This window comes from Pseudomonas sp. R3-41 (assembly GCF_054161485.1).
Map to the genome: position 1 here is coordinate 1,780,803 of NZ_CP096421.1, position 57,671 is coordinate 1,838,473.

The 57,671-nt window shown below is 58.2% G+C and carries 36 protein-coding genes, 4 tRNA genes and 2 pseudogenes (1 of these 42 only partly in view); 25 read left to right on the forward strand and 17 right to left on the reverse strand.

The genetic code is table 11. From position 1 onward, the window contains the following. Together M1D99_RS08030 and M1D99_RS08035 are read right to left on the reverse strand one after the other, a co-directional pair. Positions 1–4,098, reverse strand: the 5' portion of a protein-coding gene (locus tag M1D99_RS08030; RefSeq protein ID WP_458131626.1) for an RHS repeat domain-containing protein. 882 nt of this gene lie to the left of the window's left edge; only the first 4,098 of its 4,980 coding nucleotides appear in the window; it begins with the start codon at positions 4,096–4,098; its stop codon lies beyond the left edge, outside the window. 23 nt (positions 4,099–4,121) lie between these two features. Further along, the gene (locus M1D99_RS08035; RefSeq protein WP_434574619.1) at positions 4,122–4,700 is read right to left on the reverse strand and encodes a hypothetical protein; all 579 of its coding nucleotides are present in this window, start codon (positions 4,698–4,700) and stop codon (positions 4,122–4,124) included. A 169-nt stretch (positions 4,701–4,869) separates the two neighbouring features. Here M1D99_RS08035 and M1D99_RS08040 point away from each other — a divergent pair, with 169 nt between their 5' ends. The 5 genes from M1D99_RS08040 to M1D99_RS08060 all read left to right on the forward strand — a co-directional run bounded on the left by M1D99_RS08040 (position 4,870) and on the right by M1D99_RS08060 (position 18,516). Continuing rightward, positions 4,870–6,390, forward strand: coding sequence for a hypothetical protein (locus M1D99_RS08040; protein WP_458132180.1), 1,521 nt, complete (start codon positions 4,870–4,872; stop codon positions 6,388–6,390). 45 nt (positions 6,391–6,435) lie between these two features. Further along, a complete protein-coding gene (locus M1D99_RS08045) occupies positions 6,436–8,823 on the forward strand; it encodes a hypothetical protein (RefSeq protein WP_434574620.1) in 2,388 nt (795 codons plus the stop codon). 40 nt (positions 8,824–8,863) lie between these two features. Next, positions 8,864–11,764: a hypothetical protein gene (locus M1D99_RS08050; protein ID WP_458131627.1), complete on the forward strand. Its 2,901-nt coding sequence runs from the start codon at positions 8,864–8,866 to the stop codon at positions 11,762–11,764. A 125-nt stretch (positions 11,765–11,889) separates the two neighbouring features. Further along, positions 11,890–16,497 (forward strand): RHS repeat domain-containing protein, encoded by a 4,608-nt coding sequence (locus tag M1D99_RS08055; protein ID WP_458131628.1) that lies wholly within the window; start codon positions 11,890–11,892, stop codon positions 16,495–16,497. Positions 16,498–16,866: 369 nt separating this feature from the next. Next, on the forward strand, positions 16,867–18,516 hold the full coding sequence (locus tag M1D99_RS08060; protein WP_434574623.1) for a fibronectin type III domain-containing protein: 1,650 nt from the start codon (positions 16,867–16,869) through the stop codon (positions 18,514–18,516). Between the two features lie 151 nt (positions 18,517–18,667). Here the strand turns inward: M1D99_RS08060 and M1D99_RS08065 are convergent, their stop codons facing one another. Next, a complete protein-coding gene (locus M1D99_RS08065; RefSeq protein WP_434574624.1) occupies positions 18,668–18,943 on the reverse strand; it encodes a helix-turn-helix transcriptional regulator in 276 nt (91 codons plus the stop codon). A gap of 494 nt (positions 18,944–19,437) precedes the next feature. On the opposite strand from M1D99_RS08065, the gene M1D99_RS08070 reads away from it, so the two are divergent. From M1D99_RS08070 to M1D99_RS08080, 3 genes are all read left to right on the forward strand, one after another. Next, positions 19,438–19,842 (forward strand): MarR family winged helix-turn-helix transcriptional regulator, encoded by a 405-nt coding sequence (locus M1D99_RS08070; RefSeq protein WP_434574625.1) that lies wholly within the window; start codon positions 19,438–19,440, stop codon positions 19,840–19,842. 52 nt (positions 19,843–19,894) lie between these two features. Then, positions 19,895–21,103, forward strand: coding sequence for an MFS transporter (locus M1D99_RS08075; RefSeq protein WP_434574626.1), 1,209 nt, complete (start codon positions 19,895–19,897; stop codon positions 21,101–21,103). 181 nt (positions 21,104–21,284) lie between these two features. Continuing rightward, positions 21,285–21,836, forward strand: coding sequence for a glutathione peroxidase (locus M1D99_RS08080; protein ID WP_434574627.1), 552 nt, complete (start codon positions 21,285–21,287; stop codon positions 21,834–21,836). Between the two features lie 88 nt (positions 21,837–21,924). Here the strand turns inward: M1D99_RS08080 and M1D99_RS08085 are convergent, their stop codons facing one another. From M1D99_RS08085 to M1D99_RS08095, 3 genes are all read right to left on the reverse strand, one after another. Then, entirely contained in the window at positions 21,925–23,199 is a 1,275-nt protein-coding gene (locus M1D99_RS08085; protein ID WP_434574628.1) for an OmpP1/FadL family transporter, read from the reverse strand. 144 nt (positions 23,200–23,343) lie between these two features. Continuing rightward, complete coding sequence (locus M1D99_RS08090) at positions 23,344–23,826, reverse strand: hypothetical protein (protein WP_434574629.1); 483 nt, start codon at positions 23,824–23,826, stop codon at positions 23,344–23,346. A gap of 276 nt (positions 23,827–24,102) precedes the next feature. Beyond that, positions 24,103–24,327, reverse strand: a complete 225-nt coding sequence (locus M1D99_RS08095; RefSeq protein WP_008051046.1) for a hypothetical protein — start codon at positions 24,325–24,327, stop codon at positions 24,103–24,105. A gap of 1,093 nt (positions 24,328–25,420) precedes the next feature. Here M1D99_RS08095 and M1D99_RS08100 point away from each other — a divergent pair. Together M1D99_RS08100 and rmuC are read left to right on the forward strand one after the other, a co-directional pair. Beyond that, the gene (locus M1D99_RS08100; RefSeq protein ID WP_186728746.1) at positions 25,421–25,744 is read left to right on the forward strand and encodes an SEL1-like repeat protein; all 324 of its coding nucleotides are present in this window, start codon (positions 25,421–25,423) and stop codon (positions 25,742–25,744) included. Between the two features lie 188 nt (positions 25,745–25,932). Continuing rightward, on the forward strand, positions 25,933–27,321 hold the full coding sequence (rmuC, locus tag M1D99_RS08105; RefSeq protein WP_186728854.1) for a DNA recombination protein RmuC: 1,389 nt from the start codon (positions 25,933–25,935) through the stop codon (positions 27,319–27,321). A 174-nt stretch (positions 27,322–27,495) separates the two neighbouring features. Here the strand turns inward: rmuC and M1D99_RS08110 are convergent, their stop codons facing one another. The 4 genes and pseudogenes from M1D99_RS08110 to M1D99_RS08125 form a co-directional block, all read right to left on the reverse strand. Further along, on the reverse strand, positions 27,496–30,966 hold the full coding sequence (locus M1D99_RS08110; protein WP_434574630.1) for a hybrid sensor histidine kinase/response regulator: 3,471 nt from the start codon (positions 30,964–30,966) through the stop codon (positions 27,496–27,498). A gap of 250 nt (positions 30,967–31,216) precedes the next feature. Next, positions 31,217–32,164, reverse strand: a complete 948-nt coding sequence (locus tag M1D99_RS08115; RefSeq protein WP_186710884.1) for an IS110 family transposase — start codon at positions 32,162–32,164, stop codon at positions 31,217–31,219. Positions 32,165–32,654: 490 nt separating this feature from the next. Next, positions 32,655–32,759: pseudogene (locus M1D99_RS08120) on the reverse strand (TetR family transcriptional regulator); the annotation flags it as partial. A 283-nt stretch (positions 32,760–33,042) separates the two neighbouring features. After that, positions 33,043–33,171 (reverse strand): annotated as a pseudogene (locus M1D99_RS08125) (TetR family transcriptional regulator); the annotation flags it as partial. Positions 33,172–33,272: 101 nt separating this feature from the next. Here M1D99_RS08125 and M1D99_RS08130 point away from each other — a divergent pair. The 3 genes from M1D99_RS08130 (at position 33,273) to M1D99_RS08140 (ending at position 36,792) form a co-directional block, all read left to right on the forward strand. Beyond that, entirely contained in the window at positions 33,273–33,584 is a 312-nt protein-coding gene (locus tag M1D99_RS08130; RefSeq protein WP_434574631.1) for a cupin domain-containing protein, read from the forward strand. Positions 33,585–33,687: 103 nt separating this feature from the next. Next, positions 33,688–34,836, forward strand: coding sequence for a TDT family transporter (locus M1D99_RS08135; protein WP_434574632.1), 1,149 nt, complete (start codon positions 33,688–33,690; stop codon positions 34,834–34,836). A gap of 81 nt (positions 34,837–34,917) precedes the next feature. After that, positions 34,918–36,792, forward strand: a complete 1,875-nt coding sequence (locus tag M1D99_RS08140; protein ID WP_434574633.1) for an MFS transporter — start codon at positions 34,918–34,920, stop codon at positions 36,790–36,792. Positions 36,793–36,973: 181 nt separating this feature from the next. Here the strand turns inward: M1D99_RS08140 and sugE are convergent, their stop codons facing one another. From sugE to rdgC, 3 genes are all read right to left on the reverse strand, one after another. Beyond that, positions 36,974–37,288 carry a quaternary ammonium compound efflux SMR transporter SugE gene (gene sugE / locus M1D99_RS08145; protein WP_003204587.1) on the reverse strand — a complete coding sequence of 105 codons (315 nt, stop codon included), beginning with the start codon at positions 37,286–37,288 and terminating at the stop codon, positions 36,974–36,976. 118 nt (positions 37,289–37,406) lie between these two features. After that, positions 37,407–38,372 (reverse strand): bile acid:sodium symporter family protein, encoded by a 966-nt coding sequence (locus tag M1D99_RS08150; protein ID WP_186709877.1) that lies wholly within the window; start codon positions 38,370–38,372, stop codon positions 37,407–37,409. A gap of 144 nt (positions 38,373–38,516) precedes the next feature. Continuing rightward, on the reverse strand, positions 38,517–39,437 hold the full coding sequence (gene rdgC, locus M1D99_RS08155; protein WP_014339706.1) for a recombination-associated protein RdgC: 921 nt from the start codon (positions 39,435–39,437) through the stop codon (positions 38,517–38,519). Positions 39,438–39,597: 160 nt separating this feature from the next. On the opposite strand from rdgC, the gene M1D99_RS08160 reads away from it, so the two are divergent. From M1D99_RS08160 to M1D99_RS08175, 4 genes are all read left to right on the forward strand, one after another. After that, a tRNA-Val gene (locus M1D99_RS08160) sits at positions 39,598–39,673 on the forward strand. 20 nt (positions 39,674–39,693) lie between these two features. Then, a tRNA-Asp gene (locus tag M1D99_RS08165) sits at positions 39,694–39,770 on the forward strand. A gap of 176 nt (positions 39,771–39,946) precedes the next feature. After that, positions 39,947–40,022: transfer RNA gene (locus tag M1D99_RS08170), tRNA-Val, on the forward strand. A gap of 17 nt (positions 40,023–40,039) precedes the next feature. Then, positions 40,040–40,116 (forward strand) — tRNA-Asp (locus M1D99_RS08175). A 646-nt stretch (positions 40,117–40,762) separates the two neighbouring features. On the opposite strand, the gene M1D99_RS08180 is transcribed toward M1D99_RS08175, so the two are convergent. Continuing rightward, positions 40,763–41,899: a catalase family protein gene (locus M1D99_RS08180; protein WP_434574634.1), complete on the reverse strand. Its 1,137-nt coding sequence runs from the start codon at positions 41,897–41,899 to the stop codon at positions 40,763–40,765. A 31-nt stretch (positions 41,900–41,930) separates the two neighbouring features. Beyond that, on the reverse strand, positions 41,931–43,736 hold the full coding sequence (locus M1D99_RS08185) for a di-heme-cytochrome C peroxidase (protein WP_458131629.1): 1,806 nt from the start codon (positions 43,734–43,736) through the stop codon (positions 41,931–41,933). Between the two features lie 270 nt (positions 43,737–44,006). Between M1D99_RS08185 and M1D99_RS08190 the strand changes: the two genes are divergently transcribed. From M1D99_RS08190 to M1D99_RS08220, 7 genes are all read left to right on the forward strand, one after another. Then, entirely contained in the window at positions 44,007–44,720 is a 714-nt protein-coding gene (locus tag M1D99_RS08190; RefSeq protein ID WP_030142016.1) for an FKBP-type peptidyl-prolyl cis-trans isomerase, read from the forward strand. 293 nt (positions 44,721–45,013) lie between these two features. Next, on the forward strand, positions 45,014–45,469 hold the full coding sequence (locus M1D99_RS08195; protein WP_186709871.1) for a YkvA family protein: 456 nt from the start codon (positions 45,014–45,016) through the stop codon (positions 45,467–45,469). 102 nt (positions 45,470–45,571) lie between these two features. Then, complete coding sequence (locus tag M1D99_RS08200; protein ID WP_186709869.1) at positions 45,572–45,913, forward strand: helix-turn-helix domain-containing protein; 342 nt, start codon at positions 45,572–45,574, stop codon at positions 45,911–45,913. Continuing rightward, positions 45,910–46,281, forward strand: coding sequence for a hypothetical protein (locus tag M1D99_RS08205; protein ID WP_003179080.1), 372 nt, complete (start codon positions 45,910–45,912; stop codon positions 46,279–46,281). Before M1D99_RS08200 ends, M1D99_RS08205 begins: the two co-directional genes overlap by 4 nt. Beyond that, complete coding sequence (locus M1D99_RS08210; RefSeq protein ID WP_434574636.1) at positions 46,282–46,683, forward strand: SEL1-like repeat protein; 402 nt, start codon at positions 46,282–46,284, stop codon at positions 46,681–46,683. It abuts the gene before it with no gap. A gap of 184 nt (positions 46,684–46,867) precedes the next feature. After that, positions 46,868–51,625: an RHS repeat-associated core domain-containing protein gene (locus tag M1D99_RS08215; RefSeq protein ID WP_458131630.1), complete on the forward strand. Its 4,758-nt coding sequence runs from the start codon at positions 46,868–46,870 to the stop codon at positions 51,623–51,625. Between the two features lie 11 nt (positions 51,626–51,636). Continuing rightward, positions 51,637–52,059 carry a hypothetical protein gene (locus tag M1D99_RS08220; RefSeq protein WP_458131631.1) on the forward strand — a complete coding sequence of 141 codons (423 nt, stop codon included), beginning with the start codon at positions 51,637–51,639 and terminating at the stop codon, positions 52,057–52,059. Between the two features lie 235 nt (positions 52,060–52,294). Here M1D99_RS08220 and M1D99_RS08225 read toward each other — a convergent pair whose 3' ends face one another. Beyond that, positions 52,295–54,082 (reverse strand): bifunctional diguanylate cyclase/phosphodiesterase, encoded by a 1,788-nt coding sequence (locus M1D99_RS08225; RefSeq protein ID WP_186710139.1) that lies wholly within the window; start codon positions 54,080–54,082, stop codon positions 52,295–52,297. 118 nt (positions 54,083–54,200) lie between these two features. After that, complete coding sequence (locus M1D99_RS08230; RefSeq protein ID WP_186710148.1) at positions 54,201–56,279, reverse strand: carboxy terminal-processing peptidase; 2,079 nt, start codon at positions 56,277–56,279, stop codon at positions 54,201–54,203. Between the two features lie 139 nt (positions 56,280–56,418). Between M1D99_RS08230 and M1D99_RS08235 the strand changes: the two genes are divergently transcribed. After that, positions 56,419–57,381, forward strand: a complete 963-nt coding sequence (locus tag M1D99_RS08235) for a zinc-binding dehydrogenase (RefSeq protein WP_434574639.1) — start codon at positions 56,419–56,421, stop codon at positions 57,379–57,381. Positions 57,382–57,671: the final 290 nt, after the last annotated feature.

The window sequence follows — 57,671 nt, forward strand, 5'->3', positions numbered from 1 at the left end:
CACCCGGTAGCCACGGCCCAGCAGATACCAATGACTGGCGTTCTCGCACACCTCGCTGTTGAATGCCAGCAAGCTATGCAAGGCCTCCTCGCTGCTGCGAATACCGTAGGCGCTATAGGCCACCGCGTGCACCTCCGATTGCACGCACTCCCCTATGACGTTGGGACTGGCGTCTGTCATCAGCAAGAGGGTCTGCTCATGGTTATCGATTTGCTGCTGCCCCAAAGGGCGTTCTTCATGGAACAAATACTGCGTGCCGATGCCATTGTGCAGCGTGTGGCTCAGGTTGTAGCCCTGATAGAAGCGCAGTGTTTCCGGCTCGTTGCCTTGACGAACGCCCACCAAGTGATTATGCCCGTCGTAGCGATAGCTCACGACAAGCTGCTCTTGCGCATCCTTTACCGCAACCAGGCGGCCATGATCGTCGTAGATCAAGCGTCGATTGAATTCGTCATTGAGCATATGGCCATTGGCGTCATACTCGAACTCAAGCAGCGCTGGATAGCCGCCGGTCGTATAGCTATGGGTAATTTTTTTCAATTGAAAAGGATCGTCGGCATCATAGGTGAATACGGCAGTGTCGCTGAGACCGCCATCGAATTGGGTAGCCACTCGAAGGATATTATCAAACTCATCGAACCTGAATAACTGGCTGAGGATGCTGTTGCCGTAGGCGTCCTTGGGCAGGGCACTGCCCGCGCAGGTGTGATGAACGAGCCGGTTGCGCGAGTCATATAAAAATTCCTCATCGAGCAGGCTCTCCTCATTCAGGAACACGTGTCGGCTCTTGAGTTGATTGTCGCCTTGCCAGATTTGAGTAATGATCCGTGGGGCTTGGCCATTGAGGGACAATGTCCGCTCGACCTCCCGGCCCTGCGGGTCGTATTTGACCTCGGCAACCAATGTCGACGTCGGGCTGCGCGTCGTGGTGCGGCACAGTTGGCCGAGTATGTCGTAGTCGAAGTCGGCACTGAGCGCGCCTTGGACGACTGTTTTGGCCCGTCCGCAATCGTCATAGGTGTAAACGGTATCCAGGCCGTCGGTATGGCTTCGACTGATTTGCCTCCCTTGGAGAGAGGTCCGGTAGGTGGTCTCCATCTTTTTGCCGTCGATGTCGGTCCAACTTTCGTATTCCAGCTCTCCGGCGTCGCTGTATCGATATTCACGCTGGCCTTGATTATTTTGCGCGCTGGTTATTGCACCGGTCTTGAGGTCATACACGTAAGTCGTCGATTCATCTTTGGAGGTGGTAATCGCCAAAGGCTGCAGAGTCAGCTCTGGTTTGTATTCGTAATCGAAAACTTCTTTGGCCGGGGTGATCCGCTGGCTGGGTTGCATCTGGCTGCCGGTGTATTTGAACTCCTCGATTCGCGGATTGACCATCGAACCGACACGCCGTTCGGTCATGCGCTGAAGGCTGTCGAATGACTGTTGGCCGACAGTGATCGACGGCTTGGCGCTGGGTTTCACGCTCATGCTGGTGGTTTGTTCACCTAAACTGTGCGCGGCAAACTCCCGGCTGGCGACCGTGTTGTCGGGCAGGGTGGTGGCTTTCACTCGATCCCACGGGTCATAGGCAAAACGCGTCTTGCGTTCCTGCCCGTCATACAGTTCTATTTGTTGTACACAGTGGTTCTTGCCGTCATAGGTGTATTCAACCGCGCCAACGGTCGGCAGCCCTGTCGTTTCAAGCAGGTGGCGCAGATGCTCTGCGACCGGGCGTTCGGGTTGTTGGTGGCACAGATCGATCAAGGGCTGTGCGTCCAATCGTTCGAAGCGGTCAAGCTTGCCGAAATCGTTGTACTTGTCCACGGTCAGGCCGCTGATAAGTGTTGTCGTTTCAGTCTCCGGGGTTTCCAGCCATTGGTGCTCGACCGGCCCTTTGCTGCCGAAAGGCGACCAGAGGTAACGGCTCACAACGCCATCGGGCATTGTCGTGCGATGGGCGATACCCCAGGCGTCGTATTCAAAGCCCCGGCGCAAGGGTATGGGTCTATCTTCCAGCCAGTCGTAGTTGGTTTCTTCGACCAGGTTATCCAGCTGGTCGTAGCTGGCGGCGTAGATCTGGCGCGGTGCTTTTGTTTTCTCGACCCGTTCCTGATAAATCGTTCGTCCCATACCGTCGAAGCGGGTGTGGGTCGTTATACCGCTGACGTCTGTCAGGCTCTGTGAGGCCTTTTGCCCATCGGCATTGACCAACGTATAGGTATAAACACGTTCGGCTCGAACGTCGGGCGATTTAGGCGAGACGATTTCCTTGATGACCCGCCCCATTGCGTCTAACTGGCGAAGTAGCTGCACACCATCGACGTCGGTGGTCAGCACTGCTTCGCCCGTGATCAGCGAGTTTTGCAGAGACATCGTTTTTTCGATGCCGTCAAAACCGGTAAACAACTCGCGTGTTTCCAGCACGTCCTCCCCGGCCAGCGCGCTGGGGCCCTTGTCGTACTCATACAAGGTCGTACTGGTCGTGCCATTGAGCAGGGTTTGCTGGCTGGCCAAGCGACCATGCAAGAACGCATCGCCAGTCAATTCGTGGTAAGTGCGCAAGGTTTGCTGCAAGGTGGTTTCGTTGGCGCCCTCCACCTGCATCAGGGTTTCGCTGTCCATCGCCAGCCAGTCATCCAGCCCGCTACCGCTCAGCGGCTTGTGCGCGCTGTAGCGCAGACGGGTGCGCAGTGTTGGCGCGCCCGGCTCACCCTGGGATGATGGATACACCGTAGTGTCTTTGAGGTTGCGTTCGAAGCGGTCCGCCGGGCAGCCGTCCTCACCGTTCTTGGAATAGTAGGTGTAGACGGTCCTGATACCGTTGGGCTCAACCTGTTCGGTATGGTTGCCCTGGTCGTTGTAGGCGCTGCGGGTGATTTCGGCGCGGTATTGGGTCGCGTCGTTGTCCAACTCCCAACTGGTGGTGACTTCCTTGGGAAACTGGAACTGCGGCACTTGGCGCTCGAACGGCACATCCTCGTCGTAATACCGGGTCCTGACGCGCTTGACGCAATGTTCCTGCATGGTTTTTTCTTCCACCAGCAAGTGGAAACGGTTGTAGCTGCGTTCGACTGTGCGCGCCACCTGGCCGCCGACCATCAAATTGGCGGTGCTACCGTATTCATAGCTGGCCTGCAGTTTGTACAGCGGGTCCATCCCATCTTCCCAACTGACGATTTCACCAGCACCGAGGAAGTTATGGCTGGTGTAGCTGAACTCCACCTCGATCATCGTTTCATCGGCGTTCGGCTGGCCGAAATCGGGGTAGCTGCGATGGCGGGTGACCCGCGGCAGGTTGGGGCGCACGACGCCGTGCGGATACGGGTGCCCGGTGTCGGCGTACTCGAGGGTTTCCAGTCCGCCGACCGGTGTCTTGATTTCGTGCAGGCACAGGATGTTGCGGATCGGCCCGTTGCCATAGCCAAAACGCCAGGAGCCTTTGTCGGGCGTGGGCAAGACAATCTCGGTGACCCAACCGCTGGCGTTGAGCTTCATTTCATAACGCGCTAGCGCGGCGCCGTCGTTGGGCCGTACGAGGATCTCCACCCACTCATCGTTGGCCTGGCGGTTGATTTGCAACAGTTCGCCCTGGGCATCGCTGATGCTGTGCAGGCACTGTCCGCCACGGAACGACCTATAGGCAAACGTGAGGCTGTGGCCGGCGGGCGACGTCAGGCTCACGGGCAATGCGACCTGGGTAAGATCGCCGCCGACTTGAAGCTCTTCGACCGTCCCCGACTTATGCAACACGCGGTAGCGTCCGCCGCCCGGGCTCTCGAAGTGAAAGGTGTCGAGTTTCTTTTCCTTGATGTCCGGGAGAGGAGCGCTGCCGGTCACTTTGAAGGTCTCCCCGGTACTCAACGCCAAAATATCGTCGGAGAGCGTGAACTGGCTCAGGTTCAGGTTCCAGCCCACTCCGAAGCCGGAGTCCAGGGTGTTGATTGGACTGAAGGTCAGGTTCAGGGGGAGGGCTGGGCCAGAAAGCCAGTTACTTTGGACCTCGGGTAGATTGATGGAAACGGTGTATTGGCCGGTACGGGGGTCAACGCCGCTTTGTACGTAGCTCATGAAACTGAAGGCTTGGGAGTGCACGGCTTTCGAGGTGGTCATGGTCCGTTCCTCATCAATTAAAATCAAGGTGTTGCCACTGGGGGGGCGGGAGGCAGAGCGGAAGTGGTTACTTCGATGCAGGATATTCTGTCTCTAAAGTTCTCAGCTTCTTTTTGATAACTGAGCAATTGCAGCCCCGAGTCAATGATTTGCTTCTCCTGAAATGTCATAAGATAGTCGATTTCGTGAATTGCTGTGGTGGTTTGTTTTTTTGTTGTTCTTAGTAATATCCACGTATTATAAATGGCGGACTGGCTGCAGGTCGGCGCGTCACTCAATAGAATTCTGGTGGCTGAAGGCATTTCAGCAAATTGGATTGAGCGAATTCTGTCATTCCATCCCTTGCACACTACGGGGTCGGTGTCTCCGAGATAGTAACGGTGCTGGGATGTACCCGGCCCTGGCAAAAACAGGCTGCACTGCGCATTGTCCTTATCTCTAATAATAATGGTGCCAGTCGTTTTGTTTTGTTCCGGTAGTGCGGCGTTGGCTGCTTTATCGTCGCTGGTTACAGCGGGGGCACTCTCCGAAAATGCATCAATGGAATAAATGATATTGCTGGTCAGCAATAAGTAAAAAACGATCGCCTTGACGGGGTTCATGGTCACTGTCCCATATCGAGTGGTGGCTGATGCGGAAAACTAAACACAACGTTATCATCGAAATGAGCCCTTGAAACCTAACAGTTCTGTTAGTAGACAGCGTTCCCCCACGAAACCTACAGTGTCATCGCTGATGTTCTCTTGAATTTGAATACTCAAGGAATAAGTCATGGTGGACTCGAACTTACGCCCAGAGCTCCCAGCCCAGCAGCCGGCGGATTCTGATGAAAGAGGGGCAGAATCGCTTCGAGCATCCTGCCACACAGGAAAACATCTCGAAGTCAGCAAGCTGCCTGTCCCGCACATAAAGGAATCTCACGACCGGTCGGTGAAAACCGTCGATGTCACGTCAGCAGGCGCCACGGCTGTGGTGCCGCCCTATCAGGCCATGCGTGTCGGGGATGAGGTCATCTTCAGTTGGCAAGGCTACTTCCAAGGCGCACCGGAACCTGTGCATGAGGAGTCCAAAGAAATCAGTGCTGAGCACTTGAACCAGCCGTTGACGTTCACCGTGCCCTATATCGAGATTATTTCTATTGAGGGGGAATATGCCGATATCAGCTATCGTGTTGAGTATGCTGAACAACCCTCACAGCCCAGTGAGTCCGTAGAACAGCGGATTGACATCGTCGATCCCGGTTCCGCTTTGTTGCCTTCTATCACGGTCAAAGGCCATACCGCGGGCCCAATCAACCCGGGACATTACCCTGATGGCCTGACCTTGCAGGTGAAACCGCTTTACCCAGACATCCAGGAAAACGATTGGGTGCTGTTGTATTGGACCGGAAGCGAGAAAATCAAGAGTGTCACCAAGGCCCTGCGGGTCGATCGTTCGACATTGGATAGCGGTCTTTTCGAGTTTTACATCGAGCCGCACTGGCTGACAGTAAACAGCAACGCCCAGGTAAAAGTGCTTTATCAGTACGCCCGGGCCGGTGCTGCGCTGTCGGCTGAACCTTTGCTGTTGGATATCAGCAAGCCACGCTACCTGCCTCCCCCGATTATTGAAGACGTCACCCCGGGTGCGGACAACCATGGGACTTGGGCGGCGACTACCAGTGGGGCCTACGTCAATGTCCCAGATACCGCGGAAATCGGGTCGGCCAGAGTAGAAGTGCACTGGGAAGGGCATCCGAATGGTGGGCGCCATGTTGCGACTGATCCTGTTTCGGGCAGACGTTTTCATATTCCAGCCACTGCCATTGCAGCCAACATGTCGACCGTTGCACAGGGTCGGTATTTCCCGGTGTTTTATTGCGTCGACGGTGAGCCTTCTGTTCGTTTCAACCTGCTGGTCGAGCCGTTGCCAGCGACACGCTACCCAGTTACAACCTCCCCGCACATCTCGGGCGGTCAGATGAGGCTGTCCGCACTGTCGTTTAGCGGCGCGGATTTGATCATAGAGTCTCCGGGTTTTGATGCTTGGCCATTCATGGCAGTAGGGCAACTTTTGGTGATGGAAGCCACTGGCGTTAGGCAGGATGGCAACGGCACCTTATACCCCGTACGTAATGCGTTGCCGGTTACAGAGGCTGAGTTCGGAAACAAAAAAGTAACGGCAAAGCTGCCAAAGGATTTTTTGGAAACACTCAAGCTTAATGAATCGTTTTCGCTAAAAGCACGCGTCAGCTTTGACGGTGGTGAAACGTTTACAAACTTTGGAGATACCACTCCAAGACTGGTTAGCTAAACCAGGGTACAAGTCGATGGCGCTATTAACGGTGAGAGGCTCGTCATGGAAATCAATTCTATAGATACGCTGTTGGACTGGCTTAAAGTGAAACCCCGGACTTTGGGTTGGGGGGCGATTTTGGCCTATGGACGCAGTGAGACCAACAAGGTGTTATTGCAGGAATACATCACGCGCTTCGGTACCGAGCATTACATGCAGCCAATCACCGAGGAAATTCGGGACGATACCACGCCGACGCAAAAGAATTTTTTGCATAACTATCAAATGGACGCGCCGCGACTGTCCTTCATGGGCTCTAACTTGCAGACGTCCGCAGCGAAATTAACGATGAAGGAGGTTGGTGGCACTCACCTGTCCTTCACCAAACAGGAAGGAGCCCAACAATGGTCGCTGACTCGAATTTCCGAGAAAAACGTGCTGGATGGTCCAGGGCTTAAGTTTGATATCAATCTTATTGAGAACACGGGGTCGGTTACCTCGGCGGGGCGGGTGGAGCTCGATATCTCGAAGGGGCGTAACTATCGTTTGATTGACATGCCGTCCGAGCACTTGCAAACGGTGGCGGGTGAACGTTTCAAGACTCGCTTCAGTGCGTTACCGGAGGACCAGAAAGTTTTTGTGCTGAATGAATTGCAGTTTGAGCCGGATCAATTTCTTAAACCTTCAAAATTCGTTATTCGCACCCATAATAAACAGGGCGCCGGTGCCAGGCTCTTGGCCGGCGAAGACGAGGGGGAAGGTGCAGTATTGATATTTATCACCATGGAGGGGGAGGCTAATGGAACCGTGCCCATCGATAATGCAGACCTGAAATATCTATTGCCGGATGGCTATTCGGCTACGGTGTTGTTAGACAGTGAGCTGATATCTAAACTGATTGCTAATGGTATCAAGAATCTCAGTGATCAGTCGCGTAGGCCGTTTCGTGCGGAATTTAGGACGCCGAATGGTTTCACTGAAATGATCGGTTTTGGAGAGACGTCCAGATCAGGGGTGAATATTTATACAAACGACTCACCAGACGCTACTATACGGAAAGTTTCGCTGTTTAAAATGTACGTGCATTTTTCTGATTTTATTCATAGCCATCATCCTGGGACAGGGAATATTTCCATTCGGCCAGTGCTTGGGACAAATAAAGGACGTTTGGAGTGGACAGGGACAGCGGTGCAGGCTCTAAATTTGGACGCTGGGCCGGATGTGATGCCCTCTGATGATTTAGACTCTAGTTGGGATTGTTTTTGGGAGTTTGACTTTGAGCTTTCAGCATCAGGAGCTGTCACCTTAAATTTTTCTGAGGGGTCCTTGAATTTTGGCGTCGATTTGGGTGATTTTGATCACAGCCCGCATTTTGTAACAATTTTTTCTACAGTAAAGAACAATTTAATCAAAGAAATGGAGAAATTAGTTCTAGAAATTGCTGGTGGTCTGTCCTTTGCAACCTTCGGAATTAACGTGTTCACGCTTAACAGTTTATTATTCCGCGGCACCGATTCAGTAAAATTCGACAGTGTTTATTTTCCTGGCGACATGGCCGTATTCGGCCATGTTGGCCCCACACAAACCGCCTTCAGCATCACCGACCTGGAACCCATCATCCCCCATACAGTGCCATGGCAATTCATTACCGAACCACCTCGCACCGATTTGACCTGGTCGGTGCGCAATATCCTTGGTGAAGACATTCCCAAAGGAAGCATCACTAATACGGGGCGCTACACCCCGCCCACCGACGCGGAGATGCCACGCAGCTCCATCCGGGTGGTGGTCTCCGCCACCGATGGCACCCACACCAGCTCGGCGCTGGTCGGTATCACGGCCCGGAGTCTCGCCGTCAACCCGTTGATCATGATCGCCACCGCCGGCGATTCCCTGGCCCATGACGTCTCGGCCGGCGCCGTGGACGGAGGCGCCTTGACCTGGTCCATCGAGGATCCGAGCTCAGGGGCTGACGTGCGGCCGAACCCGGCCGCCGACAAGGACCACAGCTATGTGCCGGGGCCGAAGATAGACAAGTCGCCGCCCACCGTCGATACGATCGTGGTGACCAACCCCCGGACCGGGTTGAGTGAAACGACGAGCGTGTTGGTACTGCATCGTGCGCCAACGATTGAAGTGGTGATCAATGATGCGGTGAGTTTGCCGGAGAACCAGCTCCAATTGTCGATCATGGCGGAGGACGGCCCCATCAATCCCGGTGATTGGGGCGAGGAGTGGCAGGTATTGCTGGGCAGCGGCTCGGCGCAAATCGATGCCGCCAGGGGGCTGCTGACATTGAACCCTGCCGGGCCGGACAAGTTTCTGGTCATTACTGTCTTGGTGCCGCCCGCGCGGCCGGGTGGGGCTTCGGAAGATGGTTACATCGTTCTGCCGTTGCCGTTATTCAGTGTGCCCGAAACGATCCGGATGTTCCGTGCCGACGGCCAGTAAGGGGCCAGTGGCTAAGGCGAATGATAGTAGGAGAATAAACATGTCAAATTCACTGGAAAGTTTGCTGAATCGCATGCGAGGGCATTCTATCACTAATAAGTGGGGAGCAATCGTCGCATTCGGTCGTGAGCAACTCAATCGCTTGCTGGAAGTGCAATATTTAACCTGGTTGCACGACGGACGCTTCATCCCGCCAATCAATGGTGTGGCGTATATCGACGATCGAACGGAGTCGATGACGTTGGATGGCGTGCTTCTGGGCAAGCCAGTGCTGTCGTTCGAAACGGCATCGCTGAACGAGTCCAAGGTGACCTTGACCATGAACCTGGTCGCGGGCACCTATACTGCCAAGAGTCACCCCATTGGCGGTGGCGCGGTCCGCTTGCTTTCCAGCTTCACTATTACTGAAGCGATGGGCTACAAAGTCCAGATGAAGCTCAGTCTGAACCAGATTGAAGGAGACGTGGATAAACGGGGGCGGGTGACGCTGGATGTGGCGAGCGACCTGTCGATGACTTGCAACCTGGGAGGAATGCCCGGGGTCGAGAAACACGTGGCGGCATTAATTCAAAGCCGCTTGGCTGTGCTGCCGCAGGATCAGCGTATTTTTGAGCTGGGGTTGTTTGACTTCAGTGGTTACAACCCTTTGAGCCCAACGGGATTTTACATTCGTACGCAGAAGGCCCCGGGTTCCGATGACCCGGCTGACGGCGCGGTGTTGCTGTTCATTCGGTTGAAAATCCACGATGAAAATGGAGTGGGAATTCCTATCGAAGGCAGCGACTTCCCTTATCTGATTCCGGACGACCAGGTGAGTGGGCGACGTCTGTATTCGGCTTCACTGGTGCTGAACAGCGAATGGACAGAATTGCTCGACGAAGTGCAGCTTGACGTGCTGAAGAACCTGCTTTTTCCAAACGATAACTTCTTCATCGAAAGTGAGAATGGACGGCATACACCTCATGACTTATTGGTGCTGGGCAATACTGGACCGAAATCCGATACGGTGATCGTCGAGCCGACGTTCATCAGTCTGAAGAGTGGTGGTGTGCACCAGGAGTTTGTCGCGCGCAAGAGTGATGGGGCGCGCATTAACAACGCTCAATGGACTGTCACCAACCCTGTTAGTCCGCTTTCGGTTGGCACTATAACGCCAACGGGTGGGGTTTATACGCCGCCGGACCGAACTCGAATGGGGAAAGAACAGCAGCCGATCGTGGTAACCGCTCAATACACGATGGGGGACAAATCGAGGACAAGCTCAGCACTGGTGCTGGGCGTTTTCGAAAGCATGAACATTACACCGCGGGTTTGCTTGCGTGGGGTTGGCAGTAATCCAACCCCCGTTGAGTTAACCGTGACAACCCTGGGTAATAGGATCTTGCATTGGCTCACACTTTCTCCGGATGGAGGGACGCTTGATGTCATCGATAACAATCATGCGATCTACACGCCGCCTACTAGCCTGACCGACCCGTTGGCGGTGCAGAGAATCATCGTGACTGATCAGCAGAGTAACGAGACGATTGAGGCAACAGTTGTGTTGATGAAAGCAGCGCACACGCTGCCGGTCGATCCGCCCTATGTCCCGGCGGTAACGGCTGGCGATCCGATCCAGTTGTACGCTGATTTAGAACTTGGTGATGAGGTTCGCTGGGTGGTTATCGGCGAAGGGGAAGTGGATGAAAATGGCAGGTTTACACCTCCGGCCCAGCCCACATCGCGAATCAGTGTGGTGAGGTGTTCCTATCTGGTGAATGGTTCGGCCAGATCCAGCGGTTTCAGTGTTATTCAACTCTCTGAACAGGTACTACCAGAGCCGCATTGGCTAGAGCTTAGCCAATTTAAAATCGCTGTTAATGGCGGTCGTGACAGCTGTTTCAGTAATGGTTTTCAACAGATTCCGGTCACTATCACCATCGGAACTAAATCCGTTAACATCGGGGGGGAACAGCGGTTTATTCCCGTCAGTGATGCTGAGTTGGCTACGCTCAGGTTAGTTGATAAAATTTCCAATACGCGAGTTCCATTCATAGCGGTAGGCCAGGAAGGTATTGAATATGGTAATACCACTGTCTGGGCCGTCAGCAAAATAAGAAACCGCTTCAAATTTTCTTCGGCCACTTCCATGCGAGCCGACCCACTGGCACCGCCGATGCCAAAAAATGATGGCATACGTTATCGTGAATTCTATATACATCTTGCACAAGAGGGTGGCCGGACCTTTTATGCACAGTTTGATTCGCCTTACGGTACGCAAAACTCAACTGATAAGAAAGAGGAGGATTTTGAGGTGACGGTGCGAGGTATCCGTCCCGAGACGCCGTCGTTATCTAACTATGAATTTAAACGTGAACGCAAATGGCAAGATAAGGATGGGCATGATGTGCCTCCCAGCAATGCGAATCCGGAGTGGGACTATTTCAGCTACTATCGCCAGTCGATTGATTACTGGTATTTGAGCTATTTGCGGCGTGGCATCGATCAAGTTCTTTTTGCCACTTTATCCATTGAAAATAATATTTCAACGGTACAGTGGGAAAGTGAGCTGATCGATGAGGTTTTTTTTAGTTACACCGGCTATGCTTTCCATCCTGCCAATTATGAAAATAGCGACAGCCCGGTGCCCGAAGGTTTGTCTTTTGATCCCTATTTGTGGAGCTTGATGAGAAATTACCAGAAAAATCTCAAGACTTCGTTTGACGGCGAACGCCCGGCGCCGGGTGAGTTGATTATTAGTTTGCATCGGATGGATGATGTGAAATATTGGTATGACGGGTTGGCGAGCGGTGATAAGCGAAAAATGTATCGTCAGCAATTGGATCCCGGTATTTATCTTGTCTTGCTCGACGAAGAAGGGAATCGGCATTCTTTGGCCGTTGGGTTTGCCTCGTCATCCAAAGAGAATAGTCGTAATACGTTAATACTAAGTCGGAGGTGATCAGGGAGAGGTGTTGCCTCTTTGAATGACCGAACAGGCATTTCGCATATTATGGCCACTGTATTCTATTGCCTGCATTGCGAATGCTGAGAGAGGTTGAATCGTTATTTTTGAGGATATGTAGCATGACAACTTCAAGCGTCGTACATTCCCAAGCCTTCGGCTTCATGAGCTACGTACAAGGTGGTGTCGACCCGCGCACCGGGCAATACACCGTTTCCATCAACCTGCCCGAGGTCCAGAGTAACTGGCTGTGCGGCCCGGCGTTCCCTCTGAACCTGACCTTCAGCCCAATCAACACCCTGGACTCCGGGTTCGGGGTCGGCTGGAACCTGAACCTGAGCCAGTTCACGCTCTCCGACGATATTTTGGCGTTGAGTACCGGGGAGACCTTCAAAGTGACCGGCAGCGCTCCTCTCCCGGACATCAAGGAAAAAAAACTCGATACCTTCCACTTCGAAAACCTCAGCGGCGAGCGCTACCGCGTGTTGCACAAGTCGGGGATGGTCGAAGAGCTTCTGGTCGGCGGCGTTCTCACCCGGGTAGCATTGCCCGAGTACGTCAAATCGCCCGCCGGTCATAGCCTCACGTTTGCCTATAAGTCGTTCCGTGGCGGACAGTGCCTGCACAGCATCAGCGATGCTCAGGGCGAGCTGCTGCAAATCAACCGTGACGACTATGACGAGTGGGTCGAGATCCTCGTGCGGCCCGATGGCCCTAATGGCACCGCACTGGCGCGTTATGAAATGAAGCTCAACACCAGCGGTTGGGTCACCGAGATTGTCTTGCCCACGCCCGACAAAGGCTCCTGGCGTTTTGGCTATGGCAACGGGCCGATCCGCAACATCCTGTGCCTGCACGAAATCAAGACACCGGTCGGCGGACTGGAAACCCTCGAGTACGCCGACACCGGGCACCCGTATCCGCACGGCGTCGTGCGCCCCAACCTGCCGCGGGTCACCCGCCATCGCAGCTACCCCGATTTCGGCCAGCCGAACGCCGATGAAACGATGATCGAGGTGGAATTCAGCTACACCAGCCATAACTTCCTCGGTGCTGGTGAAACCGTCAGTTGGGAAGATGGGATGGACCCGCTGTACAAATTGCAGGCCAGCTATGAATACGGTAGCACCGCCAATTTGATGGTCGGCAGCCAGGTGGCACGCACAGTCGAACGCAGCTACAACCGTTTCCACTTGCTGGTGGAAGAAAAAACCCTGCAGGAACATTGCGTCAAGCGCGTCAGGACCCGGTATTACGACGAGGATGTGCCGTTCGAGCGCCAAGTGCCGCAGTTCCAGTTTCCCAAGGAAGTCACCACCAGTTGGGAGTTGGACAACGACGCGACCCAATACCGCGCTGAAATCACCCGCAGCGCCTACAACGACCAGGGCAACCATACCGAACAAGTTGAGCCCAACGGTATCAGGACCGTCTACACCTACTATTCCAAGAACGGCGAGGACGGTTGCCCGGCGGACCGCTTCGAACGCAACCTCAAAGACACTACGGTGTATCCATCATCCCAGGGTGAGCCGGGCGCGCCAACACTGCGCACCCGTCTGCGCTACAGCGCGCACAAGCCGCTGAGCGGCAGCGGGCTGGATGACTGGCTGGCGATGGACAGCGAAACCCTGATGCAGGTGGAAGGCGCCAACGAAACCACCTTGCAGCAGACCTTGCGCAGTTACCATGAACTGACCGACGATCCATTCTTGCATGGCCGCCTGGCCAGCCAGCAAACCTTGCTCAATGGCACCACCAGTACGACCTTGTATGAGTACGACAAGGGCCCCAGCGCGCTGGCCGGTGAAACCGTGTTGGAAACCACTGAAACCTACATCGGTTACGATGACGCGCCCGATAGCGAGGTTCGAAAAACAATCGTCAGTGAAGACTCGTTGCTTCACGGCCAGCCATTGCTGACTCGCGACGACAATGAAGTGAAAATTCGCTACACGTACGACGCCCTGACTCGCGTCGTGACCGAAACCGTCGCGCCGGACGAACCGGAGTTCGAAGCAACACGCCAGTATTCGTACCTATTGACCGCCCTGGACGGACAGCGGGCTGAGCAATTGGTCACCGACGTCAAGGGTGTGGAGACCCGGACACGGGTAGATGGGCTTAACCGTCCGGTGTATGAAGAGCGCCAGGACGCCGATAACCCTGTGCGCGCCGAAGAGTTCCGTCAGACGTATTCGGCGAGTTACGACGTGTTTGGGAACCTGACCGAGGAAACTCAATACGATTGGCGCGATGAGCAGCAGGCGGCGTTGGCCTCCACCTACGAGTACGACGGGTGGGGGGCGCAGCGCAGTGTCACCGGACCGGACGGAGTCAAGGTCTACGAGGAAACGAATCCGATTGGTTCTGAGCTATGGCAAGGCCCTATCCAGACCGCTTGGCGGGAAGGGACCGACACTGAGGCGAAGGTCAGCGGTAAAACGGTGACCTACTTGAACTTGCTGGAGAAACCCGATCAGGTAGAGCGCTTCGAGACCGACGGAACGTTGATCAGTCGGCACCGCTATGGTTATGACGGACTCGGACGAACTGCCGAGGAAACCGATGCTCGCGATGCGACTACAAAATACACCTACGATGTCTTTGACCGTATGGTCGCCACGGTTCTTCCTGGCGGTGCTACGGTTCGACGCAGCTATGCGCTGCATAGTTCGGAAGACCTGCCCACGGAAATAAGCGTCGATGGTATTGAATTGGGCCAACAGGTTTTCGATGGATTGGGGCGCCGGGTCGAGTCAATCACGGGTGGGCGCAAGCAAACGTTTACCTACGACCCGGGGCAAACTCAACCGGCGACGCTGACGACCGCCAGCAATCAACTTATCCATTATGTGTATCAACCTCAGTTGGGTGAGGAGCCTAGCCAGCGGCGCCTACCTGGCGATGTCACGGCTGAATATGTGCGTGACCGTAAAAACGCTCGATTGGTCAGCTGCACGGAAGGTGGACTGGAACTTTCACGTGAATACTTCTCGACCGGCGAACTGAAAAGTGAGACGCGCGTACAGGGGGCGGATACTTATGCGATGCACTATAAGCACAGTCGACTAGGTTTATTAGAAACTTATACAAATGTGCTGGAACAGACCCAGTCGTATACCTATGACAACGCTAATCGTTTGGAGCAAACCTGTTTGGACGACACTCTCTCTTCGGGTTTTACTTACGATAGCCTGGGGCAGCTCAGTTCTATCAGCACCCAGGACGGCGACGGCGGGAAGAGCGTGACAATCAACCTGCAGTACGACGGGTTGGGGCGTGAAACACAGCGAAACTTTGATCTTGGTGGCGTCGAGCAGCAACTGACCCAGGTATATAACAGTGTTGACGCATTGATCGAGCGAACCCTGTCCCAGGGCGAGACGCTATTGCGCAAGGAAACATACGAATACGATCCGCGCGGGCGCTTGGTGCTCTATACCTGTGAGGGCAGCGAACCGCCTGTGGATCCTTACGGTAAAACCATTCTCCGTCAGTTGTTCCGATTCGATGCGTTGGACAACCTGATCCGTGTGAATACCACGTCTCCTGAAGGTACCAATGTTGCTGTCTATACCTATGACGACACAAAGGACCCGACGCAATTGAGCAAAGTAACCAATACGGGAGTCCCCGGATACCCATCTGAAATAGTGCTGGAGTATGACGCCGACGGCCATCTGATCCGCGACGAAGAAAACCGTACGCTCGAATACGACCCCCTCGGCCGGTTGATTTCCGTCAGTGGCCTGTCGGGTGAACCCCCTGCTGGCTACAGCTACGACCCGTTGGACACACTGACCGGCCTGGACGATGGGAGCGGGAAAGAGCAGCGCTTTTACCAGGACGGCGAATTGTCGAGTCAGGTCAAAGGCGCCGACAGCAGCACTTTTATCCGCGCGGAAGGTGTCGTGCTCGCCGAGCGCCAGGCGGGTGCTGACCCAAAGTCGTTATTGTTGGCCGGTGATAGCAAGAACAGCGTGTTATGGGAAATCAATCAGGATGCAACCCAGGAGGTTGTTTATGCGCCGTATGGCCATCGCGCGGAGGAGGAGGCGGTCAGCGGCCACCTGGGTTACAACGGCGAGCGGCGGGAGGCGCAGACCGGTTGGTATTTGCTGGGGCAGGGATATCGGGCGTTCAATCCGGTGTTGATGAAGTTTCACAGTCCGGACGACTTGAGCCCGTTTGGTGAGGGGGGCTTGAACGCGTACATGTATTGCGAGGGGGATCCGATTAATTATGTGGATCCGACGGGGCATAGTCCTTGGGGATGGCTTCTTCGAAGTTTTAGAACAACTACTGCATCTCCTGTTGCTAAAACACTTCCAACGAGCTTTGTCACGAATCCACATAAAAATAGGGCGGCCTCGTTAACAACTATCAAGAGTAAACATGTTGTTAATCTCAAAAAAACAGCGCTTAACTATTACAAAGATGCCCAAGCCGTTCCGGAGGATACTGACAAATACAGAAGTCTCATTGGTAACGCGAAGTCAACCGCTGATGACTTTCAATTTGCGGAAGAAAATGTAGGAAAAATAGGTATTACCAAGTACCGCGCTAAAGAAATCGAGGCGAAAGCAAAATTCTATGACAAACGAATGGCGGCTGAAAAAAGAAGGAAGCTTAGGGAGCATAAACAACAAGCAGCCGAGGATAACCAGCGAATAAGAACCCAGAGAACTAGTGGTGAAAAAAGTTATCTGGGTGATGGCTATAGTTAACTGATCTATTGTTCGGGATAGCAACTAAGTTAAACGTTGTTATCCCAGCTTTTCGCTCTCCAGTTTGGGTTTCATTGAGCATATGCTAAATGACTGATCCCGCTGATCTTGCCCACTCAGAGAGTTCAAGTACATCACGACCGCTGCAACGACACCACCGGAACGCTCAGATCAACCCTCGTTGCATTGATCGAGCGAACCCTCAATTGCGCAAAGTGACCAATATGAGAGGAGTCCCTGGATACCCATCCGAAATATTGCTCGAGTATGGCGCCGACGGACATATGATTCAGGACGAAGAGGGGCGTCTTTTGGACTACGACGCCTTAGGCCGCCTGACCAAAATCAGCTCTGTGGGGTGAAGTTACTATGAATCGTTCGTCTCCTCTCCGCGATTCTGTTAGCGCTGCGGTGACTGTGCGCCTTTGTGCTCCAGGCTATGTGAGAGACACGCAGACGTTGTCCAGTGTCCTGCTGAGTTGGGATGAGCCCTATTCCGCGTGCCCTTTATGCCCCAACGTCATTGGTTATGAGGTGGTCGTAGAGGGTTTCCCGGCAAAAATAGTGGACGGCTCGCCTTGCGAAATAACGGGCCTGGCAACCGATGTCCCGTACACCGTCTACATCAAGGCAATCGCAGCCGGGAACATCGTATCGCAACCCAGTGTTCACTTCCTGCGCATAAGGCCTGCTCCCCCCAGCCAGCCGGGAGAGTTGGACGTAAGCGATATATCATTTTGGTCGGCGAAGCTTAAGTGGAGACCGTCGATAAGCAATCTTGGAAACCCTCGCTATAGAATTTATCTCAATGATTTTCTAATAGGCCAGGTCGATCAGCCTTTGTTCAATATCGAGCACTTGCGAAGTGGTGCTAATTATCATGTCAAGGTCGTCGCAATTAATGCAGCAGGTTCGTCAGAGCCTGCAAATATAACCTTCAAGACTTTATTGAGGGCGCCGTCAAATTTAAAGCTGAAACACCATGCCGGAATATGCAGGCTTTCGTGGGATCCCATGTTCGGTGTATGGCCGACTCATGAGGTTTCAATAAATGGTAGAACTTTTACTGCGGGCTTTCTGGGTTTTAATTTTAATCTGGCTGAACTATCTCCTGGGGCGCCTCCGCACTCATTCGATTTTGCGGTCTACGCTAAACTTGATGAGCAGATATCGGAAACCACGAGGTTTGAAACGATATTGCATGATGTCGAGCCTCCCACTCGACCTGGACAGCCTGTCGCGACGAACATCACTGACCGTTCGGTGGATCTGGCCTGGCCGCCGTCAAGTGACAATGTAGGAGTGACGGGTTATAGAGTGTTTGTCAACGGTATCCCATATATTTTCCTTAGTCCTGTTACCCATCAGAAGATCCTAGGGTTAGTCAGCGGAGCCTATTATTGGGTTTTCGTATGCGCACGGGACGCCGATGGGAATCTTTCAGTTCCTGGCCCGGTGACAACATTCAAGACCCTGGGAGAGGCGCCAGTTCCTCCCCCCCTTGCTCCCACCGATGTCAGTATCACGCCACTGACTTCTACGTCTGTTGTGTTGCGGTGGACACTTGGAGAGGGCGAGGTGACGTCGGGGACGAGGATCAATATTGATGGAGAGTATAAGAATGTAGCTTTGGCATCCAGTTGGAAATTAACTGGTCTAATTCCAGATATGGAATATTCAATAAAGTTACAAACATTTGACTACTTTGGACAGTTGTCAGAGTCGGTCAATCTTATTTATATCCCCAAGGACACCCAGCCACCCAGTGTGCCTAAAAATTTGCGTGAAATTGCGTCATCATCCGACACCGTGACGCTGTCTTGGGAGGAATCAACAGACGACATCGGGATGTGTGGCTATGTCATCTACAATAATCTTGAATATTTCGACACCACTCCGCTTACCCGCTACACCGCTGTCGATTTGCTTCCGGGTACATACGTATTTGACGTCTGTGCTTTGGATATTTCCGGTAACGCGTCCGAGCCAGCCTCAATAGCAGTTGAAATCAAAAGCTGACTGTCTGGAAGGGGGCCTGTGCGACAATCGCGTATCGTCACAAGTGCTGAGGCCGAGCGTGTCGCGGCGTCCAGGCCTGTCGTTCAGATTCGTTGATGCCTCTACAATGTCCAAGCACATCCAGACCGCTGCAGGCACCCCATCGAAGCGCTCAGATCAACCCGCGTTCACGGGCAATCTTGCCCGCGAGATGCCGCGAGCTGACGCCGAATTTTCGGCGGATATTATTGAAGTGATAATTGACGTTGGCTTCGCTGCAATCGACGATCATGGAAATCTCCCAGGAAGATTTGCCGGCTTCGCTCCATTGCAGGAATTCCTTTTCACGTTTGGTGAGTCGTATCGCTTGAGGTGGGTTGCTCTCTGTGGAATGGAGAGGGTCCTGGTATGGCGACGAACGTCCAGAAATCACGGTGCTGTGGTACATGACTGAAACTCCCATTCATCATCAATGATGGCGTGGGGGCAGCGGAATCTCCTACTACTTGATGGCATGGTTCACACGACCCATCTTCAACCCCTGAGGCAGGGCTGGAGGCACGGTTTCGTTTATAGCTCGATCCAAACCAGCTGAAACCTGTCAGACATTACAGGTCCTGAATCTCGATAAGGTGTTATTGGAAAGCCTTTAATGCCCAAGCGGTTGATATTTATTATTTTTTCTGTCCATGCGAGACGACGATCAAAAGCGCAAGAACGGATAAAGGGATGGGCACGACGCTGCTCACGGGGTCAGATTGAATCCGTGGCGAGGGAGCTTGCTCCCGCTGGGCTGCGCAGCAGCCCCCTTTTTTATGAGTGCTGCGCACTCAAGCGGGAGCAAGCTCCCTCGCCACGGATTAGTCAATTGTTCAGTGCGAACGGGCGCGGATTTTTCATTTAGAATTTGCATTCAACCAACCCCGGGTATATACACGCACCATGCTTCCTTCCCAATGTCTGTGCATCAACCTGCGTCGTGCCGCCCGTGGCGTCAGCAGGTATTACGACGGCGCCCTCGACGGCTTCGGGATCAACGTTGCCCAGTATTCTTTACTGAACAACCTGGCGCGCCTGGACCAGCCGAGTATTTCCTCCCTGGCCGAGGCCATGGGCCTGGACCGCAGCACCCTGGGGCGCAACCTGCGGGTGCTTGAAGGCGAGGGGCTGGTGGCGTTGGCCGAGGGCGATGACTTGCGTAACCGTATCGTCGTGCTCACTGAGACGGGCCGGGCCCGCTTGGCGGCAGCGCTGCCGGCCTGGGATGCGGCGCAACAGAAACTGATCGATAAGCTGGGCGCGGAAAAGCGCGCTACTTTACTGGCCTTGCTGGATGAACTGGCGTGAAGCCGGTTCGTCCGATGATAAGTGGGTATATACCCACGACTGGAGAACAAGAATGACATCGATGTGGCGTACCTGTGGTTGGGTCCTGGTGGGCAGCGCGCTGATCCTGGCGTTGTCCCTGGGCGTGCGGCATGGCTTTGGCCTGTTCCTGGCGCCCATGAGTGCCGAGTTCGGCTGGGGCCGAGAGGTGTTCGCCTTCGCCATTGCCTTGCAGAACCTGATCTGGGGCCTGGCGCAGCCGTTCACCGGCGCGTTGGCAGACCGCTTCGGTGCGGCGAAAGTGGTGCTCATCGGCGGGGTTCTTTATGCCGTCGGCTTGGTATTCATGGGCATGGCCGACTCGCCATGGTCCTTGTCGTTGAGCGCGGGTCTGTTGATTGGCATCGGCCTGTCGGGCACGTCTTTCTCGGTGATCCTGGGCGTGGTCGGACGGGCCGTGCCGCCGGAAAAACGCAGCATGGGCATGGGCATCGCCAGTGCCGCCGGTTCCTTCGGCCAGTTCGCCATGCTGCCGGGTACGCTGGGGTTGATCGGCTGGCTCGGTTGGTCGGCGGCGCTGCTGGCGCTGGGGCTGTTGGTGGCGTTGATCGTGCCGCTGGTGAGCATGCTCAAGGATGCGCCGGCGCCGCTGAGCGGCAAAGAGCAAACCCTGTCCGAAGCGTTGCGCGAGGCGTGCGGTCATTCAGGTTTCTGGCTGTTGGCCGTGGGCTTTTTTGTCTGTGGTTTCCAAGTGGTTTTCATCGGGATACACCTGCCGGCCTATCTGGTGGACCAACACCTGCCCGCCAGTGTCGGCACCACTGTGCTGGCCCTGGTCGGGCTGTTTAACATCTTTGGCACCTACACCGCCGGTTGGCTGGGCGGGCGCATGTCCAAGCCGCGCCTGTTGACCGGGTTGTACCTGATGCGGGCGGTGGTGATCGGTTTGTTCCTGTGGCTGCCGGTGACGACCACCACGGCGTACCTGTTTGGCATGGCGATGGGCTTTTTGTGGCTGTCGACGGTGCCGTTGACCAATGGCACGGTAGCGACCCTGTTTGGCGTACGAAATCTGTCGATGTTGGGTGGGATCGTGTTCCTGTTCCACCAGTTGGGCTCGTTCCTCGGTGGCTGGTTGGGCGGGGTGGTGTATGACCGGACCGGCAGCTACGACTTGATCTGGCAGGTATCGATCCTGCTCAGCCTGCTGGCTGCGGCGTTGAACTGGCCGGTGCGTGAACGGCCGGTAGCGCGCCTGCAAGTCCAGGTCGGTGCGGCATGAGTCGCGTCGGCCCGTGGTTGATCGCTGCTGGTGCCGGCCTGCTGCTGGCGTTCGCCTGGTGGGGCTGGCATCAGGGCGGCTTGGCCTTGATGCAATTGGGAATGGGTACCTGCTGAACAATGGACGGCATCGGACGCGGCGAGTAACGTCGTGGTCTGGCATGCTTTTAAGGAAAACCGACATGTTGATGCGCTGGTTTGCTGTTCCCGCCCTGTTGCTGGCTGTGGCCGGGCAAGTCTGGGCCGCCGATTGCCCGCCGTTGCTGGAAGGCTCGTTGCCCAAGCTGCGGGCCAAGGAAACCGTCGACTTATGCCAGAGCTTCGCCGGCAAGCCCCTGGTGGTGGTCAACACTGCCAGCTTCTGTGGGTTCGCCCCGCAATTCAAAGGCCTCGAGGCGCTCAACCAGCGCTACAAGGACCAAGGCTTGCAGGTGCTGGGCGTGCCGTCCAATGATTTCAAGCAGGAAGCCAAGGACGGGGCTGAAACCGCCAAGGTCTGCTACGTCAATTACGGCGTGACCTTCACCATGACCGAACCACAGCCGGTGCGCGGCGCCGACGCGATACCGCTGTTCAAGCACTTGGCTGAACAATCCGCCGCGCCGAAGTGGAATTTCTACAAGTACGTGGTGGACCGCCAGGGTAAAGTCGTTGGCAGTTTTTCCAGTCGGATCAAGCCTGACGATCCGGATTTCATCAAGGCTGTGGAGACGGCCATCGCCTCAAAACCCTGATTGCTCGTCACGAAAAAGCCCCGCTTCTTTGCAGAGAGCGGGGCTTTTTTTGCTTCAGGTGGCGAGAGTTCAGGTTCGCCGCGAAACATTAGAAGCGGTAGGTTGCACCCACGCCGAAACCGTTGGCGCTGTTTTCGTATTTGGCGCTGTAGGACTGGCCGAGGGCGTTGCTGCCGCTGACGTTGACTTTTTCTTCCTTGAGGTAGGAATAAGCTACGTCGATGGTCAGGTCTTCGGTCGGGCTCCAACCGGCGCCCAGGCTGAAGATGGTCCGGTCGCCGGTCGGGATGCGTGGCGAGCGATCGGTGTTGTTGGTCGGCGCCTGGTCGAAGGTCAGGCCGGTACGCAGTACCCACTGCTTGTTCAACTGGTAGGAGGTACCGATGGCGTAGGCCCAGGTGTCGTGCCAGTTTTGCTCTTCGGTGATGGTGCCGAAAACAGGGTTCACGAAACCGCCGCCAGTGCTGGTGCCTTCGTTTTCCACGGTGATTTCTTTCAGGCGGCTCCAGCGAGTCCAGGTACTGCCGGCGTAGACGGTCCAGGCATCATTGATTTGCTGGGTAACCGAAAAATCCACCGATTCAGGCGTGGTGATGTCCAGCGAAGCGTCGTAGCGTGCGCCACTCAGTACGGGAGGAGGAGTGCCTGCACCTGGGTTCACTTCAGTGTGACCTTCAAGCTTGTACTTGACCTTGGAGTGATAGGTCAGGCCAACACGCGTGGTGTCCGTTGCCTGGACCAGTACGCCAATGTTGTAGCCGTAGCCGATATCGTCACCCTTGATCTCCACGCCGGCCTCAGGCAAGCCTGGCACGCCGAGCTGCGATTCCAGGGAGCCGGAAATACGGTTGATGGTCGGGCCGAAACCGATCGATACCTTGTCGTTGAAGGCATAGCTGACGGTTGGCTGGAACGTGACGACTTTGACTTCGCTCTTGCTGCCGAAACTCCGGCCCTGGAAACCATTTTCGTAGTCGGTGATCAAGCCGAACGGTGCGTAGACACCCAAGCCGAACGCCCATTGATCATCGATAGGCTTGACGTAATAACCCATCGGAACGCCAGTGAGCGGAACCATGTCGCCCTTGTTGGTACCGGACTGGGTGCCGCTGGCATCGTCGATGTCGGTCGAGGCATCGATGGCGGCGAAACCACCGGTGACTTGCTGGCGCTTGAGGCGCGACATGCCGGCAGGGTTGCCGAACACGGTGCTGGCGTCATCGGCAGAGGAAGAACGACCTGCGAAACCAGTGCCCATGCCACTGATGCTTTGTTCGTTCAAGGCAAAGCCACTGGCGAAAAGTTGCGTGGATGCCAAGGTAACGGCAAGGCCAAGTGTGGTTTTGAGCATCATTTTTTTCATTGTTAGAACTCCTGGTGATCACCGGGGCGAAAATTACCAACATTTTCGTTCAAGCGCTATAGCCTGGATGGCTTGATTTAGAGCGGTTTTGTAGGACAATCCGACCAGATTCGCGACCGTTGTAGGAACTTTCGAAATTTACCGTCAGCAAGCGACCTGATTCAGTGGTGAAACACAGCTTCGCCAAGCGCAGGTGAAATCTCGCAGGCGCCCTTGGGGGTGAAAGGTCTGGCGCCAGATGCGGGCCATGCCCAGCAGGTCATCGGCGTCGGGAAGCGCGGGGTTCTGTTCCTCCACCAACAGCCAGGCGATGGCGGTGGCGTAGCGCAGGTTGACGGTCAATTCCAGGTGCGGGCCGCTGAGGAAGGCGTGCTGGCTGGCCAGGCCGCGTACCAGGCTGGCGCGTTCCGGGTCCCGCGCCAGGTAATGATCCCAGAGTGCCTGGTGTCGGGTTTCGGTAATGCGATACAGGCCATGCCCGCGTCGATCATGCAGGGCAGAACCCAGGGCCGACTGGCTGGCGGCAATGCCCAGCAACAAGGATTCCGCGGTTGCGCTGTGACACTCCAGGTAGAGGAGCGTCGGGCGGATCACATATCGACACAGTTCGCTGGCAGCGATACCCATAAAATCCTCGTGATGTGAGGTGGGCGGAGCCTGAAGAGTGTGGGCTTGGCAGCAGTGGATCGGTCCAGGCCCCGCCAGAAGCGGATCATGCCGCTTGACTTGAAGTGTAGTGTCATATTCCCGCTGTAAAGGACTGTTTTTAAAACATCTTCGGCGAACGGTTATAACTGTTATATCCCTTGGTGCTTACGCCGTTTCGCTTTATCGAGAAATTCCGGGCAATAAAAAGCCCCGCTTTATGGGCGGGGCCTTGGGGGTTTCAGCCTTGCTGGCGTCTCAGGCAACCAGTGCCTGACGGGTACGCTCGATCACGGCCTGCAGCGGTTCGGCGCTGGAGTACTGGTCGGGGTACAGGCGTTCGCTGTGACGGGCGATGCCGTGTTCGTTGACCAGAGTGAAGCTGAAGCAGCCTTTGCGAGCGGCCATGATCAGGCAGTTCATTGGAGCAAAAGCGTTGGTTAGGGTGCGGATGGCATCCTGTGTCTGGATTTGAGTAGACATGTTATGGGTGTTCCTACAAATGACACGGTTAAGAACCGTGCAACGTTAAAACGTTCCAGTAACGTCGACCACCATTGGTCGAACGAAGAACCCGACTGGAACAAAGCAGCCAGTTTGAGCGCTATATGAAGTGCGCGCTTGGGCTGGCAGGTAGGTACTTAGGAGGGCAGGCAACACATCGAGGGCAAAGGTTCTGGGCCCGGGGTGAAGATCCTGATCAATTTTGCAGGTTGGTTCGGTCAGAGTAATGAGCCTGGCAACACCCTTCGCATTCGATCGAAGGCTGTGTTGGCGCAAGGTTTACCTGGAAACCATCGAGGGGGGCGGTCTCCTTTTTTCGGTGAGCGTCCTTTGGAGGGTGGCTGACCGCGGAGATGTGTTCGACCCGGAATTGACTTTCAGCTTGGTACTAACGTCGCGGATACTAACGGATCGATCCCATGAAGGGAAGAGGATGGTTGAAAAATATTCAAATTAGCCCTGGCAGCAAGTCGGGCATGGCCTGTGGCGAGGGAGCTTGCTCCCGTTGGGCTGCGCAGCAGCCCCAAAAGAAAGGGCCGCTGCGCGCTGGAGCGCCAGCCCGGCCCAGCGGGAGCAAGCTCCCTCGCCACGGGTTGGTTTTCAACCCGATCCAAGAACGAAGGCGTAGCACAGGATCCCAACGACTGCTGGTGTGGTCAGGTTACCCACGCGTCGCCCATGGCCTCAGGTTATCCCCAGCTTCATACCGCCAGATGCGCCAAAAAATAGCAGCGTTATAACCCGTTCAGCTGTTACTTGTGCACACTCGCCGCACCACCTGTCACCTTACTGTCATGTCGAAACAATCCGGGGTGGCTGCCTGTATCCAAAATTTAAGTCAATGAAAAACATCGCTTTTTTTTACTGGTGAAAAAATCGTCAGTTTAAGCGCAGGCCCCGTTCCACAGGGCTTTGCGCGAGTTCAGGGTCGGTTGTCCACTGAGTTATCCACAGCTTCTGTGGATTGTCCCAAGCGCTTGCTCTAGCACGGGCGTGCCGGTTTTTTTTCGGCTTTACCCGTACGAAAAAAGGAGTAAAGTGGCGCGCCTTCCGATCTGTCCCACAGTGTTTTATGAAGTTTCGCTCAGTATCAAATCCTGTTACTTCAGCACCCTCTGGTGTTACCCCACCCAAGCGTATGTCGATGCGGGTGGCTGAGTGGCTGCTCGACAGCCCGCGGCTCGGGGACAGCCCCAGCGTCAAGCACTTGGCCGGTCGTTTGCTCAAGCAACCGGCCCGTGAAGGCGTGGTGGCTGCGCAAAGTCGCCTCGGGCAGTTGATGTGCCGTGAATGCGGCAACGCTCGGGATCGACGCATCGGTCACGACCTGCTGCGCCAGGCCGCCCGGGCCGGCGATGATCGTGCCCGCCGGGCCCTCGGTGAAATCGAAGACTGAAATCGCAGACTGCGCTGGGCAACCCCCAGCCGCTTGGTTAACCTTCGGGCTTTATTTGATCGGCAGGAATTGTCATGGCTATGGATTTGACCAGCCTGTTGTTTGGCCTGGCAGGCGCCGCGGTGCCGTTGCTGGCACTGGCCTGGCACCTGCAACGCCAAGCCGCCACTGCCCAGACCGAATTGGCTCTGCTGGAAGAGCGCCTGGCCACCGCCCATATGGCCCACGATGGCCTCAACGCCCAGCTCGATGCCTGCCGCGACGAGATCAGCGACCTGAGCCAGGCCAACGCCGCCAAGCAAGCCGAGCTTGCCGCGGCCTGTCGCGAAGTCGATTTGCTGCAGATCGAGCGCGACAATGCCCGGGATGCGGCCCACGCCTGGAACCTTGAACGCGCCAACAAGGAAGCCGAGCTGCGCCGGCTCGATGCCCAGGCGGCATCGTTGCAGGCCGAACTGCGCGAGCAACAGGAAAGTCATCAGCAACGCCTGGATGACCTGCAAGGTTCGCGAGATGAGCTGCGGGCACAGTTCGCCGAGCTTGCGGGAAAGATCTTCGATGAGCGTGAGCAACGCTTCGCCGAAACCAGCCAACAACGCCTGGGCCAGTTGCTCGATCCGCTGAAAGAGCGCATCCAGTCCTTCGAAAAACGCGTTGAAGAAAGTTATCAGGCCGAGGCCCGGGAGCGTTTCTCCCTGGGCAAGGAACTGGAGCGCCTGCAACAACTGAACCTGCGCCTGAGCGACGAGGCCACCAACCTCACCCGCGCGCTCAAGGGCCAGAAAACCCAGGGCAACTGGGGCGAACTGATTCTGGAGCGGGTGCTTGAACATGCCGGCCTGGAGAAGGGCCGCGAGTACCAGACCCAGGTCAGCCTCAAGGGCCCGGACGGCGAGCGTTTCCAGCCGGACGTGTTGATTTACCTGCCGGGCGACAAGCAAGTGGTGGTCGATTCCAAGGTCAGCCTCACCGCCTACCAGCAGTACGTGGCGGCTGAAGATGACGCCATCGGCCAACTCGCCCTCAAGCAACATGTGCTGTCGTTGCGAACTCACGTCAAAGGCTTGGCCGGCAAGGACTACAAGCGCCTGGACGGTTTGCACAGCCTGGATTTCGTGTTGTTGTTCGTGCCGATCGAGGCGGCGTTTTCCGCAGCCCTGCAAGCCGAGCCGAACCTGTTCCAGGAAGCCTTCGACCGCAACATCGTGATCGTCAGCCCGACCACGCTGCTGGCGACACTACGGGTGATCGACAGCTTGTGGAAGCAGGAACGCCAGAGCCAGAACGCCCGGGAAATCGCCGAGCGGGCCGGGTGGCTGTATGACAAATTCGTTTTGTTTATCCAGGATCTGGACGAGATCGGCAGTCGCTTGCAGCAGTTGGACAAAGCCTACAGCGCAGCGCGCAACAAACTGACGGAAGGGCGCGGCAACCTGATCAGCCGCAGCGAACAGCTCAAGCTGCTCGGCGCCCGGGCCAGCAAGAGCTTGCCCAGCGAACTGCTCGAACGGGCGATGACCGATGCGGATGGGCTGCCGGAGTTGCCGGAAGAAGCCAGCGAGAAAACCCAGGGCTGAAGTGAACCCAAAGCTGAAGCCGCCCTCGGGCTGAATCAGATCTCAAGGCAAAAACAGCACCCTGTGGCGAGGGAGCTTGCTCCCGCTGGGCTGCGCAGCGGCCCTCTTTTTGTGAGTGCTGCGCACTCAAGCGGGAGCAAGCTCCCTCGCCACAGGAGCTATCATTTGCCGAAGTTACAACGGCAAATGCCGACTCAACAACGCCCGCAACGCCGCCGGCTTCACCGGCTTGGCCAGGTAATCCAGGCCCGCCGCATGCACCTGGGCCACCGTCTCGGGCCGGCCATCGGCGCTGATCACCACCCCTGGCACCGGTTCCCCCATGCGCGTGCGCAACCAGGCCATTAGTTCGGTACCGGTCTCGCCGTCGTCCAGATGAAAATCCACCAGCGCCAGTTGCGGTCGGCCGCCCTGGGCCAGCCAACGCTCGCATTCCTCGCGGTTGCGCGCCGTCCACACCTGGCAACCCCAGCGCGTCAGCAGGCTGTTCATGCCGATCAGGATGCTGTCTTCGTTATCGACGCACAGCACCTGCGCGCCGCTTGGCAAATGACCGTTGGGCTCGGTCACGGCGCTCGGTGCGACGGCTTGCGTCTGGGCCAAGGGAACGCTGACGCTGAATACGCTGCCACGCCCAGGCCAGGAGCGCACCTGCAGGCTATGGCCCAGCACGCGACAGAGCCCGTCGGCGATGGCCAGGCCCAGCCCCAGGCCTTTTTCGGCGCGAGTCTGGTGGCTGTCCAGGCGCTTGAACTCTTCGAATATGACCTGCAGCTTGTCCTCGGCGATGCCCGGCCCGCGATCCCAGACCTCCAGGCACAACTCGCCGTTGCGCCGGCGCACGCCCAGCAACACCGGCCCCTTGGCGTAGCGGAACGCATTGGTCAGGAAGTTCTGCAAAATACGTCGCAGCAGCTTGATATCGCTGTCCACGCGCAGGGATGAGCCGCGAACCCGGAACTTCAAGCCTTGTTCCTGGGCCAGCGCCGTGAACTCTGCACCGAGGGTATCGAACAGGTCGTTGAGGGCGAAGGGCTTGCGGTCGGGGTTGATCTTGCCGTTTTCCAGGCGGGAGATATCCAGCAGGTCGGTGATCAGGTCTTCCGCCGAGCGCAGCGAACTGTCCAGGTGGTGCACCAGTTGCCGGGCCTCGCTCGGCAACGCGTCGTGCTGATGGGACAGCGCGGCGGAGAACAAGCGCGCGGCGTTGAGCGGTTGCATCAGGTCGTGGCTGACCGCGGCCAGGAACCGGGTCTTGGACTGATAAGCCGCTTCGGCGGTGCTCTTGGCGTCGGTCAGGGCCAGGTTCAGTTGGGACAATTCCCGCGTGCGTTCGGCCACCCGTTGCTCCAGCCCTTCGTTGGCTTCCGTCAACGCCTGGGCAGCTTCACGGAAGGCGGTGATGTCGGTGAAGCTCATGACGAAACCGCCACCGGGCATCGGGTTGCCGATCAGCTCGATGACCCGGCCGTTGGGGAACAGTCGCTCGGAGGTATGGGCGCGGCCCTGGCGCATCCAGTGCAGGCGCCTGGCGACGTGGACTTCCGCCTCGCCCGGCCCACAGAGGCCACGTTCGGCGTTGTAGCGGATGATGTCGGCAATGGGCCGGCCGACACTGATCAAGCCATCCGGGTAGTTGAACAGTTCCAGGTAGCGACGATTCCACGCCACCAGCCTGAGGGACTGGTCGACCACGCTGATGCCCTGGCTGATGTTTTCGATGGCGCCTTGCAGCAGGGCGCGGTTGAACTGCAGCACTTCCGACGCTTCGTCCGCGATCCGGACCACGTCTTCAAGCTGCATTTCCCGACCTTCAATAGCGGCTTTTACCACGGCGCGCGTCGAAGAGGCGCCGAGTACACCGGCCAGCAGGCGTTCGGTGTGGGCGATCCATTCGCTGTCGGCGTTCTGGTTCGGGTTGAAGCCTTTGCCTTGGCGGTAGGCAAAGCGGATGAAACTCTGCCGCGCCCGTTCTTCACCGACGAAACGCGCGGCCAGTTGCAACAGGTCTTCGATGTGCACCGCCAGCATTGAGCGAGGGTTGGGGCGGGCGCTGATTTCCTGACCGATGAAGCGTCCGGCCTGCCAGTGTTCCGAGACACGTGTGCGCGACAGCACGGACACCCAGGCAAACAGCGTGAAGTTGCCGGCCAGGGACAGGACCACCCCTTGGGTCAGTGGGGTAATCGGCAGGTTCAGCGGATTGCCGTGCAACCAGGCCAGGCCCGGGAAGGTGCTGAGCGACCAGCCCAGGCTGTGGGCGGCGATCGGCAGGACCAAGGTGTAGAACCACAGGAATATCCCCGTGGCGAGGCCGGCGAATACGCCGCGGCGGTTGGCCTGTTTCCAGTACAGCGCGCCGAGCATGGCTGGGGCCAGTTGGGTCACGGCGGCGAAGGCGATCTGGCCGATGGTCGCCAGGCTCGCCGTCGAACCCAGCAGACGGTAACTGACGTAGGCCAGCAACAGGATCACCACGATGCTCACCCGGCGCACCGAGAGCATCCACTGGCGGAACACCTCGAAAGGGCGTTCGGCGGCGTTGCGGCGCAGCAGCCACGGCAACAACATGTCGTTGGAAACCATGGTCGACAGCGCCACGCTGGCGACGATCACCATGCCGGTGGCCGCCGAGGCGCCGCCGATGAACGCCAGCACGGCCAGGGCCGGGTGGGCCTGGGCCAGCGGCAGGCTGATGACGAACGAGTCCGGCAGCACCGAGCTGGGCAGCATCATTTGCCCGGCGAGGGCGATGGGCACCACGAACAGCGCGGCCAGGGCCAGGTAGGCGGGGAACACCCATTTGGCCAGGCGCAAGTCCTGGGGCTCGATGTTTTCCACCACGGTCACGTGGAACTGCCGCGGCAAGCAGATGATCGCCATCATCGCCACCCCGGTCTGCACCACCATGGACGGCCAGTTGATGGTTTCTTTCCAGTATTGCTCCAGGCGTGGGGCGAGCATCGCCTGATTGAACAGGTCGTCGAAGCCGTCATACAGGCCGTACGTGACGAACGCACCGACCGCCAGGAAGGCGAACAACTTGACCAGGGATTCGAAGGCAATCGCCAACACCATGCCGCGGTGGTGTTCGGTGGCGTCCAGGTTGCGGGTGCCGAACACGATGGTGAACAGCGCCAGGATCAGCGAGACGATCAGCGCGGTGTCCTGGGCGCGGGTGCCCATGGCATCGGCGCCGGCGCCGATCAACAGGTTCACCCCGAGCACGATGCCCTTGAGCTGCAAGGCGATGTACGGCAGCACGCCGACCAGGCAGATCAACGCGACCACCACCGCCAGGGATTGGGATTTGCCGTAGCGGGCGGCGATGAAGTCGGCGATGGAGGTGATGTTCTCCTGCTTGCTGATCATCACCATTTTCTGCAGCACCCACGGCGCGAACACCAACAGCAGGATCGGCCCGAGGTAGATCGGCAGGAATGACCAGAGCTGTTCGGCGGCCTGGCCCACGGCGCCAAAGAACGTCCAACTGGTGCAATAGACCGCCAGCGACAGGCTGTAGACCCAGGCCCGCACCCGTGGCGGCAGCGGCGTGCTGCGCCGGTCGCCGTAGAAGGCGATGGCGAACATGATGGCCATATAGGCCAGGGCAACAACGGCGATCAGCCCGCTGGACAACGACATGGAAACTCCCCGACAAAGACACCGGGGCTTGAGCCCGGCAGGACAGTCTCGCATGCCCGCTCGGGTTCGTCAGTGTCGACCAAGGTCGAGGCGTGGTGGGGTGTCGCAGGTGGGGAGAATCTTGGGTTATGCAGGGGTGTTGCTGGCCTCATCGCGAGCAGGCTCGCTCCCACATTGGGTCTGTGGTGGATACAAATCTTATGTCCACTGGAGAACCCATGTGGGAGATTCTATGGTTGAGGAGAAGCCCTCAAGCCGCTTTTGGTTGGTATTCGCTTTGTCCTTTCAGCAAAGCGAATACGATCCGAGCAAGCTTGCGAGCCAGTATTACTAGCGCCTGCGTGGTAGCGAAGCCCCGAGCTCTTAGTTTTTCATAAAAGCCTTTCCAGGCAGACGTACGGCTGGCCGACATGGCTGCGTTGTGTAAAAGCCGACGAACTTCCGGGTCGCCGCGTTTGCTCAAGCTTCGCCGGTCATCTTTTTGTCCTGATTGGGACACTCGCAAATCCATTCCCAAGAAAGCGATAAAAGCGTCTGCATTCTTGAAGTCGCCCCGCTGAAATGCCGTAAGCAAACGAGCTCCGGTCAAAAATCCGATGCCCTCGACTTTCAGGCAACGGTTCAGTTGACCTAGCAAACCGGCATTTTTCAGATGATCCTTGATCGTCTTCTCGATCAATGTCTCAAGCCTCTGCATGGCGGCGATTTGCTCGGCGAAAGCTGTCTTCAGTAGTGGCTCGTTCGCCCAGCTTTGTACCAGGGCGACTCGAGCCTGAACCAAGGCAGCACGACGGCGGAAAAGGCTTAGAAGCTGGCGATACAACGGAGATGGCGGCGCCCATGGATGAAGCTCATGCCCTTCGTTCTTCAGGTAACGAGCCAGCAGCTTGGCATCCAGCGCGTCGGTTTTGGCGCGTATTTTTACGCCTTTGCGGTAATGATGAAGTTCATAACCGCCCACCATATAGATCGTGCAACCGGCCTCATAGGCCAGATCAGCAAAATCCAAGTGATAGATATTGGTCGACTCAATGGCAACATCGACGGGTCCCGGCAATACTTTCAACCACCTTTTGATGGCCGCCTTGTCGTTAGGAATCGCTTCCAACACATCAAGCTCTGCGTGATAGATCACCAGCTCGTTCTTGGCGACATCCACGCCCACGATTGGCTTTGTGACAGAAACCGGCATTGCCATTGAAAATCCTCCGGGCTAAGGTTTGAACACTTGAAGGGGTCACCCAGAGGCGCAGGCTTGTCTCTATCGTCGATCCAGGCCGAAGCATTCTTTATCGGCGCTTGGGTGAAAGGAGGAGGGGCGAAATCTTCCACGGTCTGTACTGCGCGAACAGTCAGAATCGAGCCTTGTCCCTCCTCCTCCCTTCAAGTCCTACCATACAAGCGAGCCTGCTCGCGAAAGCGCTGGGTCAGCTTGCATCGATGTTGAATGTGCCACCGCCTTCGCGAGCAAGCTCGCTCCCACAGGGTTTTGTGGTGAACGCAGATATGGCTGACACCACAAGTCCACTGTGGGAGCGGGCTTGCTCGCGAAGGCGGTGTACCTGTCACTGGGATGCTGGATGTACCACCGCCATCGCGAGCAAGCTCGGCTCCCACAGGGTTTTGTGGTGAACGCAGATATGGCTGACACCACAAGTCCACTGTGGGAGCTTGCTCGCGATGGCGCCTTACTGACCCAACGCAATATCCACCAGCCGATACAACTCCCCAACCTCCAGCGGCGCGTTAGCAAAGAGAATGCGGAACACCGTCGGCGCCACCACCACATTGAGCCTGCTCGCGAAAGCGCTGGGTCAGCTTGCATCGATGTTGAATGTGCCACCGCCTTCGCGAGCAAGCCCGCTCCCACAGGGTTTTGTGGTGAACTCAGATATTGCTGACACCGCAAGCCCACTGTGGGAGCGGGCTTGCTCGCGAAGGCGGTGTACCTGTCACTGGGACGCTGGATGTACCGCCGCCATCGCGAGCAAGCTCGGCTCCCACTGGGTTTTGTGGTGAACGCAGATATGGCTGACACCACAAGTCCACTGTGGGAGCTTGCTCGCGATGGCGACCTTACTGACCCAGCGCAATATCCACCAGCCGATACAACTCCCCAACCTCCAGCGGCGCGGTGGCAAAGAGAATGCGGAACACCGTCGGCGCCACCACCACATTGATCAGCCGCTCGACTGCGTCAGTCGGTGAAACCAGTCAGCGATGGCGTACGGCCTTGAAGCCGAGCATGCAGGTGCCGCCGGCAGTGGGTTAGTCTTGGCGCCTCAACCTTCTTACGGACGGACCCCTTGAAAATCATTCGCAGCAAGTCCTTCACCGGTGACCGTGCCTGGGCGGCGCTGGACATCGCCAACATGAACGGCATCACCACGCGCCTGCACTGGACCGACCAGCCGTACAAATGGCACATCAACGACGGTCAGGAAGTCTTCGTGGTGCTCGATGGGCAAGTGCGGATGTGCTATCGCGAAGACGGTGTCGAAAAGGCGACCCTGCTGGACGTTGGGGACATTTTCTACGCCTCGGTGGGCACCGAACATGTCGCCAAGCCTTTGGGCGAAGCGAGAATCCTGGTGATCGAAACCGAGGGCAGCGTCTGATACTTATCTGTAAAACAGATTACATATAGAGAAATTACCCGTTATATAGATATTCGATCCCGCTCTAGCATGGCTCCACCTCATCCGAGGACAGGAGTTCGCCATGACATGCTGTGCCGCGAAAAACCGCTTGCGCCCGTTGAGCCATTTGCCCAGGCCGCTGGAAGCCATTCGCCAATTCACACCTAACTGGTTCGCCGTGACCATGGGCACCGGTGTGCTGGCGCTGGCCCTGGCGCAATGGCCGGCGCAGATGCCGGGCCTGCGCGCCTTGGGCGAAGGGTTGTGGTTGTTCAACACGCTGTTGTTCGTGGTGTTCGCCCTCATGTACACGGCCCGTTGGGTGCTGTTCTTCGACGAAGCGCGACGGATTTTCGGCCATTCGACGGTCTCGATGTTTTTCGGCACCATTCCCATGGGGCTGGCGACCCTCATCAATGGCTGTCTGGTCTTTGGGCTGCCGCGCTGGGGGCAGAGCGTGGTGGCGGTGGCCGAGGCGTTATGGTGGATAGACGTGGCCATGTCGCTGGCCTGTGGCGTGCTGATCCCTTTCTTGATGTTCACTCGCCAGGAACACCGGATCGACCAGATGACCGCCGTGTGGTTGTTGCCGGTGGTGGCCGCCGAAGTCGCGGCGGCCAGCGGCGGGCTGTTGGCGCCGCATCTGGCCGACGCTCATGCACAACTGGTCATGCTGGTGACCAGCTACGTGCTCTGGGCCTTTTCCCTGCCGGTGGCGTTCAGCATCCTGACGATTCTGCTGTTGCGCATGGCCCTGCACAAACTGCCTCACGAGAACATGGCCGCCTCGAGCTGGCTGGCCCTCGGCCCGATTGGCACCGGTGCCCTGGGCATGTTGCTGCTGGGCAACGATGCCCCGCTGATTTTTGCCGCCAATGGCCTGCCCAGCGTGGGCGACATCGCCGCCGGCTTGGGCCTGGTGGCCGGCATCACGCTGTGGGGCCTGGGGTTGTGGTGGATGTTGATGGCGCTGCTGATCACCGCGCGCTATCTGCGCGAAGGCATTCCCTTCAACCTAGGCTGGTGGGGCTTTACCTTTCCCCTGGGCGTGTACGCGCTGACGACGCTGAAGCTTTTCGAGCTGCTGGGCCTGGGTTTCTTCGGCGTGTTCGGTGCTGTGCTGGTGGCCTTGCTGGTGGTGATGTGGCTGATCGTTGGGCGGCGTACGGTGCTGGGCGCCTGGCACGGTGAGCTGTTTGTGTCGCCCTGCATTGCAGGGCTGGCGAAATAATCGCTAAAGACAGGTAATGTGTGGCCTGGATCGAAAAACCTTCATTCCAATAAGCGTCCACGCCACTCAGGAACATGGAAGATGAGTCACCCTTCGCAGTTCACCTTGCTTCGCACGCGGCGTTTTCTGCCGTTCTTCATCACGCAGTCCTTGGGCGCGTTCAACGACAACATTTTCAAGCAGTCGCTGATCCTCGCCATCCTCTACAAATTGACCATCGAAGGCGACCGCTCGATCTGGGTCAACCTCTGCGCGCTGCTGTTCATCCTGCCATTCTTTCTGTTCTCGGCATTAGCGGGGCAGTTCGGGGAAAAATTCGCCAAGGACGCGTTGATTCGCCTGATCAAGCTTGGCGAAATCGCCATTATGGCGGTGGGCGCGGTGGGTTTCCTGTTCGATCACTTGTGGCTGATGCTGCTGGCGCTGTTCGCCATGGGCACGCATTCGGCGTTGTTCGGTCCGGTGAAGTATTCGATCTTGCCGCAGGCCTTGCGTGAAGATGAGTTGGTCGGCGGCAACGGCCTGGTGGAGATGGGGACGTTCCTGGCGATCCTGGCCGGCACCATCGGCGCCGGGATCATGATGTCCTCGGCGCATTACGCCCCGGTGGTGGCTAGCGCGATCATCGGCATCGCCGTGCTCGGTTACCTGGCCAGTCGCAGCATTCCGCGCGCGGCGGCGGCCTCGCCGCAAATGCGTCTGAACTGGAACATCTTCAGCCAATCCTGGGCAACCCTGAAATTGGGGTTGGGGCAAACCCCGGCGGTGTCCCGGTCGATTGTCGGCAACTCGTGGTTCTGGTTTGTCGGGGCGATTTACCTGACGCAGATTCCCGCTTATGCCAAGGAGTGGATGCACGGCGACGAGACCGTGGTGACCCTGATCCTGACGGTGTTCTCGGTGGGGATCGCGTTGGGTTCGATGCTGTGTGAAAAGCTTTCCGGGCGCAAAGTCGAGATCGGCCTGGTGCCGTTCGGTTCGTTCGGTCTGACCGTGTTTGGCCTGCTGTTGTGGTGGCATTCCGGTGGGATTCCCGCCAGCGTCGAGGGCCACGGTTGGCTTGAAGTGCTCGGTTTCGGCCATGCCTGGCTGGTGTTGATCGACATCCTCGGATTGGGCGTCTTTGGCGGTTTCTACATCGTGCCGCTGTATGCGCTGATCCAGTCGCGCACCGTGGAGAACGAGCGGGCGCGGGTGATTGCCGCCAACAATATTCTCAACGCGTTGTTCATGGTGGTCTCGGCGATTGTCTCCATCGTGTTGCTGAGCCTGGCCAAGCTGTCGATCCCGCAGCTGTTCCTGGTGGTGTCGTTGCTCAACATCGGCGTCAACGCCTACATCTTCAAGATCGTCCCCGAGTTCAGCATGCGTTTCATGATCTGGCTGCTGAGCCATTCCATGTACCGCGTGGAGCATCGCAACCTGGAGGCGATACCGGATGAAGGCGCAGCGCTGCTGGTCTGCAATCACGTGTCCTTCGTCGATGCCTTGCTGATTGGCGGCGCGGTGCGTCGGCCGATTCGCTTCGTGATGTACTACAAGATCTACAACCTGCCGGTGCTGAATTTCATCTTCCGCACCGCCGGCACCATCCCGATTGCCGGGCGCCAGGAAGATATTCATATCTATGAAAAAGCCTTCAAGCGAATTGCCCAATACTTGAAGGACGGCGAGCTGGTGTGCATTTTCCCTGAAGGAAAACTGACCGCTGACGGAGAGATCAATGAGTTCAAGAGTGGACTGACGCGCATCCTCCAGGAAACCCCGGTGCCAGTGATTCCCTTGGCGCTGCAGGGTTTGTGGGGCAGTTTCTTCAGTCGCGACCCGGCCAAGGGGCTGTTTCGCCGGTTCTGGTCGCGGGTGACGTTGGTGGCGGGCTCGGCGGTTGCGGTGGAAGTGGCTGAGCCGGCGAAGTTGCAAGCGTTGGTGGGGGAGTTGCGTGGCACGGTCCGCTAGAACGAAAAACTGAAGGAGAAGACCTGTGGGAGCAAGGTGCTGTGGGAGCAAAGCTTGCTCGCGATGGCGTCCCTGAGATCGCTATCGCGGGCAAGCCTTGCTCCCACAGCTCTTTGTTCCCACAGGTTTTGCTCCTACAAGTTCCACTGTTCCTAGAAGGTCTTGCTCCTACCGGGAGGGCTCAGGCGCTGACCTTGAGGCCGATCAATCCGGCGACAATCAACGCCACGCTGGCCAGGCGAACCAGCGCCATCGACTCACCAAACAAAATGATCCCGGCGATCACCGTGCCCACGGCACCGACCCCGGTCCAGATCGCATAGGCCGTCCCCAGCGGCAGTTCCTTCATCGCCAGGCCGAGCAGGCCGAGGCTGATCGCCATGGCGGCGATGGTCAGTGCGGTGGGAAGAGGGCGGCTGAAGCCGTCGGTGTACTTCAGGCCAACAGCCCAGCCGACTTCGAACAGGCCGGCAAAAAACAGAATGATCCAGGACATCACGCACCTCATCGATGGGTGGGGTCGTCCCCGGATAGTGAACTCTTTGGCGTTGCGGGGTCGTCCCCGCATTGGGCGCAAGAGTGCCCAATGCTGACTGTTTGGTCAAGTCGCTCGGTCAGTCTGCCGCTTGACGGTCAAGTAGCTCGCGGTCCTGTTTTTCGCTCATGCGCCGGAAGTACGTCGAGAGCAGGGCTCCGGAGATATTGTGCCAGACGCTGAACAGCGCACTGGGCACCGCCGCCAGTGGCGAAAAGTGCGCGCTCGCCAGCGCCGCGCCGAGGCCGGAGTTCTGCATGCCGACTTCCAATGAAAGGGTTTTGCGTTGGGCCAACGGCAAGCCGAACAAACGCCCGGTGAAGTACCCCAGCAGATAACCGAAGCTGTTGTGCAGCATCACAATGGCCATGATCAGCAGGCCGGATTCGGCGATCTTCGCCTGACTGGCCGCGACCACCGCCGCCACAATGATCACGATGCTCACCACGGATATCAGCGGCAGCACGTCTATGGCATGACGAACCCGGGCACCCAACAGGCGTTGGGCGACGATGCCCAGCGCGATCGGCACCAGCACGATTTGCAGGATCGACCAGAACAGCGCCGAGAACGACACCGGCAACCAGGCCGAGGCCAGCAGCCAGATCAGCGCAGGGGTCAGCAGCGGAGCAAGCAGGGTGGTGATCGCGGAAATCGCCACGGCCAGGGCCAAATCACCGCGAGCCAGCCAGGTCATGACGTTGGACGATGTGCCGCTCGGGCAGCAACCCACCAGGATGACGCCGACGGCGATCTCCGGCGGCAGGCTGAATACTTGGCAAAGCAACCACGCCGTACCGGGCATGATCACGAATTGGGCAACCACCCCCAGGGCTACGCGTCCCGGATGGCGGGCGACTTCGGCAAAGTCCTCCAGCTTCAATGCCAGGCCCATGCCGAACATCACCAGGCCCAGTAGCGGCACGATGGCGACTTTCAGGCCAACGAACCATTGCGGTTGCAGGAAAGCCAGTACCGCGAAAAACAGTACCCAGTAAGCGAAGGTGTTGCCGACGAAGCGGCTTAATGCAGCCAATGCGCGCATGACCTGATCCTTATTATTAAGAACACCACAAATATAAAATGTGGGAGCGGGCTTGCTCGCGAAGGCGGTGTGTCAGACAGCATAGGGGTTGCTGACACACCGCCTTCGCGAGCAAGCCCGCTCCCACACTAGAGATCACCGCCTTTAGATCCCCTGGGGAATCTCTTCACCACCCAACGCTTCCACCAGCGCCGGCAAGAACTCGCCGAACGTCAGCATCATCAGCGTGAAGCTGGCGTCCAGTTGGCCGAGGGCTTCGTCGCCGCCGTCCTGCTCTGCCTGGTCCTGCAACAGGTCTTCGAACTTCAGGCGCTTGACCACCATCTTGTCGTCGAGCACGAAGGACAACTTGTCCTGCCAGGCCAGCGACAGTTGCGTCACCACCTTGCCGGTGTTCAGGTGCAGCTGGATTTCGTCGCTGGTCAGATCCTGGCGCTTGCAACGCACGATGCCGCCGTCTTCATGGGTGTCGCGCAGTTCGCATTCATCCAGCACGAAGAAGTCGTCCGCGGCTTTCTGGGTCTTGACCCAGTCGGTCATGGTGGCGGTCGGGGCCATCTTGACCGTCAGTGGGCGTACCGGCAGCGAACCGATGACTTCGCGCAGGGTCGACAGCAGGTCTTCGGCGCGTTTCGGGCTGGCCGAGTTCACCAGGATCAGGCCCTGTTTCGGCGCGATGGCGGCAAAGGTGGACGAGCGACGGATGAACGCACGGGGCAGGAACGCCTGGATGATTTCATCCTTGAGCTGGTCCCGTTCCTTTTTATAGACCTTGCGCATTTGCTCGGCTTCGATCTCTTCGACCTTTTCCTTCAGGGCATCGCGCACGACGCTGCCCGGCAAGATGCGTTCTTCCTTGCGCGCGGCGATCAGCAGGAAGTCCTGGCTGACATGCACCAGCGGCGCGTCTTCGCCTTTGCCAAACGGCGCGACGAAACCGTAAGTGGTCAACTCCTGGCTTGCACATGGACGCGCCAGTTTGCTGGCCAGTGCAGTTTCCAACGCCTCGGCATCAAAAGGCAGATCTTGGGTCAGGCGATAGATAAGCAGGTTTTTGAACCACATGGGGTGAGTCTCTCCTTTATACAAAGGGGGGCATTATTCTCTTCGCGGCGCCATAGGCCAACCCTTCGCTAAGCCTTTGGAAGGCCTGAAAAAATTAATTTAAAAAGTGCTTGCCAGCTTAAAGAGTGCTCCGTAGAATGCGCGCCACACCGAAAGCGAAGGGTGATTAGCTCAGCTGGGAGAGCGTCTGCCTTACAAGCAGAATGTCGGCGGTTCGATCCCGTCATCACCCACCATTTCGCTCAACGTGTTACGCGCAGCGGTAGTTCAGTCGGTTAGAATACCGGCCTGTCACGCCGGGGGTCGCGGGTTCGAGTCCCGTCCGCTGCGCCATATTCGGTAACCTGGAACACTGAACGCCAGGTCACCACGGAAAGCCCGCTAACGCGGGCTTTTTGCTGTTTGCAGTTCCCGCGGTGTGTGTTGCTCATGTTTTTTTGCTGAATTTGCTAATTAAATCAGCACGTTACAAAAAACTGTGAGAGAATGCGCCCCGCATCGAAAGTGAAGGGTGATTAGCTCAGCTGGGAGAGCGTCTGCCTTACAAGCAGAATGTCGGCGGTTCGATCCCGTCATCACCCACCAAACTTTCAATGTTACGCGCAGCGGTAGTTCAGTCGGTTAGAATACCGGCCTGTCACGCCGGGGGTCGCGGGTTCGAGTCCCGTCCGCTGCGCCATATTTGGTTACCTGGAATGCTGAACGCCAGGTGGCTACTAGAAACGACGCTTTTCCTTTACGAGGGAAGAGCGTCGTTTTTTTTTATTCTCTTTTTTTGTGTGTATCCGTTGCTGCAGTAACGGCGACTTAGGGTTCCGCCCTGGCGGCGGGGCACTTTGAAGAGCCCGGAAGCCGGCCCAGTCAAAAGTAACCAAAGCGCTCATGCCCATCACGGTTTCATAGTCGATGAAGGTGTTGGATGGGCTGACCTCATCGCGAGCAGGCTCGCTCCCACAGGTTTTGCGGTGCACACGGATTTTGCGTCTGCTGAAGATCCCCTGTGGGAGCGAGCCTGCTCGCGAAGGCGATGTCACAGTCGATGAAGATATTGAAAGGGCCGGCCACTTCGCGAGCAAGCCCGCTCCCACAGGTGATCTCGGGCGTACATGAGACTTGAGTTCATCGCAGACCCATTGTGGGAGCGAGCCTGCTCGCGAAGGCGGTGGGGCAGTTTGTATTGATGTTGGCTGTGCCGGCCACTTCGCGAGCAGGCTCGCTCCCACAATGGGTTCTGCGGTGTATATACGCTTTGTGGGCTGCTGAAGATCAGGTGCGGGAGCGAGCTTGCTCGCGATAGCGGAACGGATATACACCCAACCCCCCGTCTACTGCTCAGCATTCCGCCGATGCCGATAATCGCTGACCGCCTCATACACCGCCTTACGCAACCGATTAATCCCCCCAATCGGCCGATGCGCCTCAATCCCAAACCAAGGATTGAACGACTGATTATCACAAGCCAGATTCAGCTTGGGCGTATCAAAATCCTGAGCCGGCACCTTAATGCGCGCCACGGTTTCGAACGGCGCATCACTTTCCTGCCATTCAATACTGGTGTCTTCGATCGGCATGTACTTGCTCGGATCCTGACGCTGGACCTGCAAGACAAAACACGCCGGCATCCGGTCTGTGGACAACTGCTGGTTCAGCGCGCTGCGCAAGAAATTCGGCAAATCCTGATTCTGCGGTGGCAGGGTATAGCTTGGACAGCTGTCCGGATCCGGCGCGACGCGAAACTTGGCGTTGGCCTCGCCAAACTTATAAGGCGATACCGAGAAATAAGTGGTCTGGGTCGGACTGGCCGGGGCCGGCGAGAGGGTCGCCAAAGCGATGAACAGATGCCGAATCTGCCAAGTGCGCGGGTCCAGACTCGGAAAAAAAGCCATCGCCTTCTTCCCGTCAGCCTGAGCGGCCACATTCTGACGGTACTCGGCGACATCGCTGACAAAGAAGTTCGGATGATTGAACATCACGAAATCCTGCTCGCCGAATGATTGCCGGTCCGCCAGCAATTGCTTGCCGGGCACGTTCAGCAGTTTGATTGCCATCCCCCGGGCATCGCGCAGGCTGTCGAATTGCGGATAAGCGTTGCCGTTGGACAGGCGGATCGTGGCCTGCCAGGTCTTGCCCGGTTCGGCGAACACCCCCTGGCGCAACGGGGTAGGCAGGTCGCTCTGCACCTGGACCTCGGCCATGACGCAACCGTGCGCCTTGGCATGGGCATCACGCAGATAGCGTGTGCCTTCGCGGTGCTGATCGACGATGCGGATCGCAGTCTGGATGATGTCCTGGGTCATGGCGGCTTCGCCGGGTGCCACCTGTTCCTTGTCCGGGACAGGTCCCCTGTGTTGCCAGGCAAACCAGGCCGAGGACAGTGCCCAGCCGAGCAACCCGATGCCGAGCAGCCACAAGAGCGTCTTGCCCAAAAAGGCGCCGAGGCGCAGCCAGAGCGTGATCAACATGCCAACATCCTTTTACCGGTGGGGTTCATCATTACAGTTGCGACTCCAGTGGCCCGCCCAGTACTTTTAAATACTCCAGCAAGGCCCAGCGTTCCTGCGGTTGCAGCAGGCGGCCAATGACGCCGTTGCCGCGTTCGCCCGCGCGAAATTCATGGCCGCTGTTGTGATTGCCGGTAACCCGGGTATCGAAGTTAAAGCCGTTAGTGAAGGCTTCGGTGCGATAGCCCAAATGGCGTGGGTCGTATTCGAAGTTGCCTTTATAGAAGGTGGTCGCCCGCTCAGCCTGGGGGGACAACAGTTGATAGATCGTCGGCACCGAGCCGTTGTGCAGGAACGGTGGCGTGGCCCAGACACCCGCCAACGGCCGGGCCTTGTAGGCGCGCAATTCACGTACGCCGATGGGCAGGCCGAAACCGTCCAGGGCCGGGCGCTCGGCGGGGGTGACCCCGGCTTCACGGTAAGCACGGTTTTCGACGAAGGCAGTGACGTAGGCCAAGCCTTTGGCGACCGAGAGTTGGCTCAGGTCCAGCGGCTCCGTCGGGGTCGGGTGCAGTTGCACTTCCAGCTTCGCCAGTTCAGCCGGGTTCCATTGCAGGCTGGTCAGGTCGTAACGGTAATCAGCAATATTATTGGCAGTGCCCGGGTCGGTGCCGATCACTTTCACCGGCAGCATGTGCAACTGCTGTACCGGCCTGTCGGGCCCCTGGACCACTTTGGGCACATGGCAGCCGGCGCAGTTTTCGACGAACAGGGCCCGGCCCTTGGCGGCCAGCGGTTTATCGACCGCGCCCAGCAACGCTTCCGGCCACACGGGCGCCTTGAGCAGTTGCAAGGTCTCTTCGATCTTGTTCAAGTCGCGCACGCGCACGCTGGAGGGGTATCGCGCGTCGCCCTGCAGCGGTTTGCCCTGGGCGTCGAAGAAATTCAGTGTGGCGCCTACTCCCAGCGCTTCACCGACGTTTCGGGCCATCGGTTGCTGGGCCGATCCGTTCCACTGCACCCAGTCGAAGGTCCACATTTCCCACAACTGTGGATAGTCCACCGGCGCGTTGGCGACCCGGTAGTTTTCCGCCGAGATGGCGTCGCCGAAGCTGGCATTGGCAATGCGGCCGAAGGCGTCGGTACGGCCAGGGCCTTCTTCGGTGGGGTAGAGGCCGCGATGGGTATCGTTCCAGGCCACCCGCAGGAAAGTATCCAGGGAGTCCTTGAACGCCTTGCGCAGGTCCTCGTGGCGGGCGTCGTAGTCCTTGCCCAGGACTTGGCGGGCGAAGCGTTCGAATTTCCAAGGGTTGTAGTACGTAGACGCCAGACTGGCGACTAATGCCTGTCCGAAACTGCCACCGCGTAGCGTAGGAACGCTGGAAGGCAGCACGTGCTGTGCCGAGCCGCCGTCGATCCGTATCGCCTGGCCCTTGAAGCGCAATTCGCCGGTGTGGCACGCAGCGCAGGTGATATCGAGGAATGGGTCGGCGCTGCCTGCGTTCTGGTGCCGGGTGAAACCCACCGGCAGATTGCCGGGATTCTCGGGCGTGGCTTTCTGGGCCGGATCGATAAGGAAGCCAAAGCGCGCCAGATACTCCGGCGATGCGAAGCGTTGTTGCGAAAACGGCAGTTCGAGGGCCGTGAACCAGTCGTAGCGCAGGCCTTTGACCTGGGTGCCCTGGGGCGTGAAGTAATAGGTCTGGCGTTCGGCGGCGCTCCATTGATCCAGGTAATGCACCTGTTGGATGGGCTCATAGAACGGCAGCCGGGGATTGGCGACGTAATAAAGCACCACGGCCACGACGACGATCAGCAGCGCGAGGAGCAGCAAGAGAATGCGAGAGAGGAGGCGCACGGTTACGTCCTTGTTTTTTTTGATATGCCCTTATGCCTCAGCGCTGCGCGGCGGGCAAGTGGCCAGTAGCCCCGTCCTGTGGGGGAGCGGCAAGGTGTCCCTGCGCGTAACGGATGACAGATGCTTCATTTGCCTGGGATCAAAAAGCGTTTGCGGACCTGAACTTATCATCACTTTGCGGCTCACATGCCGGTAGCCATTGGTCGTGGCCGCCTGATAAGCTCGCGGCTTTACTCGATTGCCCTTTAGGCGCATGAACAAGGAAATAGCATGAAACAGCATCGGTTGGCGGCGGCGGTAGCCCTGGTTGGCCTGGTACTCGCGGGTTGCGACTCGCAGACCAGCGTAGAGCTGAAAACCCCGGCGCAGAAAGCTTCCTACGGTATCGGCCTGAACATGGGCAAAAGCCTGGCTCAGGAAGGTATGGATGACCTGGACTCCAAAGCAGTTGCCCAGGGCATCGAAGATGCCGTCGGCAAGAAAGAACAGAAGCTGAAAGACGAAGAACTGGTCGAAGCCTTTGCCGCGCTGCAAAAGCGTGCCGAAGAGCGCATGGCCAAGATGAGCGAAGAGTCGGCAGCCGCCGGCAAGAAATTCCTCGAAGAAAATGGCAAGAAAGCCGGTGTCACCACCACCGCTTCCGGCTTGCAGTACGAAGTGGTCAAGAAAGCCGATGGCGCGCAGCCTAAGCCGACCGACGTAGTGACCGTTCACTACACCGGCAAGCTGACCAATGGCACCGTGTTCGACAGCTCCGTCGAGCGTGGCAGCCCGATTGACCTGCCGGTCAGCGGCGTGATCCCAGGTTGGGTCGAAGGCCTGCAACTGATGCACGTCGGCGAGAAGTACAAGCTGTACATCCCGAGCGACCTGGCCTACGGCGCCCAGAGCCCGAGCCCGGCCATCCCGGCCAACTCGGTCCTGGTGTTCGACCTGGAGCTGCTGGCGATCAAGGATCCGGCAAAAGAAGACGCAGCCAAGTAATCGCGTCTGTTATAACGACAACGCCTCGCTTATGCGGGGCGTTGTTGCATCTGGGCGGCGGTAAGATGGCAAAAAAACGAACGCCCGGTGCAAGCTATAGTCATAGGCATTGCAGGCGCTGTGCTAGACGCAGTCGGCTGGTCAAGTCAATGAAATATTGGGTTTTTTTATGTGAGTAAAAAACGCCCGATCTAAGCCGGGCCCTTATGGAACGGGGGCTTCAGCGGTGAAATGCAGCTCTGTTCACAAGGTTATCCACAATTTGTGTGGATAACATTTCAGTGGGAGAAAAAATGAAGGCCCCGTGGAATTTTGCGCGATTTCTGCCCTTGGCAGGCCGCCTGCTGGCCCGCGGTCGATTGCCGACATTGCTCTTCGCCGTCGCCAGCAAAGGTGCCCGGGAGGGTGGGCGGCTGGGCAAGCTCAAGGAGGACCTGCGCCTGTTGCAGGCCTTGTGCCTGGCCTACTGGCGCGGCGAGTACCGCGCGGTCAGCGCCAAGTCGATGCTGTCGATAGTGGCGGGGCTCATGTACTTCCTCAGCCCCTTGGACGCCATTCCAGACCTCTTGCCCATGTTTGGCATGTTCGACGACATCGCGGTGCTGGCCTGGATCATGAAAACCCTCGACGTTGAGCTCGAGGCATTCCGCGCCTGGCGTTATCGACAGTCACCCGAGACGCTGGCCAAAGTCGAAAGGCTTCCCGACACCCCGGAACAACTCCAGCTCCAAGGTCAGAAAAAGCCCTGATCCCCTGAGAATGCATCACCCCGCGACCTTAGCCGGCATTTAGGATTACACTTCCAAGGAAAAAGGCTGACTCGCTAAGTGTTGTTGTCCTACGGGGTAGACATGGATATTCAAATAATCACACGTGACGGAGAACCCGAGTACGCGGTTTTGCCGTGGGATCAGTACCAAGCGTTGTTGAAAGCAGCAGGTGTCAATCAAGCTCCGCCGCGTGAAGCGACAGTCCGGCACGCGGCGGCACCCGACCAGGTTCTCCCTGGCCTGGATCAATTACGCAGTTTGCGCGAAGGGAAGGGCATCGCCATTGAGGCGTTGGCTCGCACGGTAGGTATCAGCCCGTCTTATCTGGCCTTGATCGAGAGCGGCGAGCGACAGCCCGATGCCGCGATTCGGCGCAGTCTGGCCTGGGAGTTGACGGTGCCGGGTTGGAGGGAAGAATCGTGAGTGTACGCATCAGTCGGCAGCATTGGGATGGGTTGTTGGGTGAATTGGACCAGGCGCGGCGCCAGCGCCATTTATTGACTTACCGCGCCTTGCTGGAGCGCTTGCAACTCCCCAGCCCGGCCATGCAGACCTTGACCGCGGCCCTTGAGCATTTGGCGGCGCTGGACGCCCGGGCAGAACAGCCACTGCGCAGTTCCCTGGTGATCAGCCAGGGCGCGAGCCGGTTGCCGCGTACGGGGTTCTTCGAGTGCGTAGAACGCCTGGGCCGCTTTTCCGGGCCTTCCGATGGGGTGGCCGCCGCTTCCTGGCACGCTTCGGAAGTGGTCCGGGTGTTTGAATACGAATACCCCGAGTCGGCGGAGGCCTGAGTGCTCTGGCGACTCAAGGCGCGGCTCGGTTATTGGCTGGCGCGTCGGTTGTTTCACTGGCCCTGGTTCGTCCGCCAGCCGCGTGGCTGGGCCTGGCTCGAGGGCCAGTTCTCGCGCATGGCCAACCTGGGCGATGTCGGTGCGCAAAGTTTCTACGGGCACATCCTCACCTTTCGCGGCCAAGGGCTGGGCGCCCGTGAAGAAGGGATTCGCCTGCTGCGCCTGGCGGCACTGGCCGGTGATGGCAAGGCCGCCTACCAAGTCGGCGTGATCAGCCTGGCCGGTACCACCAACCAGGCGCCGGACCCGCTCGAAGCGGCACGCTGGTGGACCTTGGCGGCGAAAGCCGGGCATCCGTTGGCCGAGATCAAGCTCAAGGCCCTCGAAGCCCGCGACTCTTAGCGTTATCCACAGGCTATTCGTGGCAGCGGGGCGAATTTAGCGAATCGCCCTACATCCTTTGTCCCGTTCCCCTGACTTAATTCCCCCGCCATCCCCGGCACAGTCTCGCGCTCCTTGAGTGCTGCGAGACATTGCCCATGTTCGACCGTTTTTTCCTGCCGGCCCTTGAGCGAGCCCTGTCCTGATGGAACAGGTGAACCGTATCGAGCAGGAACTCGACCGCTTCAAAGACACCTTGTCGGTCTACCGCGAGCAGCTTGAGCGCTGGTACAGCCGGGCGGCAGACCGGGCCAGCCACGCGGCCGACTTGCCCTCGCTGATGGGCATGGAGCGGCTGATCCGTTTCGGCGACAGCACCACTGCCGTCGGCGCCCGTGACGATGATTTTCTCTCCACGGTCGTCCAGTGCCCCCTGGGCGGCGTGATGACGATCGAGAGCAAGTTCGAGTCGGTGTACGACATCCCCTTGGGCGACATCGTGGTGGATGTGGTGGCGGTGGAGGGCGGCGAGGTTACGCCGGTCACTCTGGACGCCCGGGGCCTGGGGACCTTCAAGGGGGAGGCGGGCAAGTCCTATCGGGTTCACGTTCAGGGCGAGGTGTCCGCCAAGCAAATAGAGAACTTGTTTTCTTCCTACGATGGCTTGGCCGGTGATCTGACGGACTGGCTACGACACGAGTGGCAAGGTTTCAAGCCGCGATGGGCGCAGCAGTCCTTGGCGACGTCGGCGGCTGCGGTGGGGAACGGGTTGCTCGCTGGCAGTTGGGCGGCGATCGAGGGGGTGTGGGACAGCATCAGTCTGCTCTCGGACATCCTCAAGGACCCCGGTCAGTTTGTTGATCGGTTGGGTGAAAGCGCTGAGCAGTTGAAGAAGCTGGCGCAAGACACCCCGGCGGTGATGGCGAAGCTGCAACTGCTGGCCAGTGACGAAGCGGCGCTGTGCCTGTTGGTGCGCACTGCCAGTCTCTGGTTGGACATGTTGCCGCCCAGCGAAGTCGCCGGCGAAACGGCCGAAGCGCTCTCCACTGTGGTGGTGCAACTGGTGATCGACTTGCTGATCGGCGTGGTCTTGACCTTTGCGGGGGCGGGGGCTGGGATCGCCTATCTATCGATGCGGTTGGCCAGGCATGGTGCAAGCCTGCTGAACGCAGTGCAGCGTTTCGTCAAGGCGATCTTCGCGGTGGTCAACGGCTTCATGACCTACGTGGACCGCTACAAAACCGTGGCGGCACGCGGCATCGCGGCGGGGATAAAAAAAGGCCGGATGCAGCTGCGCTGGGATGCACAGCGCAACACCACACTGAAAAAACACGAACCCCACGACGACGCCCCCGCCCAATCGAAAAACCCCAACGGCGACAGCGCCGACACCGCCGCCCAGACCCAGACCAGCGGCTGCCCGGTGTCGATGGTCACCGGCGAAGAACTACTGACCCTCGACGACGGCACCCTTGATGGCCGCTTGCCGTTTGTCTTCACCCGTTTATACCGCACCAGCGCCGCCAACCTGGACGTCGGCCTCGGGCGCGGTTGGAGCCATGCCCTGGCCCATCGCCTGGAGTTCGACGGCGAGCAAGTCACCTGGGTCGACCAGGAAAACCGTCGCACGCTTTTTCCATTGCCCAGCACCCAGCGCCCGGCGATCCACAACAGCCTGGCCCGGGCGGCGATCTACCTGGGCAGCGAGCCGGACGAGCTGATCGTCGCCCAACCGGGGGAAAACGCCCCGTTCCTGCACTTTCGCGACGGCCGCCTGACCGCCCTCAGCGACCGCTACGACAACCGCCTGACCCTCCAGCGCAACATCCACGGCGACATCTGCCGCCTGGATAACGGCGCCGGGCGTTCCCTGCGCCTGCGCTACGAACAGCGTCACCTGATCGCCGTCGACTACCAGAGCTTCCACCCGGCCATCACCCTCGACGAAGCCTGGCGGACCGAGCAGACGCTGGTGTCCTACCGCTACGACGGACGTTTCCGACTGATCGAAGCGACCAATGCCGCCGGTGAAAGCGAACGCTACGACTACGACGACCAGCACGTCATCCTCCAACGGCAATTGGCCGGCGGAGCGAGTTTTTATTGGGAGTGGCAAGGCGTCGGGCCGGCGTCTCGCTGTGTACGGCATTGGGCTTCGTTTGCGCAGATGGACAGCCGCTACACCTGGGGCGAGGACGGCAGTGTCACCGTCCGGCACCTGGATGGCAGCCAGGAAGTGTATGTCCACGACGACCGGGCGCGGCTGGTGCGCAAGGTCGAGCCCGACGGCGGCGAACACCTCAAGGCCTATGACGAACAGGGCCGGCTGATCGCCGAGCAAGACCCGCTGGGGGCGGTCCGCGAATACCGCTACGACGACGTCGGACGACTGTTGGCGCTGATTCCTCCAGATGAAGCGCCGACGTCCTACGAATACCGCAACGGTTTCCTGCACACCCGTCAGCGCGGCCAGGCCGTATGGACCTACCGCCGCAATGACCGGGGCGATGTGATCGCCAGCATCGACCCGGACGACCAGCGTACGGAATATGCCTACGATGCCCATGGGCAACTGCTGGCAAGGTACGACCCGGACGGCGGCGAACATCGCTTCACCTGGAGTCGCCTGGGCCAACTGACTGAAGAAGTCCTGCCCGACGGCGGTCGCCGGTGTTTTTCCTACGATGCCTTGGGACGTTTGCTCAGCCGCCGGGACGAACACGGCGCCCTCACGCACTACCAATGGGACGCCGTCGGCCGACTGCTGCAAGTCACCCTGCCCACCGGCGCCATCCGGGCCTGGAGCTACAACGCCTACGGCAAGGTCATTGCAGAGCGCGACGAACAGGGCCGCACCACCCGCTACGAATACGCCGATGACCTGCACCTGGTCAGCCGTCGCCTGAACCCCGACGGTAGCGAGCTGAAGTACCGCTACGACTCGGCGCGGCTGTTGCTGACCGAGATCGAGAACGAATCCGGCGAACAATATCAGCTGGACTACACGCCCAACGGCTTGATCCGACAGCAAATCGGCTTCGACGGCCAACGCACCGCCTACGCCTACGACCTCAACGGTCACCTACTGGAAAAAATTGAGCACGGCGAGGACGGTTCGCAATGGGTCACCCGCTACCAGCGCGACGCGGCCGGGCGGCTGCAACTCAAAACCTTGCCCGACGGCCAGGCCATCGAATACCGCTACGACGAACTGGGCCGGCTGGTCTACGTCGATGACGGCAGCGACCATCCGCTGGCCTTCGAATACGACGCCCAGGATCGGCTGATCACTGAGCACCAGGGCTGGGGCACCCTGCGTTATCGCTACGATGCCTGCGGACGCCTCAACCACCTGCGCCTGCCGGACGACAGCCAGCTCGACTACCACCACGCCCCGGGCGGCGCACTGACCGCCATCGACCTCAACGGCGCGCGCCTGACCGAACACCGCTTTGACGGCAGCCACGAACGGCAGCGCCAGCAAGGCCAGTTGCTCAGCGACTACAGGTACGACGAACAGGGCCGCCTCAAGGCCCAGACCGCGTGGCAGAACCCACAGCAGCAACTGCTCTGGCGCGACTATACCTACAGCCCCAAGGGCAACCTGCAAACCCTTTCCGACCACCGAAACCGCCGCAGCTACCAGTACGATTCTCTAGATCGCCTGACCCGCATCGACTTTTCCCACAGCGAACCGCCGGAACACTTCAGCCACGACCCGGCCGGCAACCTGCTGATGCAGGACCGCCCCGGCCCGACCACCCTCAAGGGCAACCGCCTGCTGAAGGAGGGCGACCGCCACTACGACTACGACGCCTTCGGCAACCTGATCCGCGAACGCCGCGGCGAGGCCCTGGTCAGCGCCTACCGCTACGACAGCCAACACCGCCTGATCGGCGTCACCACGGCGGACGGCTGCGAAACGTCCTACCGCTACGACGCCTTCGGCCGACGCATCAGCAAGACCGTGGACGGCCTGACCACGGAGTTTTTCTGGCAGGGCGACCAAGTCGTCGCCGAAAACAGCCCGCGCCATCACCGCAGCTACGTCTATGAACCCGGCACCTTCCGTCCACTGGCGATGCTCAACGGCGAAGGCCCGGAAAACGCCGCGCCGTTCTACTACCACCTCGACCACCTGGGCACGCCCCAGGAACTGACCAACCCCGCCGGCCAGATCGTCTGGTCGGCGCGCTACAACGGCTACGGCAAAGTCACCGCACTCAGGCACGGCGACGGCGAGCAGCTTGAACAACCGCTGCGCTTCCAGGGCCAATACTTCGACCCCGAAAGCGGCCTGCACTACAACCGGCACCGCTACTACAATCCCGAGACTGGCCGCTATTTGACGCCTGACCCGAGCAAATTGGCGGGTGGGCTCAATGGGTATCGCTACACCCTGAACCCGACGGGGTGGGTGGATCCGTTGGGGTTGGTGGATTGTCCGGGGAAGGGGGGGTGTAGGCCGGGGGTTGGGGATCAGGATCCGGCGGCGAAGGTTGGGGTAGATGAGGGGGAGCCTGCGCTGCCCAAACCGACCGCCGCTGAGTTGGCCGAAAAAGAAGTCAGGCGTCTAGATCGGGAGCAAGGCATGCATATGGTTGGTAAGCATAGCCTTGCGGTTCCAGACCAAGTGTGGAAGCAGCGAGCCATTGATGGTACAGATCCCTTAACTGGTAGAACCCCTTCGCATAGGAAGGGGAATCCAAGTTCAAGGTTTAATAGTTGGGAGTTACAGCTAAAGGCCTATGAGTTAGCAATTGCAAAAAAAAATAGCGGGCATGAACTGCTGGTAGACAAAAGCGGAAGCAAATATCTACGGGCAGATCTACCGGGTGCGGGGAAAGGATACATTCCAAACTCCAAGGATCCAAACGATCCAAAACTGGTTGACATGAACCGTATAGAAATGAAATTTGATCGGGATACCGAAATTCCATTTACACTGTATCCAATAAAATAGGAAGTAATAAAGTGATCGATCCAAGCACCGGCCAGCCATATATACCCACGCCTGCATATTTTTTGGGTTGTTTTGATATATATGATCGAGAAGAAACGCTAGGGGAAGAGCTTGAAAAATATGACCCCAACAGCCCAGCGGATCGAGAGATATTAATCTTAAACTACTCGCTGTCTAAAAAATGGAAAATAACGTACAGGCAAAAATTTGCATTGTATAAAAGTTTAGAAGAAGCGTTGCAAGACAGCGATTATGATTTTCAGACTTTGCTAGAACATGATTGTCAGGAGTGCTCATCGCTACCCGACGGATGGGACGCAATGAACGACCCAAGAATTTTTTTTGAAGATATATACAGACTGGCAAGTGAGCTATGGGCGGATGATCTTCGCAAGGCTGAAGCCGAGGATAGGTCTACTTGGTACTACATATAGGTGCTCAGGACCTTGTCACAAAATGCGGGACTTCTACTGCTTAATCACCAAACCGCTTTCGTGGCGAGGGAGCTTGCTCCCGCTGGGCTGCGAAGCAGCCCTAAAAACAACCCACTCGGTCAGTCAGACACACCGAGGCGTCGGTCAGAAGAGGGGGGCTGCTGCGCAGCCCAGCGGGAGCAAGCTCCCTCGCCACAGGGGTAGCGTCAGGCGTTCGGGCCAATGCGGGACTCACTTACACCGACAACCCCAACTCCATCACAACCGCCCGCTCAGCCAACCCCTCCACCAAATACACACTCCCTCCCAAAATCTCCTTGGCATGGTGCTTGGCCTGGGAAGCCAGTTCCGCCAGCTGGCTGGCATCCAACTCCCCACAAGCCTCGGCACGCAAGTGCACCACGCCAATCGACAATGACAATAACGCAAACTCCTGCCGAATCCCCTGCCGATTCAACGCCGTAAAGCATCCCGCCTCCAAATGCTCGGGGCGGTAGAAGCGGCGGCAGTGGGTCTGGAAGTCGCTGAGCAACTGGTCGAGGCGCTTGCGCCAGTCGTCCGGTCCGAGGACCAGCAGGAAGTCGTCGCCGCCGATGTGGCCGACGAAGTCGCGGCTGGGGTCGATGCGTTCGTTCAGACATTGGGCCAGGCACAGCAGGACTTCGTCGCCGCGACCGTAGCCGTAGATGTCGTTGAAGGGCTTGAAGCTGTCGATGTCGACGTAGCAGATCACCGATTCCTGCCGTTGTTGCAGCAGGCGCGTGAGGCATTGCTGGATCGGCACGTTGCCCGGCAGCAGGGTCAGTGGGTTGGCGTAGCGGGCCTGTTGGATTTTCAGTTCGGTGATGAGCTTGAGCACGTCGATTACCCGGCCAAGGCCCAGGTAGCCACCGTTGAGGGTGATGATGAAATCTTCTTCGATGCGTTGCCGGGCGCGGCTGGTGATCAGGCGGCTGACTTGTTGCAGCGACTGGTTCAACTCCACCGCCAGGAAGTCATCGCTCATCAGCCGACTGATGGGCTTGCGGGCGAACAGGTCGGTGGCAAAGGGCTTGAGCAAGGCGTCCGAGAGTGAATGGCGATGGACGATGCCACAGGGCTGGTTCTGATTGTCCAGCACCGCCAGGGAGTTGAGATTGGCCTGGCGCCGGAACGCTTCCAGCACGGACGCTGTCGGCGTGTCGTGAGCCACCGCCGGCTGTTCGTTGAGCAGCGCACTGAGGTCGTTGACCTCATCATTCAGCGCCACCACGCCGCTGTCCTGCCGGGGCATCAGTGCCCTGGCATCGCGCGACGGTTGTTCCTGGGGCCGGGCCAGCAGATAGCCCTGGACCAGGTCGACGCCCATTTCGATCAGCACCGCCAGCTCTTCCGGCAGTTCGATGCCCTCGGCAATCACCTGGGCGCGGGAAGCCCGGGCGATTTTCAGGATCGAGCCGACGAACTCGCGCTTGAGGGCGTCCTGATGAATGCCGTCGATGAAGTGCCGGTCGATCTTCACATAGTCGGGGCGCAATTCGGACCACAGCCGCAGGCTCGAATAACCGGCACCGAGGTCGTCCAAGGCAATCGAGAAACCCATCGCCCGGTAATGATGCAGGGCGGTTTGCAAGAGCTGGAAGTCATCGATGGGGGTCTGTTCGGTCAGTTCGATCACCACCTGGCTGGGGGCGATGCCGAAGTCTTGCAGCAATTGCAGCGTGCGTCCCGTCTGGTGCGCGGATTCCAGCAGGGATTCGGGCGAAACGTTGAGAAACAGCTTGCCCGGCAGCTTTTGCTCATTGAAGCGTTGGCAGGCGCTGCGGCGGCAGGCCAGTTCCAGCTCGCTAAGGCGTCCGGCTTGGCGCGCTACCGAAAGCAATGCGATAGGGGAGTGCAGCGGGCTGTTGGAAGGGCCGCGGGTCAAGGCTTCATAGCCCACGATGCGCCGTTCGGAAAGGCAGATGATCGGTTGGAACAGGCTGTGCAAACCGCTTTGAGCCAGGATCGAACTCAAGGCACTCAGCTGTTCTGTCGTGGTCATGGCAATCTCTGGCGATAAAAAAAGGACCGGGTGCGGGGCACCCAGTCCTGTATTTCACGACAGACTGATGTCAGTTTGATGACACTCCGACGAGCATCACCATTAAATGGCCATCATCTTAGTGCTTGGCGATCGCCGTGTTGAGTTTCAGGTAATCCAGCAGGATCCGCCCGGTCTCGCTCAGGTAGGCGTCGTCTTCCGGCTTGGTTTTCTCCGGCTCGGTGATCAGGTCTTCGTCCTCTTTCTTCAGCTCTTTGAGCGGTTCTTCGCCCTTGGCCTTGCGACGCAGGTTTTCCATGGCCAGTTGCTTGGCCTCGATGTCGGCATGCTGCGCCCGACGGTCGGCTTCGTTGAGGGTGACGGTTTTTTCCATCATTAATTTCTGCGCCAGGGCCAGCTTGTCGCGGATAAACACGAACTCTGCGTCCTGGGACGAACGCGCGTCATGGTCCGACTTGAGCTGGGCCAGGAACGGCTTGAACGGGTCCACGGCCGGTTTGATCGCCGGTCGGATGGTGTCCCACGGCATGGCTTCGGGCAGGGCGCTTTCACCGATTTCCTTGGTGTCGATGATCGATGGGTAATCGATGTCAGGCAGCACGCCCTGGTGCTGGGTGCTCTGGCCGGACACCCGGTAGAACTTCGCCAGGGTCAGCTTCAGTTCGCCGTGGTTGAGCGGCTGGATGGTCTGCACGGTGCCTTTGCCGAAGGTCTGGCCACCGATGATCAACGCACGGTGATAGTCCTGCATGGCGCCGGCGAAAATCTCCGAGGCCGACGCCGACAGGCGGTTGACCAGCAAGGCCATCGGCCCCTTGTAGAACGCGCCCGGATTTTCATCTTCCAGCACATCCACTCGGCCATCGGCGTTGCGCACGAGCACGGTCGGGCCCTTGTCGATGAACAGGCTGGTCAGTTCGGTGGCTTCCTGCAGGGAGCCGCCGCCGTTGTTGCGCAAGTCGATGACCACGCCGTCGACTTTTTCCTTCTGCAGTTCGGTCAGCAGTTTCTTGACGTCGCGGGTGGTGCTTTTGTAGTTCGGATCCCCGGCGCGGAAGGCCTTGAAGTCCAGGTAGAAAGCCGGAATCTCGATGATGCCGAGCTTGTAGTCCTTGCCGTCCTGCTTGAGGTTGAGGACCGATTTCTTCGCCGCCTGTTCTTCCAGCTTCACCGCTTCGCGGGTGATGGCCACGATCTTGCTGGTCTGGTCGTTCGGCGCATTGCTGGCCGGGATGACTTCCAGGCGCACCACCGAGCCTTTCGGGCCACGGATCAGCTTGACCACTTCGTCCAGGCGCCAGCCGACCACGTCGACCATTTCCTTGTTGCCTTGGGCGACGCCGATGATCTTGTCCGCCGGGCTGACCTGCTTGGTCTTGTCCGCCGGGCCTGCCGGAACAAGGCGCACGATTTTCACCTGGTCGTTGTCGCTCTGCAGCACCGCACCGATGCCTTCCAGGGACAGGCTCATGTTGATGTCGAAGTTTTCCGCGTTATCCGGCGACAGATAATTGGTGTGCGGGTCGTAGGACATGGCGAAGGTATTGATGTACGCCTGGAAAATATCCTCGGCGCGGGTCTGGTCCAGGCGCGCCAACTGATTCTTGTAGCGCTTGGTCAGGGTTTCCTGGATCTGCTTGGAGTCCTTGCCGGCGATCTTCATGCGCAGCACTTCGTCCTTGACGCGCTTGCGCCACAGGTCATCGAGTTCGGCCGTGCTTTTGAGCCAAGGGGCGTCCTTGCGGTCGACCTGCAAGGTTTCCTTGGCATTGAAGTCGATTTTGTCGACGCCTTTGTTCAGTTCGGCCAGGGTGTAGTCCAGGCGCGCCTTCACGCGGTCCAGGTAACGCTTGTAAATGGTGAACCCGGCGTTCAGGTCGCCGCTCTTGAGGAAATCGTCGAACTGGGTTTTCCACTTGTCGAATTCGGCGATGTCACTGGCCAGGAAGTAACTGCGCGATGGATCGAGCAGCTTCAAGTAGCTGTCATAGATGATGACCGAGCGCGCATCATCGAGCGGTGGCTTGCTGTAGTGATGGCGCTTGAGCAATTCGACGACGTTAAGGCTGGCAATCACTTCGTCGCGATCGGGCTGAAGCTTGTCCCAGCTGTTGGCTGCGAACGTATCGTTCGACAACGGTAACAGGCCGAGGCCAATGACGAGCGCGAGGGCGGTGCTGGGGAACAGGTGCTTCATGCTGATTCGACGCAGGGACAATTGATAACGCATATTAGGCCGTCTTTGAAGTCGCCGGTTCCATGTGGCCCGGGCGCATAATGCAAGAAAGCCCGGCGTTGAAGCAGCGGGCCCAGTCGAGACTCACTATGGAGGCACCGTGAAAGCATTGCAAGGCGTTGAAGGCCAAGTGGTATGGGCTGATGAGCCAAGTCCGGCATGTGATGTCGGGCAAGTTCGCATCCGTGTGGCGGCCGCCGGCCTGAATCGGGCCGATTTGTTGCAAAAAGCCGGACTTTACCCGCCGCCACCCGGCGCCAGCCAAGTGTTGGGGTTGGAGTGTTCGGGGGTGATCAGCGAGGTGGGGCCGGGCTCGTCCTGGCAGGTGGGCGACCGCGTCTGCGCGTTGCTGGCCGGCGGCGGGATGGCCGAGGAGGTGGTGGTCGATGGCCGGCATGTATTGCCGGTGCCGGAGGGCTTGTCATTGTCTGAAGCGGCCGCGCTGCCTGAGGTCTACAGCACCGCGTGGCTGAATCTGTTCCAGTTGGCGGCGCTCAAACCGGGCGAGAAAGTGCTGTTGCACGCCGGCGCCAGCGGCGTCGGTTCGGCCGCGATCCAGTTGTGCAAGGCCTTTGGCAACCCGTGCTGGGTCAGTGTCGGTTCGGCCGAACGGCTGGCCTATTGCGAGGCCCTGGGCGCCCAGGGCGGTGTAATTCGCACCGATGGCCTGGAGAGTCTGAACGACCTCGGTCCCTTCGATGTGATCCTCGATCCGGTGGGCGGCAGCTACGCCAAACTCAACGTGAAACTTTTGTCAGTTGACGGCCGCTGGGTGTTGATCGGCCTGATGGGCGGGCGCACGACCGAGCTTGATCTGGCCCAGGTGCTGGGCAAGCGTATCCAACTGCTCGGCTCGACCTTGCGCAGCCGCGACGAGCAGTTCAAGGCCGACCTGATCAGCGAACTGGGGCAACACGTGTGGCCGCTGTTTGCCGACAAACGCCTGAGCCCGCAACTGGCCCGGACCTTTGCGATCAAGGATGCCGAGGCGGCGTTTGCCGAGCTGGCAACCAACAGGGTGTCCGGGAAATTGGTGCTGCTGATCGATGAAAGCCTGAGCTGATTCCCGAAGCTGGATGCGAACTTGTGGGAGCAAAGCTTGCTCGCGAAAACGATGGATCAGTTTGCATTGATGCTGAATGTACGGCCGCCATCGCGGGCAAGCCTTGCTCCCACATTGGTTTCGGGCGCTCACAGGAAGTTACAGTCGGAAATTATAAGCCTTGGTGTAGCGCCGCAAGTCTGGGCTGCTTCGTCTTGCGCCACACGCACAAGCGGACCTCTGGTCGGCAGTCCGTATCCGTTGCACTAACCCTGCTAGCGTTAATCAATGAGGGGATGGGGTAACCGCAG

Coding starts and splice junctions, on each gene's coding strand:
- M1D99_RS08035 (WP_434574619.1), bottom strand. CDS start 4,700: ATGAACCCCGTCAAGGCGATCGTTTTTTACTTATTGCTGACCAGCAAT.
- M1D99_RS08040 (WP_458132180.1), top strand. CDS start 4,870: ATGGTGGACTCGAACTTACGCCCAGAGCTCCCAGCCCAGCAGCCGGCG.
- M1D99_RS08045 (WP_434574620.1), top strand. CDS start 6,436: ATGGAAATCAATTCTATAGATACGCTGTTGGACTGGCTTAAAGTGAAA.
- M1D99_RS08050 (WP_458131627.1), top strand. CDS start 8,864: ATGTCAAATTCACTGGAAAGTTTGCTGAATCGCATGCGAGGGCATTCT.
- M1D99_RS08055 (WP_458131628.1), top strand. CDS start 11,890: ATGACAACTTCAAGCGTCGTACATTCCCAAGCCTTCGGCTTCATGAGC.
- M1D99_RS08060 (WP_434574623.1), top strand. CDS start 16,867: ATGAATCGTTCGTCTCCTCTCCGCGATTCTGTTAGCGCTGCGGTGACT.
- M1D99_RS08065 (WP_434574624.1), bottom strand. CDS start 18,943: ATGTACCACAGCACCGTGATTTCTGGACGTTCGTCGCCATACCAGGAC.
- M1D99_RS08070 (WP_434574625.1), top strand. CDS start 19,438: ATGCTTCCTTCCCAATGTCTGTGCATCAACCTGCGTCGTGCCGCCCGT.
- M1D99_RS08075 (WP_434574626.1), top strand. CDS start 19,895: ATGACATCGATGTGGCGTACCTGTGGTTGGGTCCTGGTGGGCAGCGCG.
- M1D99_RS08080 (WP_434574627.1), top strand. CDS start 21,285: ATGTTGATGCGCTGGTTTGCTGTTCCCGCCCTGTTGCTGGCTGTGGCC.
- M1D99_RS08085 (WP_434574628.1), bottom strand. CDS start 23,199: ATGAAAAAAATGATGCTCAAAACCACACTTGGCCTTGCCGTTACCTTG.
- M1D99_RS08090 (WP_434574629.1), bottom strand. CDS start 23,826: ATGGGTATCGCTGCCAGCGAACTGTGTCGATATGTGATCCGCCCGACG.
- M1D99_RS08095 (WP_008051046.1), bottom strand. CDS start 24,327: ATGTCTACTCAAATCCAGACACAGGATGCCATCCGCACCCTAACCAAC.
- M1D99_RS08100 (WP_186728746.1), top strand. CDS start 25,421: ATGAAGTTTCGCTCAGTATCAAATCCTGTTACTTCAGCACCCTCTGGT.
- M1D99_RS08110 (WP_434574630.1), bottom strand. CDS start 30,966: ATGTCGTTGTCCAGCGGGCTGATCGCCGTTGTTGCCCTGGCCTATATG.
- M1D99_RS08115 (WP_186710884.1), bottom strand. CDS start 32,164: ATGGCAATGCCGGTTTCTGTCACAAAGCCAATCGTGGGCGTGGATGTC.
- M1D99_RS08135 (WP_434574632.1), top strand. CDS start 33,688: ATGACATGCTGTGCCGCGAAAAACCGCTTGCGCCCGTTGAGCCATTTG.
- M1D99_RS08140 (WP_434574633.1), top strand. CDS start 34,918: ATGAGTCACCCTTCGCAGTTCACCTTGCTTCGCACGCGGCGTTTTCTG.
- sugE (WP_003204587.1), bottom strand. CDS start 37,288: ATGTCCTGGATCATTCTGTTTTTTGCCGGCCTGTTCGAAGTCGGCTGG.
- M1D99_RS08150 (WP_186709877.1), bottom strand. CDS start 38,372: ATGCGCGCATTGGCTGCATTAAGCCGCTTCGTCGGCAACACCTTCGCT.
- rdgC (WP_014339706.1), bottom strand. CDS start 39,437: ATGTGGTTCAAAAACCTGCTTATCTATCGCCTGACCCAAGATCTGCCT.
- M1D99_RS08180 (WP_434574634.1), bottom strand. CDS start 41,899: ATGTTGATCACGCTCTGGCTGCGCCTCGGCGCCTTTTTGGGCAAGACG.
- M1D99_RS08190 (WP_030142016.1), top strand. CDS start 44,007: ATGAAACAGCATCGGTTGGCGGCGGCGGTAGCCCTGGTTGGCCTGGTA.
- M1D99_RS08195 (WP_186709871.1), top strand. CDS start 45,014: ATGAAGGCCCCGTGGAATTTTGCGCGATTTCTGCCCTTGGCAGGCCGC.
- M1D99_RS08200 (WP_186709869.1), top strand. CDS start 45,572: ATGGATATTCAAATAATCACACGTGACGGAGAACCCGAGTACGCGGTT.
- M1D99_RS08215 (WP_458131630.1), top strand. CDS start 46,868: ATGGAACAGGTGAACCGTATCGAGCAGGAACTCGACCGCTTCAAAGAC.
- M1D99_RS08225 (WP_186710139.1), bottom strand. CDS start 54,082: ATGACCACGACAGAACAGCTGAGTGCCTTGAGTTCGATCCTGGCTCAA.
- M1D99_RS08230 (WP_186710148.1), bottom strand. CDS start 56,279: ATGAAGCACCTGTTCCCCAGCACCGCCCTCGCGCTCGTCATTGGCCTC.